The following is a 56,724-nucleotide window of genomic DNA, read 5'->3' on the forward strand; positions in this document are numbered from 1 at the left end:
CACCAAGCCGCCAATCGCCAGGGAGTTCACACCGAACCCGCGCCGCCATGCCGAACTGCGCGCGCGGCTCGAAGCGTATCGCGCGCTGTACCGCCACGTGCGGCCGTTGTTCGACCCCGCGCGGCAACCGCTTGCCTGACCGGCTATCCGCGGCCGGTTTCCGCGCTAGGGTTAGTTGAAGCGCGCAGACCGGCTGCTATCATCGGCGCACTTCAAGCGAACCGTCACCGTGCCCAAGTCCACAGAAAAATTAGATCTTGCTACCCGCGCCGCGTGGCTCTACTACGTTGCCGGCAACACCCAGAACGAGATCGCCGAGAAGCTCCAGGTGTCGCGGCCGGTCGCGCAACGGCTGGTCGCCTTCGCGGTCGAAAAGAATCTGATTCGCGTGCGCGTCGATCACAAACTGGCGGACTGCCTCGCGCTCGCCGATCAACTGTCCAAGCGCTACGGCCTGAGCATGTGCGAAGTGGTGCCGATCGACAGCGATACGGCCGATGAGGTCGACCGCAAACTGGCGGTGGCCGGCGCGCAGGTGATGGAGCGCTATCTCGGCGAAGAAAAACCGATGGTGGTCGCGGTGAGCAGCGGCCGGACGCTGAAGGCCGCCGTCGATCAGATCGCCCAGCTGGACCGTCCGCAGCACCGGCTGGTATCCATGGTCGGAGCGATCGCCCAGGACGGCTCCTCGAACCGCTATGACGTCGCGCTGCACATTTCGGAGAAGACGGGCGGCAAGCATTTTCTGCTGCCCGCGCCGCTGCTCGCCGATAGCGAAGCGGAACGCGCGCAGTGGTGCAATCACCGGCTTTATCGGATTGTCGAATCGCTGTCGGCGCAGGCCGACGTGGCGTTTGTCGGCATCGGCAATATCGGGCCGAAATGTCCGCTGCTCGAAGACGGCTTCATTACGTCCGCGGAAGTGAAAGAGTTGATGCAGAACGGCGCGGTGGCTGAAATGCTCGGACTGCCGATCGACGCCGCCGGCGCGCACGTCGAATCGCCGACCGGCCGGCGCGTGACGAGCATCGCGCTCGACTCGCCGCCGCAGCGCCCGACCATCGGTTTCGCCGGCGGACAGCGCAAGCGTGAGGCACTGATCGCGGTGCTCAAGGGCGGCTGGCTGTCGGGCCTTGTAACTGACGAATCGTGCGCGAGAGCCGCGCTCGAGGCGTAAGCGGACGGCCTACGCCACCGCCGCCCTACATCGCCGTGAGGCCTTCGGTGATGATGATCCGGTATTCCCCGCCCTGCAGACGTGTTTCGCTGACAGCCTGATACTCCGGGCTGCGGTACCAGGCAATGGCTTCGTCGTAGCTAGCGAATTCGAGGATCAGGATTTCGTCGATCGGCGGACCTTCCACCACTTCCTTGCGGCCGTGGCTTGCCAGCATCATGACCGGATGCTGCTCGAAGGTTGCAGGCGCAACCTGTTTGTATTCATCCAGCTTCGCGGGGTCGAGCGTTTTCTCGCGCGTAATGACGACGTAGGCGGCCATGAGCGTTTCCGGGGCGTGGTTGAAAGGAAAGCGGCGCGCCCGCCGCTTTCCCAATCATCACGCGGCCAGCACTTCGACGATCTTACGCTGGAATGCTTTCCCTGCGCTGTCGAACAAATGGCAGTGCTCGGGCGTGGCGCCGAGTTTTTGCATCTCGCCCTTCGTATGGCGTTCGAGCGGCGGAATCCGCGCGATCAGGCCGTCCGGTGACACGCTCGATTCCGCGTACAAATACGCTGCGTCGCCGAGCGATTCGAGGGCCATCGTGCGGGCCGAGATGCCGTCGTCGGTCGTGCCCACATGCAGATGCTCGGGGCGAATGCCGACCGTCACCTTGTCGCCCTGCTTCACCGCGCCCGGTTCCACCGCGACGCGCTGCGTCTCGCCGGTTTCGTAGCGCACCGTGACGCCGTCATGCGTGACGGACTGCACCACGCCTTCCATGAAGTTCATCTTCGGCGAACCGATGAATCCCGCGACGAAGCGGTTGGCCGGCGCGTGATACAGCATGGTCGGGCTGCCGACCTGCTCCAGATTGCCCGCGGACAGCACCACGATCTTATCCGCCAGCGTCATGGCTTCGACCTGATCGTGCGTCACGTAGATCATCGTGGTCTTCAGTTCGTCATGCAGACGCGCAAATTCGAGGCGCATTTTCACGCGCAAGGCGGCGTCGAGATTCGACAGCGGTTCGTCGAACAGGAACACCTTCGGCTTGCGCGTGATCGCGCGGCCGATCGCCACGCGCTGACGCTGGCCGCCCGACAACTGCTTCGGCTTGCGATCGAGCAAATGGTCGATGTGCAGGATCTTCGCCGCGTTACGCACTGCCGCGTCGATTTCCGGCTTCTTGGTGCCGGCGAGTTTCAGGCCGAACGCCATGTTGTCGTACAGCGTCATGTGCGGATACAGCGCGTACGACTGGAACACCATCGCGATGCCGCGCTTGGCGGGCGCCACGTCGTTCACGCGCATGCCGTCGATGGTCAGATCGCCGCCGCTGATATCTTCGAGGCCGGCGATCATCCGCATCAGCGTCGATTTACCGCAACCGCTCGGGCCCACGAACACGACGAACTCGCCGTCCGCGATATCGAGGTTGATGTCGCGCATCACTTCGTTTTCGTCGTACGCCTTTCTGATGTTGCGCAGAGTTACGCTTGCCATGATGTGTCTCCGTGTAATGCTATGTGTTGCTTGTCCGATGTTCGGTTGCCTGAGTTGCTTGGGAAACTCAGGCGGCTACATTGATTCGCTTTCGATTCCGCCGCTTATGGCGCGGCCGCCGTCGCACTCAGCGTCCATTGCGCGACCAGTTCCGGCAACCGCTGCATGTCGTCGAATACGTGGCGCGCGCCGGCTGCATGCAGCTTGTCGATCTGCGCATCGCTCGCATGACCGCCGCCGATGAAGCCTAGCACCGTCATGCCCGCCGCCGTGGCCGCCGTCACACCCGTGACGCTGTCCTCCACCACGAGGCACGCCGAGGGCGCGAGGCCAAGACCCTTGGCCGCCGCCAGATAGACGTCGGGCGCGGGCTTCGGATTCGGCACTGCGTCGGCGCAGAACAGGCGGTCGCCGAAAAATCTCACGAGGCCCGTGCGCGTCAGCACCGTTTCCACATACGGGCGAAAGCTGTTGCTTGCGCAGCCTTTGGTGAGCGGCACCTGAGCCAGCGCGGCCTCGATGCCTTCGACCGTCGGCGCCTGCATCGCCGCCGTTTCCACTGCCTGGCGGATCGAATCGATGTCCTCGTCGCTGAGGCTTTTGCCGAGCTGCGCCGCAGTGCCTTGCAGCACTTTCTCGATGCGCAGTCCGAGCAGCGGCAGCACGACCGGTTCGACGTCGGTGTCGGGCCAGCGCGCTTCGAGTTCGTGCACCAGCATGCGCGCCGCCACGGCTTCGCTGTCGATCAGCACGCCGTCGCAATCGCAGATCAGCGCGAAATTGCCGGCGAGCGTGCTTCCACTCGTGTCTGCCGTCATTTGACCGCCCCGAAGGTAAGGCCGCGCACCAGTTGCTTCTGCGACAGCCAGCCGACGATCAGGATCGGCGCGACCGCCAGCAGCGAAGCGGCGGACAGCTTGGCCCAGAAGAGACCCTCAGGACTCGAATACGAGGCGATGAACACGGTCAGCGGCGCGGCGTTCGAACTCGACAGGTTGATGCTCCAGAACGCTTCGTTCCACGACAGGATCACGAGCAGCAGCGCAGTCGAGGCGAGCCCAGGCAGCGACATCGGCATCAGCAGATAGACGATTTCCTGCCACGTCGCGGCGCCGTCGATCCGGCCGGCTTCGAGAATGTCGCGCGGAATTTCGGCGAAGTACGTGAACGACATCCATACCGCGATCGGTAAATTGATCAGCGTGTAGACGATCACGAGACCCGACACCGAATCCAGCAGCCCGCTGTTTTTCCACAGCAGATAGATCGGCACCAGCACGCCGACCGACGGCATCATCTTGGTCGACAACATCCACAGCAGCACTTTCTGCGTGCGGCGGGTCGGGAAGAACGCCATTGCATACGCGGCCGGCACAGCGAGAATCAGGCACAGAATCGTCACGCCCGCGGAGATCAGTATCGAGTTCCACGCGAACGAAAAGTAATTGCTGCGCGCGAACACCTCGCGAAAGCTATCGAGCGTCGGGATGAAAAACAGCGACGATGCGTAGGCTTGCTGCTCCGTCTTGAACGCGGTGATCGTCATCCAGAAGATCGGAAAGAACAGCAGCAGCGCCACGAGCCACGCGATCACACCTGGGATGCCGCGGCGAATCGCGGCGAACGGCGACTTCGCCGGCACGGTCATGGGCGTCGCGCCGGACACCGGAGTAGAGGCAACCTGGCTCATTTTTCGTACTCCCCTTTAAGGTTCTTCGCGAGCATCCGCACGAGGAAGAACGACACGATATTGGCCAGCACGACAGCGAGAATGCCGCCCGCCGAAGCGAGACCGACGTCGAACTGCTGCAGGCCCAGCGAATAGATCAGGTACGACAGGTTGGTGGTCGCGGTGCCCGGACCGCCGCCCGTGGTCGTGTAGATTTCGGCGAAGATCGACAGCAGGAAAATCGTCTCCATCATCACCACCACCGCAATTGCCCGCTTCAGGTGAGGCAGCGTGATGTAGAAGAACATCGAGAACGGACCCGCGCCGTCGATGCGCGCCGCCTCCTTCTGCTCCTGATCGAGCGACTGGATCGCCGTGAACAGAATCAGGAAAGCAAACGGCAGCCACTGCCACGCGACGATCATGATCACGGCCGTCAGCGGATATTGCGCGAACCAGTCGATCGGCGTCATGCCCATGGCGCGCATGCCTTGCGCGATCAGGCCGTACACCGGATGCAGGATCATGTTCTTCCAGATCAGCGCGCTCACGGTCGGCATCACGAAGAACGGCGCGATGGCGAGCAACCGCGCGATCCCCTGGCCGTAGAACTTGCGGTCGAACAGGATCGCCATCAGCACGCCGCCGACCACCGTGATCACGAGGACCGAGATGATCAGTTCGAGCGTGTGGCCGATCGAAGGGCCGAACGACGGGTCGCTGGCAAGATATTTATAGTTGTCGAAACCCGCGAAGCCTTTCAGATCCGGATTCAACAGGTTGTAACGCGAGAACGAAAACCAGATCGTCATCGCGAGCGGAATCGCCATCCACAGCACGAGTACCGCGACCGAAGGCGTGACTAGCCAGCGGGCGGAATTGGCTTTGCGGGTTTCGCGTTCTTTTTCTGTCTGGGGATGGGCATGCATGATAGGTAGGCGCAGAGGACGCATGATTGACCACCTGTTGGGTAATGCGCGGACCGCCGCCCGAAGCCGCGACGACACCGTACGATGTCGCGGCGCACGTGTGGCGGAAAGGCCCGCTGTGCCGCGTAAGCCGGCTGACGGGCGTCAGCCGGCGCGTGCCACGTAACGGCCGTGGCTTATTTCTGGTAGCCGGCCTGCTTCACCGCGCGATCCGCAGTGGCGTTGCCGGCTGCCAGCGCCTGATCGATCGTCATCTGACCGGCAATCGCGCCGGAGATGCTCTGACCGACCACGGTGCCGAACGACTGGAACTCAGGAATCCCGACGAACTGCACACCGGTGTACGGCACCGGCTTGAGCGTCGGATGCTCCGGATCCGCCGTTTCGATCGCCTTCAGCACGAAGTCGCCGAACGGTGCTGCCTGCTTGTACTCGGGGCGCGCGTAGGTGGATTTACGCGTTCCCGGCGGCACCGAGGCCCAGCCTTCGTCCTTCGCGACCAGTTCGATGTATTGCTTCGACGTGGCCCACGTGATGAACTTCTTCGCCGCGTCAGCCTGCTTCGACGACTTCGGAATCGCCAGCGCCCAGGCCCACAGCCAATGCGAACCCTTCGGCGTGACCGCCACCGGCGCTGCAGCGAAACCGACCTTGTCGGCGATTTGCGATTGCTGCTTGTTGTAGAGCATGCCGGCCGCAACCGTGGCGTCGATCCACATCGCGCACTTGCCCGAGGACATCAGCGTGAGATTCTCATTGAAGCCGTTCGAACTCGCTCCCGGAGGGCCGTCCTTCTTCAGCAGATCGACATAGAACGTCATCGCTTTCTTCCATTCCGGCGAGGTCAGCTGCGCGTTCCATTTCTCGTCGAACCAGCGGCCGCCGAACGTGTTCACCACCGTCGTGCCGTAGGCCATGTTCTCGCCCCAGCCCGCCTTGCCGCGCAGACAGATGCCGTAAATGCCATTGGCTTTGTCCGTGAGCTTGTCGGCGAATTGCGCGATCTGGTCGTAGGTCGGCTGATCGGGCATCTTCAGACCCTTGGCCGCGAACAGGTCTTTACGGTAATACGTCATCGAGCTTTCGACGTAGAACGGCAGCGCGTACAACTGGCCGCCGCTCGAGAGGCCGTCGCGGGCCGTCTTCACGACGTCGTTCAGATCGTAATCAGCGGGCAGATTCGTGAGCGGCGTGAGCCAGCCGCGCTTGCCCCATTGCGGCGTTTCGTACGCGCCGATTGTCATCACGTCGAATTGACCGCTGCCCGTCGTGATGTCGGTCGTGGCGCGCTGACGCAGCACGTTTTCTTCGAGAATCACCCAGTTCAGCTTGATGTCCGGATTCGCCTTTTCGAACTCGGGCGAGAGCTTCTTCAACTCGATCATGTCCGGATTGTTCAGCGTGGCGATCGTCACCGTCGCCGCCGACGCGCTCAATGCAAAGCAAGCGACAGCGCCGGCACTGACCGCCTTTAGCGTGGATTTGAGGGCTGGCTTCATGTGTTGTCTCCTTTCTCGTACGTTATGTAGTGCAGCGTTTGTTCTACGAAAATGACGATGAACGGCGCGGATTCAGCTCATCCAGTTGCCGCCGTCGACGTTCAGGGTTTGCGCGGTGATGTAGTCGGCATCCGCCGACGCGAGGAACAGGGCGGCGCCGGTCAGATCGTCCGGCACACCCATGCGGCCGAGCGGCACCGCTTCGCCGACAAGGCGTTTCTTCTCGCCGAGCGGGCGGTTTTCATAGCGGGCGAAGAGCGCGTCGACTTCGTTCCACATCGGCGTATCGACGACACCCGGCGCAATGCCGTTCACATTGATCTTGTGCGCTGCGAGCGCCAGTGCCGCGGATTGCGTGTAGCTGAGCACGGCTGCCTTGGTCGCGCAGTAGTGCGACACGAGCGCCTCGCCGCGCCGTCCGGCTTGCGACGACATATTGATGATCTTGCCGCCGCTGCCCTGCTCGACCATCTTTTGCGCCACGGCTTGCATCAGGAAGAACATGCCCTTCACGTTGACCGCGAAGAGACGGTCGAATACGTCCCAGGATTCGTCGAGGATCGGGCGCATGTCGAAGAGCGCCGCGTTGTTGAAGAGAATGTCGATTTGCCCGAAGCGCTCCAGCGTGCTCGCGACGATGCGCTGGATATCGTCGCGGCGGGTGACATCGGCGCGCACCGTCAGCACGCGATCGCCGTAAGTGGCACGCAGTGAGTCGCCGAAACTGTCGGCCGGCTTCACGTCGACCAGCGCGCAGCGCGCGCCTTCGTCCAGATATCGGCGCGCCACGGCTTCACCGATTCCGCTTGCCGCGCCCGTCAGAATGGCCACCTTGTCTTGCAATCGTGCCGCCACTGCTCGTCTCCGGTTCAATCGCTTCTTGAGGCGCGGTGAGCGAACGCTCATCACGCGAACAATTGCTCTGTTAGTGATCGAATGATCGGATACGCACCGGGCCATGTCAAGGCGCCCGAGCAGATTTCGATGGTGCAGCGCGGCAGGATTCCGACACCACTCATCCGCCCCGAACAACACTAGTACGAGAAATCGAAGACAGCCAATCTGCTTTCTGCTCGCCCTGCTGACAAATTTTCGAGATACGTTATATCATTGCGACCTCGCTTCGCTTCGAAGCCGATGGGTCGTGATTTTCGCTTGATCGCCATTTCGTCAGGAGCCTCCGCCGATGGCCACATTCACTGCAGAACACCATGCCGTGCGCCTCGCGCACGCCGAAGCGCATGCCGCGTTGCACGGGCTCGCGCTGACGCCGCTGCGTCGTCAGGTGTATGCGGCGATCGTCGCCAGCGAGCGGCCGATCGGCGCTTATGAACTGCTTGATGCGCTCGAGCCGACACGCGGCCGGGTGCCGCCGACAACCGTATATCGCGCGCTGGACTTTCTGCTCGCGCATGGCTTCGTGCATCGGATCGAATCGAAGAACGCGTTCGTGGCCTGCTGCGAAGTCGGCGTGCCGCATCGCAGCCAGTTTCTGATGTGCGACGGCTGCGGCGCGACCGTCGAAATTCCCGGAGACGACCTCGCCGAACAGTTGTCGCATAGCGCGCCGGCACATGGTTTCGAAGTGCATCGGCAGGTGGTCGAACTGAGCGGTCTCTGCGCGCTGTGTGCTCGCGCGGCGCGACCCGCGGGTGCTTCGGCCGCCATGAAGCCGGCATAACGCACACGCCCCTTCTAACGTCAGTGGTTCATTCAACTCTCACGCAGCAGGACACAACAATGAAGAAATTCGGCTCGATGTTGAACGGGGCGCAGCGTGCGCTGAAGCTGTCGAAGCACGTCGCGGTAAGCGCCGCCGTCTTCGCGTTCGGCCACGCCGCGATGGCGGCGGATGCAAAAATCCCGGTGGTCGCGGCGGAGAATTTTTACGGCGACGTGGTGCAGCAACTCGGCGGCGATCGCGTCGACGTCACGAGCATTCTCAGCAATCCGGACCAGGACCCGCATCTGTTCGAAGCGAGCCCGAAGACCGCGCGTGCGTTGCAGCATGCGAGCCTTGTGGTCTACAACGGCGCCGACTACGATCCGTGGATGGCAAAATTGCTGGCGGCGTCGAAGGGCGCGAAGCGCGTGACGATCGTCGCCGCCGATCTGGTTGGCAAGAAAGGCGGCGATAATCCGCACCTCTGGTACGACCCGGCGACCATGCCGAAAGTGGCGCGCGCCGTGAGCGAGGCCCTCGTCGCGGCTGACCCGGCGCACAAGTCGGCGTACGATGCGAACCTCGCGAAGTTTCTCGATTCGCTGAAACCGGTCGACGCCAAAGTCGCCGAACTGCACGGCCGCTACGCGGGCGTGCCGGTAACGGCAACCGAACCGGTGTTCGGCTACATGTCCGACGCGGTGGGCCTGACAATGCGCAACCTGCGCTTCCAGCTCGCCACCATGAACGACACCGAAGCCAGCGCGGCCGATATCGCCGCGTTCGAACGCGACCTGCGCGAGAAGCGCGTCCGTGTTCTGATCTATAACAGCCAGGCAACCGAGGCCCTGACCAAACGCATGTTGAAGCTCGCGCAGCAATCGAAGGTGCCGACCATGAGCGTCACCGAGACCGAACCGGCCGGCAAAACCTATCAGACGTGGATGCTGACGCAGCTCGACGCGCTGGGCACGGCACTCGCCTCGGGCGATGCGAACGGCGCCAATGCGGCTGCGGCTTCAGGCGCGAAAGGAAAAACCCAATGACCCAGACTGGCCGCGGCGCGCCAGCGCGTGTGCCCAGCACCGCACCCGTGCTCGAACTCGAACGCGTGACGCTCGAACTCGGCGACCGCACGATTCTGCGCGACACCGGCTTCGTGGTGAACCAGGGCGAATTCATCGGCGTACTCGGGCCCAACGGCGCGGGCAAAACAACGCTGATGCGCGCCGTGCTCGGTCTCGTGCCTGCCGCTCAAGGCACGATCCGCGTGCTGGGACAACCGGTCGAGCGCGGCAACGCGTCGATCGGCTATATGCCGCAGACGCGCAGTGCCCTGGCCGGGCGCCGCGTGCGTGGCCGCGATTTCGTCGCGATGGCCGCCGACGGCCATCGCTGGGGCTTGCCGCATGCGGACGCGGCCACGCGCACCGATGTCGAACGTGTGCTGGATCTGGTGGGCGGCCGCAAGCTGGCCGAGCGGCCGCTGTCGGAACTGTCGGGCGGCGAGCGTCAGCGGCTGCTGCTCGCGCAATGTCTGCTCGGCAACCCGAAGCTGCTCTTGCTCGACGAGCCGTTGATCAGCCTCGATCCGCATCATCAGAAGAGCGTGGTCGAACTGGTGCGGCGCGTGCAGCAGGAACTCGGCATCGCCGTGCTGTTTTCGGCGCATGAATTGAATCCGCTGCTGCACGCGCTCGATCGCGTGCTGTATCTCGGCAGCGGCGTGGCGGCGCTCGGCACCGTCGACGAAGTGATCACCCGGCCGGTCCTGTCGCGCCTCTACGGCTCGCCGATCGACGTAATGCGCGTGAACGGCCGCATCTTCGTGATGTCCGGCGACGTCGAAGTGGAAAAGCACGATCACGAGCACGAACACGACGAGAACGGCGGCCACAGCCACTCGCATTCGCATTCCCATTCGCATGGCCACGCGCACGGCCACTCACATCAGCACGACTCACGCGACGGACACAAGCACGATGTTTGAATACGATTTCATGGTGAACGCATTCGCGGCGTCGGGGATCGTCGCGGTGCTGGCCGGCGTGGTAGGCTATTTTCTGGTGATGCGCGGACAGACCTTCGCGGGTCACGCGCTCTCGCACGTCGGTTTCACCGGCGCGACCGGCGCGGTGCTGATCGGCATCTCGCCGATCTGGGGGATGATCGGCTTCACGCTCGCGGCGGGTGTCGGCATGGGCGCGCTCGGCGAACGTCTCGCCGGACGCGACGTGGCGATCGGCGTGATCCTCTCGTTGTCGCTCGGTTTCGGCTTGCTGTTTCTGCACTTCTTCACCGCCTATGCGACGCAGGTCACCGCACTGCTGTTCGGCAACGTGCTCGGCGTGAACGCATCGACGCTCGGCGTGCTGGCGGGTTTGGGCGTCGTGAGTTTGCTGGCGCTAGCGGCGATCATGCGGCCGCTGCTGTTCGCTTCGTTGCAGCCGGAACTGGCCGAAGCCAAAGGCGTGTCGTTGCGCCTCGTGTCCGTGTTGTTTCTCGCAATCGCGGCGCTCGCCGTGGCGGCTTGTACGCAGATTGTCGGCGTGCTGCTGGTGTTCACGCTGATGGTCGGTCCGGCCGCCGCCGCGCAAAACGTGACGACGCGGCTCTCAGCGGGTCTCGTGCTCGCCGCGGTGTTCGCGCTGCTGCAGGCGTGGCTCGGTTTAACGCTCGCGTTCTATACCGACTGGCCGACGAGCTTCTGGATCACCGTGCTGTCGGCGGTGGTGTACGGCGGAAGTTTGTTGCGACGGCATTGAGTCTGCCACGACAATGACGGCGGCGTTGCACCTGCACGCCGCCATCGTCGTTCCTGGAAACGTCAGCCGAGCAGCACCTTCGCGTGATGCGCGAGATGATCCTCGATGAACGTCGAGATGAAGTAATAGCCGTGGTCGTAGCCCGCATGACGACGCAACGTCAGCGGTTGACCTGCGGCCTTGCAAGCGGCATCAAACACATCCGGATTCAGTTGCTCCGCGAGGAACTGATCCGCGAGCCCCTGATCGACCAGAATCCCTTCCGGGAACTTGCGCGACGTACGCGCGACCAGTTCGCTCGCGTCGTACTGCTTCCACGCTTCGCGGTCGTCGCCCAGATAGCCGCTGAAGGCTTTCTCGCCCCACGGGCAACGCGTCGGCGCGGCGATCGGCGCGAACGCCGACACCGACCGATAAATCTCCGGATTGCGCAACGCCAGCATCAACGCGCCGTGACCGCCCATCGAATGCCCGAAAATGCCTAGCCGCGCGCCGTCCACCGGCAGATTCGCGAGCACCGTTTCGCGCAGTTCGTCCCGCACGTACGAGTACATCCGGTAGTGCTGCGCCCACGGCTGCTGCGTGGCGTCGACGTAAAAGCCCGCGCCCACGCCGAAGTCCCACGCCGCGCTTTCGCCCGGCACGCCCGCGCCGCGCGGACTGGTATCCGGCGCAATCAGCGCGATGCCGTGCTGCGCGGCAAAGCGCTGTGCGCCGGCCTTGACCGGAAAGGTCTCTTCCGTGCAAGTGAGACCCGCGAGATAGAACAGCGCGGGCACGTTCGCATTGGCCAGCAGGGCCTGCGGCGGCAGATAGATAGAGAAGCGCATCGACAGGCCGATGGTCTGCGAGTCGTGCCGATAGATGCGCTGCTCGCCACCATGGCAGGCATGCGACGACAAGAGTTCGAGCATGACGAAGCTCCGGTTTAGTACAGCACGACCGAGCGGATCGACTCGCCCTTCTTCATCAGATCGAAGCCCTCGTTGATGCGTTCGAGCGGCAGACGGTGCGTAATCAGATCGTCGATATTGATCTTGCCTTCCATGTACCAGTCGACGATCTTCGGCACATCGGTGCGGCCGCGCGCGCCGCCGAATGCCGAGCCCTTCCACTCGCGGCCCGTCACCAGTTGGAACGGCCGCGTGCTGATCTCCTCGCCCGCCGCCGCCACGCCGATGATGAACGACTGCCCCCAGCCCTTGTGCGTGCATTCGAGCGCCTGGCGCATTACCTTCGTGTTGCCGATGCATTCGAACGAATAGTCCGCGCCGCCATCGGTGAGTTGCACGATGTGATCGACCACGTTCTCGACTTCGTTCGGGTTGATGAAGTGCGTCATGCCGAATTTCTTCGCCAGTTCGACACGTCCCGGATTAATGTCCACGCCGATGATCTTGTCCGCGCCTACCATTTTGGCGCCCTGGATCACATTCAAGCCGATGCCGCCGAGGCCGAACACCACGACATTCGCGCCCGCCTCGACCTTCGCCGAATACACGACCGCACCGACACCCGTCGTCACGCCGCAACCGATGTAGCAGATCTTGTCGAACGGCGCGTCTTCACGCACTTTCGCCACCGCGATTTCCGGCACGACGATGTAGTTCGAAAACGTGGACGTGCCCATGTAGTGAAACAGCGGCTTGCCATCCAGCGAGAAGCGCGAAGTCGAGTCAGGCATCAAACCCTTGCCTTGCGTCGAACGGATCGCCTGGCAAAGATTGGTCTTGCGCGACAGGCAGAACTTGCACTGGCGACATTCCGGCGTATAGAGCGGAATGACGTGATCGCCCTTCTTCAGCGTACCGACGCCGGGACCGGTATCGACAATGACGCCCGCACCTTCGTGCCCGAGGATCGCCGGAAAGATGCCTTCGGGGTCCGCGCCGGAGAGCGTGTAGTAATCGGTATGGCAGATGCCCGTGGCCTTCACTTCGATCAGGACTTCACCGGCACGCGGCCCTTCCAGATCGACTTCTTCGATCGTCAACGGCGCGCCGGCTTTCCATGCGATTGCTGCTTTGGTCTTCATCGTGATGCTCCTGTGAGTCTGTCGAGGCAAGGCGCGCCGCGGCGGACTACATCGCGGCGCGCATGTGTTGCGATTCGGTGCTGCAGTTGGTTCGTGCGTCTCATTCGGGCACGTCATCATTGTCATTCGGCGCACTGCGCCGACTCATACGTTAGCGCGCGAAAAGCGTAATGGTATTGCAAAGTGCGTCACGGCATTGTCTGAACCTGACATGACATGCGCTCATTGCGACGGCGTGTCGGCGAACCATGTTTCGACTCGTCCGTAGAGATCGAGAAAGCGCGCATAGCGCTCGGCAAGCGCCGCGTCGCCTTGCGGACCCGCAACGCGCGTCGCGCCCGGCGCGAGCGCGGCGAGATCGCGCGCGTGCCAATGCCCGCTTGCGAGGCCGCCGAGAATCGCAGCGCCGCGCGGCGCCGCATTCGGACAATCGACTGCGTGCAACTCGACATTCAGCGCATCGGCGAGCAACTGGCGCCAGCGGGCGTCGACGGAACCGCCGCCCGCCAGTTTCAACGCCGTCACCGTGGCGCCGCTCGCGCGAATCGCGTCGAGTCCGGCACGCAGCGAGAACGCGACGCCTTCGAACGCGGCGCGCATCATCGTGCCGCGCGTGTGATCGAGCGCGAGGCCGAGCCAGCCGCCGCGCGCCATTGGATTGAGCCAGGGCGTGCGTTCGCCCGTGAGGTACGGCAGGAACGTGAGGCCGGATGCCGCCGCTGTGTTCGTATTGGATGTGGTGGTCGCGTTGAATGCGCTGATTGCGTTAATCGCGTTGGTCGCGTCACCGAACGCGTCCCGGTACGCATCGGCCCATTCATACGACAGCCATCCTCGCGTACGTTCGAGCGCGATGCCGACGTTCTGCATTGCCGCCATCCGATACCAGTGATCGCTCGCCGCGCGATAACGATGCAAGCCCTTGACCGCCGCGGGCGCATGCTCGGCCAGCACGACGATCTGTCCGCCAGTGCCGGTGGTCAGCAACGCGTCGCCATCGTGCGCGAGCCCGCTGCCGAGCGCGGCGCAAGGCGTATCGGCCGCGCCGGTCGCGAGCACGATGCCGGCGCGCAAACCCAGCGCGTGCGCCGCGCTCTCCGACAGCACACCACCCGCCGCATAGGACGGCGCCAGCGGCGCGAACCACTCGCGCGGAATCTCGAGCCGATCGAGCAGCGCCGCGTCCCACACGCCGGCGGGATCGGCGAGCGCGGTCGCGCAGGCGTCGGAGGGATCGGTCGCCACCGCGCCGCCCAGTGCGACGCGCAGCCAGTCTTTCGGTTGCAGCGCCCAGCGCGTGCGGCTCGCGGACTGCGGTTCGTGCAACACGATCCAGCGCAGCAGCGGACCGGCCATGCCCGGCGCAACCGGATTCGGCTGCGGCTCGGGCCACGCGTCGAGCAAGGCCAGCGCGCGCGTGTCGGGCCACAGCATGGCGGGCCGCACGGCCTCGCCCGCTGCGTCGATCAACACGACGCCGTGCATCTGCCCGGAAAAACCGATTGCGCGCACATCGCGGCGCAATCCGTCGGGCAAACGCGCGGCGGCTTCGCATAGAGCGCGCCACCATGTTTGCACCGATGTCTCCGCCCAACCCGCCTGCGGCGTTTCGATGGGATACGCGACGCTCGCCACCGCCTGCTCGCGACCGTTTTCGTCGACGATTGCTACTTTGAGGGAACCGGTGCCGAGGTCGATGCCGAGAAAACTCATGGGCGATAGAGCGTCAAATTGAGGATGAATATGAGCACGCGAAAGCTGCCCGAAAAGCGTATTTTTCCACGCCGACGCGGCACTCGGGAATCAAGCCCAAATGCACGCCGAAAATCGCGAATCACGGGTTAACCCGCCTGCGCCGCGAGTCACATCAAAACAGGACTATGCGGTGAGCGAGATACACCTCATTGATTCTCACACATATCGCGTCACTCTGGACTCGCGCGACGCACAGCCTCGCATCGCCACTGCAAGGGGCTGACCGCCGATGGACCAGGTCCGCGCATTTCTTTTGGCTTTCAAAAGGCCCCTACGCATATCGTCACCGGGAATGCCGGAATAGGCCCCAGTGGTCTTGTTGTGCTTTTTAGTCCCCGATACCTTGGAGCCATCCCAAAAACTCAGATGGTGGAGACAGACGATATGCAATCGAACACGGTTCACCCGTGCGACGAACGACTGCCCGCAGGCCAGTTGCTCACGCTCGGCATTCAGCACGTCCTGGTGATGTATGCCGGCGCCGTCGCGGTACCGCTGATCATCGGCGCGGCGCTCAAGTTGCCGAAAGACCAGATCGCGTTCCTGATCAGCGCCGATCTGTTTTCCTGCGGCATCGCCACGCTGATCCAGACGCTCGGTCTGTGGATTTTCGGCATCCGTCTGCCGGTCATCATGGGCTGCACGTTCGCGGCCGTCGGTCCGATGGTCGCGATCGGCACCAATCCCTCGCTCGGCATTCTCGACATCTTCGGCTCGACGATCGCGGCCGGTGTCGTCGGCATCCTGCTCGCGCCCGCGGTGGGCAAGCTGCTGCGGTTCTTCCCGCCGGTCGTGATCGGCGTGGTGATCTCGGTGATCGGTTTGTCGCTGATGGAAGTCGGCATCAACTGGGCGGCGGGCGGCGTGGGCAATCCCGATTACGGCAATCCGATCTATCTCGGACTTTCGCTGATCGTGCTGATGCTGATTCTGCTGATCAACAAGTTCGCCAAGGGCTTCCTTGCCAATATCTCGGTGCTGCTCGGCATTGTCGCCGGCTTCGTGATCGCGCTGGCGATCGGCCGCGTCAACATGGAAGGCGTCACGCACGCGCCGTGGGTCGGCTTCGTCATGCCGTTCCACTTCGGTCTGCCGCACTTCGATCCGCTGTCGATCGCGACGATGGTCACCGTGATGTTCGTCACCTTCATCGAATCGACCGGCATGTTCCTCGCGGTCGGCGACATGGTCGATCGTCCGGTCGACCAGAAGACGCTGGTGCGCGGTTTGCGCGTGGACGGCCTGGGCACGTTGATCGGCGGTATCTTCAACTCGTTCCCGCATACCTCGTTCTCGCAGAACGTCGGCCTGATCGGCGTAACCGGCGTGAAAAGCCGCTTTGTCTGCGCGATGGGCGGCGTGATCCTGGTGCTGCTGGGCCTGTTCCCGAAGATGGCGCAAGTGGTCGCGTCGGTGCCGGCTTTCGTGCTCGGCGGCGCGGGCATCGTGATGTTCGGCATGGTCGCGGCAAACGGCATCAAGGTGCTGTCGAAGGTCGACTTCGTGAAGAACCATCACAACCTGTTCATCGTCGCGGTCAGTATCGGCCTGGGTCTCGTGCCGGTGGTGTCGCCGCACTTCTTCTCGAAGCTGCCGCCGGCGCTCTCGCCGCTGTTGCATAGCGGGATTTTGCTGGCATCGGTGTCGGCGGTGGTACTGAATCTGATCTTCAACGGCGTGAAGAGCGAGAAAAAGGCACAGTGCGAAATTCGCAGCGCCGGACATGATTTCGACGGACGCGGCGGCAACGAACCGCGCGGCGACGATATGCTGCGCGCGGCGGACGTGCACTGACCGGCACGCAACACCTGGGCGCTTGCGCGAACGAGAGGTCGTGCGAGCGCTGCGGATAAAAAAAACGCCACGGCATGCCCGTGGCGTTTTTTATGGCGGGCTGCGCAAGGCGGTTTCTGCTGAAACTGAAGCCCGCTCTACGCACCCGACGCTACATCGAGTTTCAACCCGCCGTGGCCGCCGAAGCCGCCACCGGCGCGCTTGCCGCACCGTAGTCGACCGGTGCGTCGGCCGGACGCGGCTGCTCGCCGTTGTTTTCGATCCAGCCGCCGCCGAGTGCCTGGTACAACGTCACGAGGTTCTGAAGACGTTCCATCCGGGCAACCACCAACAACTGCTGCGCCTGATACAGATCGGTCTGCGCGGTCAGCACTGCCAGATAACTGTCGACGCCGTTCGTGTAACGCAGATTCGACAGATCCAGCCGGCGTTGTTCCGCGAAGGTATTGCGCTCCAGCGCCTGGATCTGCTGATCGTACGTGCCGCGTGCCGCCAGTCCGTCCGCCACATCGCGGAAAGCCGACTGAATCGCCTTTTCATACGTGGCGATCTGGACTTTCTTCTGGATGTTGGCGAGATCGAGGTTGGCAAGATTCTGTCCGCCCTCGAAGATCGGCAACGTGATCGACGGCGCGAAGCTCCACGCCGCCGAACCCGGCTTGAACAGACCGCCGAGCGACGGGCTGAGCGTGCCGAAGCTGCCGGTCAGCGAGACCTTCGGGAAGAACGCCGCGCGCGCCGCGCCGATGTTCGCGTTGGCGGCCAGCAGATTCTCCTCGGCCTCCATGATGTCCGGACGACGCGTCAGCAGATCGGAAGGCAGACCCGCCGGAATATCCGTGAGGAGATTCTGGTTGTCCAGCGTCATGCCCGGCGGCAAGTCGTCCGGCAACGGCTCGCCGACCAGCAGCACGAGTGCGTTATCCGCTTGCGCCCGCAGACGCATCTGCTGCTGCAGGTTGGCCTGAGCCTGCTCGACCACGGTTTGAGACTGACGCAGATCGAGTTCCGAACCGGTGCCGTTGTCGAACTGCAGCTTGGCGATCCGATACGATTCCTGCGAGGTCTTCAACGTGTTCTGCGTGACCTTCAACAGATCGTCGAGCTCGAGCACCGTCATGTACTGGTTCGCCACCTGCGAAACCAGCGAGATTTCCGCCGCCTTGCGCGCCTGAGCCGTGGCCAGGTACTGCGCCAACGCCTGATCCTTCAGGCTTTGAATCCGCCCGAAGAAGTCGATTTCCCACGACGCGTTCAGACCGACCGAATACGAGTTGGTAATCGTCTGGCCGAAGAACGACAGGTCTTTAGGCGTACGCTGCTTGGTTTGCGAGGCCGCGGCCTCGAGCGTCGGGAACAGACCGGCGCGAACGATCCGGAACTGCGCCGCCGACGCTTGCATGTTCAGCACCGACACGCGCAAATCGCGGTTGTTCTTCAGCGCGATCTCGATCAACCGCTGCATGCGCGGATCGACGAAGAAATCGCGCCAGCCGATATCCGCCGCGGCCAGGCCGTTGGCGCTGCGCGCCGCATTCGTCGTGCCGGGCTCTTGCTTGCCCGTCTGGGTCGCGTCCGTCTGGCCCGCGCCCGTCTGGCCCGCGCCCGGCTGGGTCGCGCCCGGCTGCGTGTCGTACACGCCGCCGGTCGGGAAGGTGCTCGTCGTGGGCACAGCGGGGCGCTCGTACTTCGGCGCCATCGTGCACCCAGCGGCGAACAGCGCGACCGCCACTGCAATCAGAGAGTGTTTTTGCATCTCAATGTCCGTCCTTGCCCGAGCCTTCATCAGCCGACGCGCCCGCCGAACCGCCGCCTTGGCCGTCATGCGGATGATGCTGGTTGTAGTGTGCGAGCGCCTCATCCGGGTCTTCCTTCTCACCGCCGAATTTCGCGCGGATCACGACGAAGAACATCGGGATCATGAAAATCGCGAGGAAGGTCGCCGTCAACATCCCGCCAATCACGCCGGTACCGATCGCGTGCTGGCTGGCCGAACCCGCGCCGTTACTGATCGCGAGCGGCATCACGCCGAGAATGAACGCGAGCGAGGTCATCAGAATCGGACGCAACCGCAGACGCGCTGCTTCCAGCGCGGCCTCGATCGGCCCCATGCCTTCACCCTGCTGCAGCTCGCGGGCGAATTCCACGATCAGAATCGCGTTCTTCGCCGACAGCCCCACCGTGGTCAACAGACCCACCTGGAAGAACACGTCGTTCTCGAGTCCGCGCAGCGTAGCGGCCAGCAGTGCGCCGATCACGCCGAGCGGCACCACCATGATCACCGAGAACGGGATCGACCAGCTTTCATACAGCGCCGCGAGACACAGGAACACGACGAGAATCGAGATGCCGTACAGAATCGGCGCCTGCGAACCGGACTGGCGTTCCTGCAGCGACAGACCCGTCCACTCGTAGCCCACGCCGGCCGGCAGCTTCGCCACGAGCGCTTCCATGGCCGTCATGGCTTGACCCGTCGACTTGCCCGGGGCCGCCGCGCCCTGGATTTCCACCGCGGAAATACCGTTGTAGCGTTCCAGCTTCGGCGAACCGTAGGTCCACGTGCCGCTGGCGAACGACGAGAACGGCACCATGCCACCCGCGGTATTGCGCACGTACCACGCGTTCAGGTCTTCCGGCTTCATGCGGAACGGAGCATCGCCTTGCAGATACACCTTCTTGATCCGGCCGTCGGTATCGAGGAAGTTGTTCACATATTGCGACGCCCACGCGATCGAGAACGTCTGGTCGATCGCGGACAGCGACACGCCGAGGGCCGAAGCCTTCTCGTGGTCGATATCCACCTTGAACTGCGGCGTGTCGTTCAGGCCGTTCGGACGCACCTGAGCCAGCGTCGGATCTTTCGCCGCCATGCCCAGCAACATATTGCGTGCTTCCATCAGCTTTTCGTGACCGACGCCCGCGCGATCCTGCAATTCGAAGTCGAAGCCCGCGGCCGTGCCGAGTTCAGGAATCGACGGCGGATTCACCGGATACACCAGCGCGTTCTTGTAGCTGCCGAAGTGCATGAAGAGACGGCCCACCAGCGCCTGCACCTTCTGATCCGAGTGCTGACGTTGCGCGTAATCCTTCATCCGCACGAACACGAGACCCGCGTTCTGGCCGCGACCGGCGAAGCTGAAGCCGTTCACGGTAAAGGTCGATTCGACGATACTCTTCTCGGTGTTGAGCAGGTAGTCGGACACGTCCTTCAACGCGCGCGCCGTGGTTTCCTGCGTCGAGCCCGACGGCGTTTGCACCAGCACGAACATCGTGCCCTGGTCTTCGTCAGGCAGGAACGACTTGGGCAACTTCACGAACAGCAGGCCGACCGCGAAAATCACCACCATGTAGATGATCAGCCAGCGGCCCGAGCGCTTGATCACGTGGTGCACGCCGGAGTGATACTTGTCGCGGCTCTTGTTGAAGGTGCGGTTGAACCAGCCGAAGAAACCGGTGGTCTTTTCCTGATGCCCCTGTTCGATCGGCTTGAGAATCGTCGCGCACAATGCCGGCGTCAGAATCAACGCGACCAGCACGGACAGCACCATGGCCGCCACGATCGTCAGCGAGAACTGCCGGTAAATTGCGCCGACCGAACCGCCCGAGAACGCCACCGGCACGAATACCGCCGACAGCACGAGCGCCACGCCGACCAGCGCGCCGGTAATCTGATCCATCGCCTTGCGGGTTGCATCGCGAGGCGATAAGCCCTCCTCCTGCATCACCCGCTCGACGTTTTCCACCACCACGATCGCATCGTCCACCAGCAAGCCGATCGCCAGCACGAGCCCGAACATGGACAGCGTGTTGATCGAGAAGCCCACCAGACCCATGATCGCGAACGTGCCCAGCAGCACCACCGGCACGGCGATCGTCGGGATCAGCGTGGCGCGCAGGTTCTGCAGGAACAGGTACATGACCAGGAACACCAGCACGATACCTTCGAGCAGCGTCTTGACCACTTCTTCGATCGACAGGCGCACGAACGGCGTGGTGTCGTACGGGTACTGCACCACCAGACCGTGCGGGAAGTACTTCGACAGTTCGGCGACCTTCGCGCGCACCGCCTTGGCGGTAGCCAGCGCGTTCGCGCCGGTAGCGAGCTGAATACCGAAGCCTGCCGTCGGCTGGCCGTTGTACTTGGTGTCGAAGTTGTAGTTTTCGCCGCCCAGCTCGATGCGGCCCACGTCCTTGATGCGAACGCGCGAGCCGTCCTGGTTCACCTTCAGCAGCACGTTGCCGAACTGTTCAGGCGTATTGAGCAGCGTCGCTTCCGTGATGGTGGCCTGCAACACCTGGCCCGGCACCGACGGCGTGCCGCCGAGCGAACCGCCCGCGACCTGCACGTTCTGCGCTTGCAACGCGGTTTCGACGTCCACCGGCGTGAGGCCGAAGTTGGTCAGCTTGTTCGCGTCCAGCCAGATCCGCATGGCGTACTGCGAACCGAACAGCGTCACCGTGCCCACGCCGTCGATACGGCTGACCGGATCCTGAATGTTCGACGCGACGTAATTCGCCAGGTCGTACTTGTTCATGCTGCCGTCTTCGGACACGAACGCCATGACCAGCAAGAAGCTGCTGCTCGACTTCGTGACCTTGGTGCCCAACTGCTGCACGGCTTGCGGCAGCAGCGGCGTGGCGAGCTGCAGCTTGTTCTGGACCTGCACCTGCGCGATGTCAGGATTGGTGCCGGCCGCGAACGTCAGCGTGATGGTTGCCGTACCCGAGTCGTCTGACGTGGACGACAGATACAGCAAATGGTCGAGACCACTCATCTGCTGCTCGATCACCTGCGTGACGGTGTTTTCCACCGTCTTCGCCGATGCGCCCGGGTACGTTGCGCTGATCTGCACGGCCGGCGGCGCGATGGTCGGGTACTGCGCGATCGGCAACGTGAAGACCGACGCGATACCCGCGAGCATCAGAATAATGGCGATCACCCATGCAAAAATCGGGCGATCAATGAAGAACTTTGCCATGAGGCGGGCTCCCTGTTATTACGCGCCCGATGCAGCGGAGGCAGGTTGTGCCGTCTGCGCACCGCTGGCGGCCGGCGCGCTCTGAGCAGCAGCGCCGGAAGCGGGTGTGGCGGGAAGTTGCGCGGCAACGGTCTTGACCTGCATGCCGGGCTTCGCCTTGTCGGTGCCCTGCACTATCACGCGGTCGCCCGGATTCAGGCCGCTTTCGACCACCCAGTTCGAACCGTACGTGCCCGAGGTGACCAGCTGACGCAACACCACCTTGTCGTCCTTACCGACGACCAGCGCGGTCGGCTGACCCTTCTGGTCATGCGTGATGCCGACTTGCGGCACCACGAGCGCGCTTTCGTTGACGCCCTCTTCGATGCGCGCGCGCACGAACATGCCCGGCAGCAACACCTTGTCGGCGTTCTTGAAGATCGCGCGCACGGTAACCGAACCGGTGCCCTGGTCGACCGTCACGTCGGTGAACTGCAGCTTGCCCTTCTCCGAATAGGTGCGGCCGTCTTCGAGAATCAGCGACACCTTGGCGGCGTCCGGACCCGAGGTCTTCAGGCGCCCTTCCTGCATGTCGCGGCGCAGCTTCAGCCCGTCGAGGCTCGATTGCGTCAGGTCCACATAGACCGGATCCAGTGTCTGCACGGTGGCCATCAACGTGGCGGCGCTTGCCTGCACGTAGGCGCCCGGCGTGACCTGCGAGATGCCGACCTGGCCGCTTACCGGCGAAACCACATCCGTGTAGCCGAGATTGATCTGCGCCGTGTCGACCGCCGCCTTGCCCGCGGCGACGTCAGCCACGGCCTGGCCTTGCGAGGCCACCGCGTTGTCGTAGTCCTGCTTGCTGACCGCATTGGCCGCCACCAGCACCTTGTAACGGTTGGCTTGCGCGGTGACCGACGCCAGGTTGGCCTGCGCCTTCGCCAGCGTCGCCTTGGCGTTGTTCAGCGTGGCGATGTACGGCGCCGGATCGATCTTGTACAGACGTTGGCCGGCTTTGACCTGGCCGCCTTCCGTAAACTCGCGGCGCAACACGATGCCGTCGACCCGTGCGCGCACTTGCGCGACGAGGAAGGCACTGGTGCGGCCGGGCAATTCGGTGACGACGGGCACGGCCGTCGGCTGAACGGTGACGACGCCGACTTCCGGCGTTTGGGGCGGGGGGGCCGATTGTTTTGGTCCGCACGCTGCCAGCAATACGGCAGCCGTCGCGGCACTGATTAAGCGGAATGGAACCCGTTCGACGCGCATGGAGCGACCTCTGTCAAAGACTGAGAATGAAAAAGTGCGCGCATCCCTACCCCGGGGACGACAGCGCACACATGCGTCTTGCGACGCTTGACCGGACACCCGCGGACGCAAACCGAACCTGCAGGGCATCCTGAGCGAAATGCGCCATACCGGGGAAATGCCGCACGGCGCCGCCCGTCTGGGCACGGCGCGAAGAGCGTTTTGAAAGGCAACAGTGACGGATATTAACGTTTCGTCACGGCTTGGGCTATCCGATCGTGGGATGCTATTATATATACATTCACGAATGCATGTAAAAGTGCGTTTATCTCTTGCTGGCAGGGGGCTTGCAAGATCGCTTCGCAATTCGCTCAACGGTAGACGGATTGTCATCGGGCGCACTTAAAAACGCTCGGGAAAACCCCACAATCAGGGCAGGTCATTCCAACATGGTCAGAAGAACCAAAGAAGAGGCGCAGGAGACGCGCAACAGTATCCTCGACGCGGCTGAACGGGTTTTCTTCGAGAAAGGCGTATCGCGCACGTCGCTTGCCGACATCGCGCAGGCCGCCGGCGTCACACGCGGTGCCATTTACTGGCACTTCGCGCATAAAAGCGATCTGTTCACTGAAATGTTCGACCGCGTGCTTTTGCCGCTGGACGAACTCAAAGCCGCCTCGCAAGATCCCAACGAGCCCGATCCGCTCGGACGTCTGATGGAAATCTGCACAGTCTGTCTGCGCGACACCGCTAACGATCCACGTCGCCGGCGCGTGTTCGACATCCTGTTTCTGAAATGCGAGCTGGTCGAGGAAATGGGCCCGGTGATGGTCCGCTATCAGACCAACATGCGCGAAGGGCTCCAGAAAATCGAAGGCGGTCTGCGCAATGCCATCTCCAAAGGGCAACTGCCCGCGGATCTGGACACGAAGCTGGCGGCGGCGATGGTGCATGCCTTTGTCAGCGGTTCGCTGCGCGACATGCTGTTTTTGCCCGACGCCACGGATTTCGGCGCCCACGCCGCGCAGATGGTCGAAGGCATTTTCGACGCGCTGAAGTTGAGCCCGGCGTTGCGCAATGGGCATGCGCAGCGGAGCGGCGGCGGTTAGTCGATTACCTCACGAAAGCGATCGACGTAAAAAGGCGGACGGGTGAGCAACCCGCCGCCTTTGTTTCATGCGCGGCATGCGTGATGCCGCATTCTCCACTTTGTTCTATCCGCCGGGCCGTAGCGCCGCATTCTTATATAGCAGCGCTCGACGCGGCCACCGTCCGTGCTTTCTTTACGCCGCGGCCCGCGTGGCCCGTGCCTTCTGATTCGACGCATAGATATTGCCGCGCTCCAACGGCGCCCCGCTCTGCACCGCCGCGAGCCACTCGTCCGTGCTCGCCACCGCCGCGAAACGCGACTGCAGCACCACGCTGAACACCCGGTGGATGTCCTGCGCGCTGGCGAAACCCGCGCTGTTCTCATACGGCACCGAACCCGTCGCGTCGTGCAGGAACTCGACGGCCAGCCCCGAGTGAACCGCGTGGTTGATGGTCGAGACGTCGCAGTTGTGCGTCATGTAGCCGGTCACCGTCAGCGTGTCGATCTGACGCGCGGCGAGCCAGTCGGCGAGATCGGTGCCGGTGAAAGCGCTGGGCAACGACTTTTCAACGTAATGATCGCGAGCCCGCTCGCCCACCACCGGGTGCAACTCCGCCCCGCTGCTGCCACGCGCGAACAACGGCGAGCTGGCCGGCGCGAAGTTCTGCACGACCACCACCGGCACACCGGCGGCCCGCGCCGCATCCATCGCGCGGCCGATGTTGGCGAGCGAGCTTTGCACGTCCGGGTATTCGATCGGCAGATCGCCGCTCACGTATTCGTTCTGCGCGTCGATGACGATCAACGCACGGCGCGGTGTGGTCATGGCAAGACTCCTCGGTCGGGTAAAGGGGCCGCGCGGCCGGTCCGGTCTGGACTCGGAACGAGCCGCGGCGATGACTGCATTGTTCTCTCACGGCCGACTTCCCGACAGCGACCCGAATGACAAGATTCGCTAGAATCGGGCCATCGTCGGAATTCGAGGTGACTGATGGCCGCGCCCGCTTCTGCTTCTGCTTCTGCTTCTGCTTCTGCTTCTGCTTCTGCTTCTGCTTCTGCTTCTGCTTCTGCTTCTGCTTCTGCTTCCGCTTCTGCTTCCGCTTCCTCTGTCGCGACACGCGGCGAACCGCTCCGCCATATCGTCGCGGTGGTCGCGTTCGACCGCATCAGTCCGTTCCATCTTTCGGTGCCGTGCGTGATTTTCGGCGAGGACCGCAGCGGCGGCGGCGTGCCGGAGTTCGAGTTCCGCGTCTGCGCCGCCGAAACGGGCGCTCTGACCACCACCGCCGGCTTTTCGATCGCCGTCACGCATGGACTCGAAGCGCTCGCCGATGCCGACACGATCATCGTGCCGAGCTGGCGCGACCCGGCCGAAACGCCGCCCGCCGCGTTGCTCGACGCGCTGCGCGCCGCCCACGCGCGCGGCGCGCAACTGGTCGGGCTCTGTCTGGGCGCGTTCGTGCTGGCGGCCGCCGGCATCCTCGACGACCGTCCGGCGTCGACGCACTGGGCGTGGGCCGACGACTTCGCGCGCCGCTACCCGCGCGTGCGCCTCGACCCGAACGTGCTCTATGTCGACGACGGCAACGTGCTGACCTCGGCCGGCACCGCCGCCGGCCTCGACTGCTGTCTGCATGTGATGCGCAAACTGTGCGGCGCTGAAGTCGCGAATCACGTCGCGCGCCGGCTAGTGGTGTCGCCGCATCGGCAAGGCGGCCAGGCGCAATACGTTCAGCAACCAATCCCGCCGAATGTGCGCGGCGACCGGTTGTCGAGTCTGCTCGATTGGGTGAGCGGCAATCCGACGTTGCCGCATACGCTCGATACGCTAGCCGGGCGTGCGCTGATGAGCCGCCGGACCTTCACGCGACGCTTCCGGCTCGCCACCGGCACGACCGTCGGCGCGTGGCTGCTGGCGCAGCGGCTCGCTCGCGCGCAGCAATTGCTGGAGTGCACCGACGAGTCGGTGGAAGCGATCGCGGGAATCGCAGGCTTCGGCTCGACCGCTTCGCTACGGCAACATTTCGCGGAGGCGTTCCGCACGTCGCCGTCGGCGTGGCGAAGGGAGTTTCGCGGCGCGTGAGTGGGAGTGTGAATGCGCACGCGCCTGTACTCAGCTAACGACGTTTCGTAGCAGGCCACCAGGATTTCGTAGTCGCATCGGCGCGACAGCGGCGCTACTCGCCGCCCGCGCCACAACTACGACGGACACCACCAGAATCAATGCTCGCTGATCCAGCGCGCGACATACAACAGCAGCGCGACCAGAAAGATCATCGCGGCCCAGGCCCAATTCGGGACCGCATGAGGACTCGGCTCGTGATGCGGGACCCCATGCGATACACCATGCGCGGCGCCGTGCGACGCGCTGGCCGCGCGCCCAGGCAGCGCATTGCCGTGATCCGAGCGCACGCGCCGCGCCATGTTGCCGAGCGTGATCGGCCGCAGAAACACATGCTGGCGGCGCACCGCCGAACCCCGCGCGCGATTTGGACCTTGCCCATGCTTGGCGCGCACGACGGCGTCGAACTCGGTGAAAAAGTCGTCGGCGAGTTGATGCAGCGCGTTTTCGAGTTGCCGCGTCGGCAGTTCGGCGAGCGGGCCGGACGAGGTCGCCCAGATCGTGTAATCGATCCGCGTGCCGCGCTCTCTGTCGACACCGTGCGCGCTTTCGTCCGCGCGCAAGCGTACTTCGATCTGTCCGCGCAAGGCGCCGATGCCTTCGGCGCGGGCTTTGAAGTTGATAGTGCGGCGCTGGGCGTCCGCCGGACCCGAGTCCTGGCCGGCCACGTGGGCACGCGCCTGGTAGCGCGCGCGCAGCGGACCGAGCGGCACGGTCATGATCAGTTCGTATTCGCCGTGCGCGAGGCGCGTGAACGACTCGCAGTTGTCGAGGCTGGCGCGCAGTAGCGCGAGATCTTGCAACGCCTCCCAGACGTCGGACGGTGCAAGCGGAATCCGTAACGCGTCGTTCAGTTCCATGGCAGCCTCCCCGATGAACGCGCGACAGCGGGATCAGGACGTCTGATCGATGCGGTCGACGCGCGAAGCGTAAAACGCGAGATACCCTTTGATCTGCATCGCCGACTCGAGCGGCGTTTCGTAACTCCACACGGCGTTCTCGATCAAGCCGTCTTCCGTGCGCAGATGGAAGTACGACGCGTCACCCTTGAACGGACAGTGCGTGCTGTGCGTCGAGCGCTCGAGCCTGGCCATGTTCACGTCCGAACGTGGGAAATAGAACACGTCCGGCAGGCCGGTTTCCGACAGTGTCAGCCCCGCCTGCGTATCGGCCATGGTCACGCCGCCGTGAATCATCCGCACCCGGTGAGTGTTGCCGGTGATCACGATGGTGTGCCCGCCCGTGCTCGCGTCTGGGCTCCCGTGAGGTGTCAAGGCATCGCTCATGTCTCGGCTCCGTGATGGTGTGCGGTCATGCAAACAGAAAAGCCACGGGGGTGCCCGTGGCTTCATTATCGGCCAAAGTCCGGCCGATTGCGCGACCTTCCTGCGCGGCGTGCGGCGCCGGCCACACCACCGCCCAGAACGGTACTTGGCTTACTGCGTGTTCCAGTAGAAGGCGGCCCTCGCGGTGCCCTTGGCCGGGATCGTCACCGGTTTCGACTGGTCGCGATCCTTGTACTGCGCATGCACCGTGTAGCGGCCCGGGCGCAGTTTCACCAGCATATACGGCCCGCGCGACGTGGTGCTCAGCACCTCGCCGTTGTGCGCATCGACCACGCGCACATGAACGTCGGCGAGAAAGTCGGAACCCGGGCCCGTGAAGCGCAGCGACAGTGGCCACTGGCTTTGCGCCTGCTGCAGTGCCTTCGATTCGTCGAGACCGACGCCACCCGATACGAACGAGACGTCGCCTTGCTGCTGGATTTGCGGCAGGCCGCCGCCGTTGGCGTTGCCCGCGCTGGATTGATCGGTGGTCGTGCCGCCGGTCGTTTCGCTTGCCTGCTGTGCGTATGCGCCACCCGCCAGACCGAGCGTGAGCGCTGCGGTGACCGCGGCGGCTACGATCCTTCGCTGATTGCGTTGGGTTTTCATCGGTTCGCTCCTTGTTGAGGTCCTATGCCTGCTTCTCCGGTGTCCCGCAATGGGCCCGGATCAAGGCAGACGCAACCTGCGTGCCAAGCCGCCGGCCGCGTCATGTGGAAACCACCATGCGCCATGCCGGATGGCGCACAGCGCTCTTCTTCGATGCAAAGGTCCAAATAAAAATTGCCGGTCCGCTGGCAGTAACTGCAACGGACCGGCAAGCATTACTTCAATTCGCGTTGAGACCAGCCGCAGCGTCGGTCAAACTTCGAACCGCTCGAGCGACTGTGCCGTCCGCCGCGCGCGGCCCATCAGCCGAGATCGACCGGCACGAAGATCTGCGCGTTGTCGCGCTGGATCAGCAACGCGATGCTGTTGCCGGCACCGGCGATCATCTGCTTCAGTTGATCGACGCTCGAAATGGGCCGGCCGTTGACCGCGAGAATCACGTCGCCCGGCTGGATGCCTGCGCTTTCCGCCGCGCCGCCCGATTGCTGCACCAGCAGACCGTGCGAGACCGACGCGCCGCTCTTCTCTTCCGGCGTCAACGGCCGCACCGCCACGCCGAGCCGGCCTTGCAACTGGGTCGGCTGATCGGTCTTGTCCGAGGCGACCTTCGCATCCGACAACGCACCGATGGTCACCTTCAGATCCTTGGTGGCCTTGTCGCGCCAGACCTGCACAGTCGCCGAACTGCCCGGCGCCAGACCCGCGACCTGCGCCGGCAGATCAGCCGAGTCGCTGACCGGTTCGCCGTTCACCGACAGGATCACGTCGCCCGGCTGCAAACCGCCCTTGGCCGCCGGGCCGCCCGGATCGACCGAGCTGACCAGCGCGCCTTGCGGCTTCTGCATGCCGAACGAATTGGCGAGCGTCTGGTTCATGCCCTGCACCGCCACGCCGAGACGGCCGCGGCTCACGTGGCCGGTCTTGACGATGTCGTCCTTGACCTTGATCGCCTCATTGATCGGGATGGCGAACGAAAGGCCCTGGAAGCCGCCCGTCTGCGAATAGATCATCGAGTTGATGCCGATCACTTCGCCTTGCAGATTGAACAGCGGGCCACCCGAATTGCCCGGATTTACCGGCACGTCGGTCTGAATGAACGGCGTGTAGTTTTCGTTAGGCAGCGAGCGCGACTTCGCGCTGATGATGCCCGAGGTCACCGTATTGTCGAAACCGTAAGGCGAGCCGATCGCGACGACCCACTGGCCGACCTTGCTCTGGCGCGGATCGCCGATCTTCACGGTCGGCAGATTGCTCGCGTCGATCTTCAGCACGGCGACGTCGGATTGCTTGTCGGCGCCGACCACCTTCGCCTTGAATTCGCGCTTGTCGGTCAGCTTCACGGTGACGACGTTCGCGCCGTCCACCACGTGCGCGTTGGTCAGGATGTAGCCGTCATTGCTGACGATGAATCCCGAACCGAGGCTCGCGCTCGGCTGATCGGGCGCATCGCCGCCGTCGCCGCCGCCTTGCATGCCCGGCATGCCGCCGAAAAAGTGCTTGTAGAACTGGTAGAACGGATCGCTCGGATCGATCGGCAACTGATTGCCGCCGCCGTTGCCATTGCCGGGATTGCCGCGCAGCGCCGTCTGCTTGACGACGTGCTTCGCGCTGATGTTCACCACGGCCGGGCCGTAGGTTTCGACGAGGCCCGAGAAGTCGGGAATGCCGGTTTTGGCGGCGGCTTCAGCAGGCATCATCGCGGCTTGCGCCGGCGAGATTACCTGCGGCGCGGGCACGTCGCGATGCCCCGCTACATAGCCGGCGGAAAGCGCTACGGCGACAGCGATGGCAACAGCGCTGCGGGACAAGGTTTTCGCGTTCATCGTGTACTCCTGACTGGGAGAAAGAGACTTTGGATGTCTCGAAGCGTACGGGGCATCGCTTAAAAGAGTCTTAAGCAGCGACAGATCCGCTTCCCATCCAGTTATTTAGGCCTGTTTAAGCCTTGTTTAAGTCTCTTTACGAACAGAAAGCCTTGCCTTCAAAAACGCACGCTAACCTGCAAGCCACCCGCCGGTGATTCGTCGAGCGATACGGCAGCATGATGCTGCACGGCGATGCGGCGCACGATCGCCAGACCCAGACCGCTGCCCGCCACATCAGTTCGCACACGATTCGCGCCGGCGCCAGCGCGATAGAAACGATCGAACACGCGATCGCGTTCGGCCGGTTCGATCCCAGGTCCGCTGTCGGCGATCCGCACGACCGGGTGCCCTTCTTCGACGTGCAGGCTGACATCCACACGTCCGCCGCGTGGCGTGTATTTGGTTGCGTTATCCACGAGGTTGTTGAACATCACGCGCAACGCGTCGGCATCGCCGATCACGGTGGCGGATTCGGTCGCCTCGATGCCGAGATCGACGCCGCGATCGAGCGCAAGCGGCGCGTAAGCCACCACGCACTCCTGCAGCAGCGCGCGCAGATCGATCGCGTCGGTGGCGGCGAGGCCGTCCGGTTCGGAACGCGCGAGCGCCAGCAGTTGTTCCGCGAGACGCGTGGCGCGCGTCACGCCGGCTTGCAGATCGGCGAGCGCTTCGCTGCGGCCGCTGTCGTCTTTCGCGCGCGCCACCAGTTGCGCCTGAATCTGCACGGCGGCAAGCGGCGTGCGCAATTCATGCGCGGCGTCGGCGACGAATGCCTTCTGAATGTCGAGCGCGGTCGCGAGCCGTTCGAGCAGTCCGTTCAGCGCACGCACGAGCGGCTGCACTTCGAGCGGCAGGCGTTGGTCCGGCAAAGGATCGAGCGCCTCGGGATGACGCGCGTCGAGCGCGCTGGTCACGCGCCGCAATGGCCTGAGTCCGCGTCCGATAACCACCCACACCGCGAGCCCCAGCAAAGGCAGCAGCACGATCAACGGCCACAGCGTACGCAACGCGACATTCGCGGCAAGCCGGTTGCGCACGGAAACCGGCTGCGCCAACTGCACCACGTTATCGCCGACGATCGCGCCATACACGCGCCACTCGCCGCGATCCGTGTGCTCGGTGGAAAAGCCGAGTTCGGCGCGCGGCGCGAGCGGCGCACGCGGACGCGAGTAGTACATCAGCACGCCATTGCGATTCCAGATCTGCAGCACGATGCCCTCGTCGCCGGTGTCGCGCGAACCGAGCACTTGCGAGAACGGTTCCGACGGCAGCGCCGCTGCGATCTGCTCCAACTGGTAATCGAAAAGTTCGTTGGCTTCGGCAAGCGCTTGCCGGTAGATCAGCCAACCCGCGATGCCGACGCCGAGCAGCACCAGCGCCAGCAGCCAGACCAGCAATTGACGGCGAATCGAACGCATCGGCTCAGGCGTCCTTTGCGATCATGTAGCCCAGACCGCGCACGTTGCGGATCAGCTCCGCGCCGAGTTTCTTGCGCAGCGCGTGAATGTAGACCTCGACGGTATTGCTACCGATCTCCTCGCCCCAGCCGTACATTTTTTCTTCGAGCTGGCTCTTCGAGAGCACCGCGCCGGGGCGCGCGAGCAGCGCCTCGAGCAGCGCGAATTCACGCGCCGACAACGCGACCGGCGCGCCGTCGAGCGTGACCTGATGCGACGCGGGATCGAGCGTCAGGTTGCCGTGGCGAATGGTCGAATCGCTGCGTCCCGACTGACGCCGGATCAGCGCGCGCATACGGGCGCCGAGTTCGTCGAGATCGAAAGGTTTGACGAGGTAGTCGTCGGCGCCGGCGTCGAGGCCTTTGACACGATCCGCCACGGCGTCGCGCGCGGTAACGATCAGCACCGGCAACGCGTGGCCGCGCGCGCGCAGCGTGCGCAGCACGTCGAGACCGTCGCGTTTGGGCAGGCCCAGGTCGAGCAACACGAGATCGTAAGGCTGGCTGCCCGCCGCGCTGAGCGCCGCTTCGCCGTCTTCCACCCAGTCGACCGCGAAGCCTTCGCCGCGCAGCGCCTTGCGCACGCCTTCGGCAATCATCCGGTCGTCTTCGACTAGCAAGATGCGCATGGTTATCCGTTCCGAATCGTTCGATGATGCCGCATTCTAGCGCCCGCTCTCTGCATGCGCGCCGCGTGGCGCATTTTCCACCGCAGCCTGGCGGCAACTCTCTACAATGGGCGCTTTGCTTCGCGCGGCCGGCGTTTTCGTCCGCGCGCCAAAGCGATCCATCGGCGTCGCCCTGAATCGCCGCGTGCCCCACGCCCTGACATTTTGCTTTTTCGCCCGTCCATGACGCACGCATTTCTGGTTTCTCTTGCACGCCGCATCACATACGTACGTCGTGTCGCGCTGCGTGCGCGATCCGCCTCTGCTTCCGCTTCCGCCGCTACAAGCACGCTCACGGCTTTGTCCGCTGGCGCGGCTTGCGCCGCTTCGACTACGGCCGCTGCTTCCACCATGCATCTGCCGCGCCGGTCCGCGCCGCGCGCCATGGCCTGGCTGCTCGCTTGCGCCGCACTCGGCGGCGGCGCATCGCTGCCGCTCGCCGCGCAGGCTCGCGTCAAGGCCACGCGTCCGAGCGTCAACGTCACTACCGTCTTGCCGCAGCCGGTAATGGCTGGCTTGCAGCGCGCGCACGTGCCCTCGTCGTCGATCAGCGTGGTCGTGGAGAAAGTCGGCGACCGCACGCCGATCCTCGCGCTGAACGCCGGCAAGCCGATGATGCCCGCCTCGACGATGAAACTCGTCACCACCTACTCGGGCCTGTCGATACTCGGCCCGGACTACCGCTGGAAAACGAGCGCCTACGCGGACGGCACCATCGACGCCAACGGCGTGCTGCACGGCAATCTCTACATTCAAGGCACCGGCGATCCGAAGCTCGTGCCGGAAGAACTGATCGATCTCGTGCAGAAGATCCACAAGGCGGGCATCAACGGTATCGACGGCGCGCTGGTGCTCGACAAGCGCTACTTCGATCCGTCCACGCGCGACCTGCCGCCGTTCGACGACGACGCCACCGCGCCGTACAACGTCGGTCCCGATCCGCTGCTGTATGCATTCAAATCGCTGTCGTTCACGCTGACGCCGTCGCCCGACGGCAGCGTCGCGATCGACGTGCTGCCCGCGCTCGCGCAGTTGCAGATCGACAACCAGATGCACGCGGTGAACGGCCCGTGCCGCGGCGACGCGGCCTCGGTGTCGCCCAGCGTCACGCCGCAGCCGAACGGCACCGTCGTGGCCTCGTTCAGCGGCGACTATTCGATGCGCTGCGGCCCGCGCACGATCAACGTCGCGGTACTCGACCACTCGGCGTTTTTCGCGGGCGGTTTTCTCGCGCTGTGGCAGCAAACCGGCGGCACGTTCAGCGGCGCGACGCGCGAAGGCGCGGTGCCCGTCGGCGCCAAACTGATCGCGACGCATCAGGGGCCGGTGCTGTCCGACATCGTTCGCGACATCAACAAATTCAGCAACAACACGATGGCGCGCAACCTGTTCCTGACGATCGGCGCCGCCGAGGAAAAGGGACCCGCGACGACCGCCAAATCGGCGCGTGCAATCCAGGCGTTTCTGCGCCGCGACAGCGTCGACATGGAATATCTGACGCTCGATAACGGCTCGGGCCTGTCGCGCGACGAGCATGTCACCGCGCTCTCGCTCGCTGATTTATTGCAGCGAGCCAACGCGAGCCCGGTCGCGCAGGTGTTCGTGGAGTCGCTGCCGATCGCGGGCGTCGACGGCACCATGCGCAACCGCTTGACCAACCAGGGCGCGGGCGGCAATGCGCACATCAAGACGGGCACCTTGCGCGACGTTCGGGCGATTGCGGGCTACGTGGCCTCCGCGGACGGTAACAGTTACGTGGTCGTCAGCCTGATCAACGATCCGCATTCGGAAGCCGCGCGCGCCGCGCACGACGCGCTGCTCGAATGGGTGTATCAAGGACCGTCGCAGGGCTTCACCAGGGTGTCCGATCCGGTCGTCGAACCACGCGGCATCAAGCCCAGGAAAAACCCGCACAAGCGCGGCGCTCACTGAGTGTTCCTTCTAGCGAAGCCGCGCGCGGCGACGTGCTCAAGCGTGTACGCTGTCGGGCAGTGTTTGAGGCGCGCGTAATACGCCAGGCGTGGCGCCGGGCCCGTGCATCGTCTACGGTCCCGCTCGAACAAAAACGACAACATCCGCTGCGCACAGCGCGGCGGCCAGGGACCACGGAGGAAGACACGATGCAATTCGATGCCGAATTGCTGCTGCTCGCCATGGCGCCAGTCTTTCTCGCATGCATCGGCTGGGAGGCGTGGCACCTGCGGCGCACGCAGCCGGACGCGCAACTCTATAGCTGGCGCGACACGCTCTGCAACGCCTCGCTCGCATTGATGCAGCAAGCCGCCGACAAGCTCGCGTGGCTCGCCATCATCCCCGTCTACGCGTTCTTCTACGATCACTATCGCATCTACACATGGCAGGCGAGCTGGGTCTCGTTCGTCGTGCTGTTCATCGCGCAGGATCTGCTCTACTACGTGTTCCATCGTTGCAGTCATCGCGTGCGCTGGCTGTGGGCCGCGCATGTCGTGCATCACTCGTCGGAGCGCATGAATTTTTCGACCGCGTTCCGCCAGAGCCTGATGTATCCGATCGCCGGCATGTGGCTGTTCTGGACGCCGCTCGCCGTGCTCGGTTTTCCGCCGAAGCAGATCGTCGCGATCGTGCTGATCAATCTCGGCTTTCAGTTTTTCGTGCATACGCAGGCCATCGGCAAACTCGGCTGGCTCGAATACGTGTTCAACACGCCGTCGATTCATCGCGTGCATCACGCGCGCAACGACCGCTATATCGACCGCAACTATGCCGGCGTGCTGGTGATCTGGGATCGCCTGTTCGGCAGCTACGTCGAGGAAGATTTGCGCGATGCGCCGGTCTACGGCATCGTCGAACCGCTTCACACGTATAACCCGCTGAAGGCGACGTTTCATGAATGGGCGTCGATGGCCGTCGACTTCGCGAGCGTGCGCGGCTGGCGCAACAAACTGCGCGCGCTGTTTGCACCGCCCGCGTGGGCGGCGGATTATCATGCGCGGCGCGCGGCCGGTTCATCAGTAGCGCGCATGGATTCAGGTGAAAATCTGCGCGAGGCAACGCGCGTGAAGCAAGACCATACGGCCGCGTTTCAAACACCACGCAGGCCGTAGAAGATTCTGTAAGCTGTCGTCACGCCGCCTAAGCGGTGGGCGCTGCCTGCAACACATGGCATAAGGGCCACACATACGAGGAGATGTCGTCAACATGAAGCAAACAGCATCGCGGAAACAACATTGGCTGCGTGTCACGCAGATCGCCATGGCCAGCACGGCCTTCGCTCTGCTCGCGGCTTGCGGCGGGGGTAGCGACAATAACAACAACGCGAGCAGCACGCCTGCAGGCGGAGTCAAATTGCAGGTCGTGTCGTTCGGCGACAGCTTGTCGGATGTCGGCACGTACTCGCCGGTGATTCAGGGGAGCTTCGGCGGCGGCCGCTTCACGACGAACCCGGGTGAAGTGTGGACCCAGAAGGTTGCGGAGTACTACGGCGACACGTTGACGCCGGCGTACCTCGGCGGCTTCGGCCAGCCGTTGGTCGCAGCGGGCGGCTTGGGCTATGCGCAGGGCGGCTCGGACGTCGTCAATGCTCAAGGCCAAGGTTGGGCGCCCAACAACATGGCGGCGACGACCGTGCCGGTCGTTACGCAGGTGGCCAACTACCTGGGCGCGCATACGAGCTTCAACGCGAATCAGCTCGTGCTGATCAACGGCGGCGCGAACGACATCTTCCAGTTCGCGGGGACCACCGCCAATCTGACGGCGCTCGGCGCCGCGCTACAGACACAGTACCCGCTGCTCGTGCAAGCCGGCACACTGCCGAACTCGCAAGCGGGCCAGGTGGCGTTCATCGTCGGCTACCTGCAGAAGTTGCCCAATCCGCAGATCGCGCAGGCCGCCACGCAGCTCGCCGCGCAAGTCCAGAAAATCGTCAGTTCGGGCGCGACTCACGTGGTGGTGTCGACCGTGCCGGACATCGGCAACACGCCGCTCGGCGTCGCCGCCAATGCAAGCACGCCCGGTTCGGCTGCACTGCTGTCCGGCATTACCGCGGCGTATAACTATCTGCTGGTGCAGAACCTGACGGGCCTCGGCCTGGTGGGTACGGGCAAGGTCATCGTGGCCGACGCCTTCACGTGGATCGATCAGCAATTGCCGAACTACAAGGCGCTGGGCTTCACGGTGTCCAACACCGGCACGGCGTGTAACCTGGCGTCGATGCAGACCAACGCAACCGCGTACGCCACTGCCAATCCGAGCGCGACGAACGGGCTGACGCCGGCTCAGTACGGGGCGCAGTTCGGCTCGTCGCTGTTCTGCTCGCCGCAAACTTATACGGTGGCTGGCGCTGACCAGACGTATATGTTCGCGGACACGGTGCACCCGAGCACGCATTTGCACGCGTTGTTCGCGCAGTACGTGCAGCAGCAGATTGCTGCGACGGGGTTGGGCAAGTAATCAGGCAAGACGTAGCAGGCAAAACGGCGGATCGAGACTCGATCCGCCGTTTTTTTTGCTGTGGTGAATGAGAGGTCCGGCGGCTGATGCAGCCGTGCACTGCCGGCGCTACCCCTGTGCTTCGAACGCAGCAGCAGCCCGCCCTAACCGATCATTAACAGCGATCCACTCGATCGTATCCGGCAGCTTCTCAATCAGAATCCGCGTCACGTTCGCGCGATCCAGCGCCCGCAGCAAGCCATACAGTTCGCGCGCGTAGACATGCGGATCTTCAGGCGCGGCGATGAAATGCACGCCCTCGGCGTCGGCCCAATGTCCGGCTCGCGACGCACGCGCCACCAGCGCCACGCGCTCATCCGCTTGCCGCGCGGCCAGCAAAGGCTCCAGTGCGACGAACGGCAACAGCGCCAACGGCGTGCGCGGCGCGTAGTGCGCCTTCAACGTGCCGGAAGCCCGCGGCGCAGTCGCGTCCGAACCGTCCGGCAAACGCGGCGCCTCGCCGAGCACGTCGGCGATGTCTTGCGGTGTCACACGCCCCGGCCTCAACAACGCCGGAAAACCGCGCGACAAATCCAGAATGGTCGATTCGATACCGACATCCGACGCGCCGCCGTCCAGCACATGAATCGCGCTACCGAACTCGTCGCGCACATGTTGCGCCGTGGTCGGGCTCACATGTCCGAACCGGTTCGCCGACGGCGCCGCCACACCGCCATGTCCGCCGCGCAACGCATTGAACGCATCGAGCAACGCCTGCGCGACCGGATGCGACGGGCAGCGCAATCCCACCGAATCCTGACCCCCGCTCACCGCCGCCGGAATGCGCGCGGCGCGCTTCAGGATCAGCGTGAGAGGGCCCGGCCAGAACGCGTCGATCAACCGCTGCGCTTCTGCAGGCAAATGCTCGACCCAGTAGTTCGGGTCGCCTTGCGGCGCGAGATGAACGATCACCGGATGATTCGCCGGCCTGCCCTTCGCCGCGTAAATGCGAGCGACCGCGTCGGGACTCTCGGCGTCGCCGCCGAGACCGTAGACCGTCTCCGTCGGAAACGCGACCAGACCGCCTGCGTCGAGCAGCGCCGCCGCGTGTTCGATCTGCGCGGCGCTCACAGGCAATGCGCCCTCGGCGTGTTTCTGTTGATCCGGCATGGCGCTCGTGTCAGCTCGTGATGATGTGCAGAAGCCGTGCGCAATCGCGTCCGGCCGTGCGCGCTTCTTCGAGCGTGGCCGCCGTGAAGTTGACGTGGCCCATCTTGCGGCCGCACCGCGCCTCTTCCTTGCCGTACAGATGCAGACGGGCTGCCGGCATCGCGGCGACTTCATGCCATGGCGGCGTGACCGCCGCGCGCTTCGGGCCGTCCGGGAACCACACGTCGCCGAGAATGTTCAGCATGACAGCCGGCGAATGCTGGCGCGTGTCGCCGAGCGGCATGCCGGTCATGGCGCGCACCTGTTGTTCGAACTGGCTGGTCGCGCAGGCGTCGACGGTGTAGTGGCCGGAATTGTGCGGGCGCGGCGCCATTTCATTGGCCACCAGCGAACCGTCTTCGAGAATGAAGAACTCGACGCACAGCACGCCCACGTAACCGAGCTTGTCGGCGATTTGCAGTGCGGCCTGTTGCGCCTGCTGCACGAGCGCGGGGCTCGCATCCGGCGCCGGGACGATGGTGTGCGACAGCACGCCGTCGCGATGCGTGTTCTGCGCAAGCGGATAGACCACCGACGCGCCGCTCGCCGCGCGCGCGATCAGCGCGGACACTTCGAACTTCAACGGCAGACGCTTTTCCAGCACGCACGGCACGCCGGCGAGCGAAGCATGCGCCTCGCGCACTTCCTCGGCGTTGCGCACGCGAATCTGGCCTTTGCCGTCGTAGCCCATGCGGGCGGTCTTGAGAATGCCCGGCAGCACGGCTTCGAGCTTCGCATCGTCGAGCGCGGCCAGCGCGTCCGACGATTCGATCACCACGTGCGGCGCGACCGTCACGCCCGACGACGCGATGAAGCGCTTCTCGGCAATCCGGTCCTGGGCCACGGCGACGCAGCGCCCAGCCGGACTCACGAACGTAGTCCGCGCGAGGAAGTCGAGGCTCGCGGCCGGCACGTTCTCGAATTCGGTGGACACCGCCGCGCACAGCCGCGCCAGTTCGGTCAGCGACGCTTCGTCGTCGTAAGCTGCGCGCAGATGGCGATCGGCGACGGCGCCCGCCGGACTGCTTTCGTCCGGATCGAGCACGGCGACGCGGTAGCCCATGGCCTGAGCGGCGAAACAGAACATGCGGCCGAGCTGGCCGCCACCGACCATGCCAAGCCATGCGCCGGGCAGAATCGGTGAAACCGGTGTGTTGTCTGGGTTCATCTTAGTGGTCGGTCGCGGCTGGGTGCTGTGTGCAATGCGTGCGTGCAATGCGCTGGCAGGCACCCGGCCGGGGGTCGGACAGGGGGACGTCTTCAAGCAATCAGTCTGTGCACTTACAGCGCCGGCAACACCATGGCGTGAGCCGCTTCGTTCTGGCGCACGCGGAACGCAGCCAGCTTCTCCGCATACTCGTCGCTCGTGCCGCTCAGCAGCGACACCGCGAACAGCGCCGCGTTCGCCGCGCCCGCCTCGCCGATCGCAAACGTGGCGACCGGCACGCCCTTGGGCATCTGCACGATCGAATGCAACGAATCGACGCCCTTCAGGTACTTGCTCGCCACCGGCACGCCGAGCACCGGCACCGTGGTCTTGGCGGCCAGCATGCCCGGCAGATGCGCCGCGCCGCCCGCACCAGCGATGATCGCGCGAATGCCGCGCTCGCGCGCGCTTTCAGCATAGGCGAACATTTCGTCGGGCATGCGGTGCGCGGACACGACCTTGGCTTCGTAGGGCACGCCGAATTCCTGCAGAATGGCCACGGCGTTCTTCATCACTTCCCAGTCGGAACTGGAGCCCATCAGCACGCCGATCACCGGCGCGCCATGCGTATGGGCGGTTTGTGCTTCACTCATCTTACGGCTTCCTTGTTTCTTGAGAGCGCCCCGGACCTGTCGCTTCGCGCCAGACGCCCCGGCGGAGCGAAAAACTTTGCGGTGGTCCGGCGCCCGGTTAGAAGCGGCGCAAAGCAGTTGCTTCGCGCCCGCCCCTCGAGGGGTGAGTCCCGAGGCGACTTTCTCGGGAGCGCAAAACCGTTGCGGCCGCCCTTACTTACGCGGCGCGAATCCGGGAGATGCGATCCAACCGATGCGAGGCCGACCGGCGCCAATCTGACCAGCGCGAATCAGGCGAGCTTATGCCCGGTCAGGCGTTCAAGCGCTTCCTGATACTTCTCGCCCGTCTTAGTGACAACGTCGTCCGGCAGCTTCGGCGCCGGCGGCTCTTTCTTCCACGGCTGGGTTTCGAGCCAGTCGCGCACGAACTGCTTGTCGAACGACGGCGGGTTCGTGCCGACCTGATACTGGTCGGCCGGCCAGAAGCGCGACGAATCCGCGGTCAGCGCCTCGTCCATCAGATACAGCTTGCCGTGATTGTCGAGACCGAACTCGAACTTCGTATCCGCGATGATGATGCCGCGCGTGGCCGCGTAATCAGCCGCTTCCTTGTACAGCCTGATCGAGATGTCGCGGATCGTGGCCGATAGTTCGGTGCCGATGCGGCGCTCCATCTCGTTGTAAGTGATGTTTTCGTCGTGATGGCCCATTTCGGCCTTGGCTGCCGGCGTGAAGATCGGCTCGGGCAGCTTCTGCGCGTTTTGCAGACCCGGCGGCAGTTCGACGCCGCATACCGAACCGGTTGCCTGGTAGTCTTTCCAGCCGCTGCCGGCCAGATAGCCGCGCACCACGGCTTCGACGAGGATCGGTTCCAGACGCTTTACGACGACCGCGCGGCCCTTTACCTGCTCGACCTCGTCGGCCGCCACCACGGATTCGGGCGCGACGCCCGTCAGGTGGTTCGGCACCACATGCTTCAGTTTCTCGAACCAGAAGTTCGCCATTTCGTTGAGCACGCGTCCCTTATTCGGAATCGGCTCGCCCATGATGACGTCGAACGCCGACAGACGGTCGGTCGTGACGATCAGCAACTGGTCGTTGCCCACCGCATAGTTGTCGCGGACTTTACCGCGGCCGAGCAACGGCAGCGAGCGGAGCGTGGATTCGTAGAGGGTAGACATCGTCGTGGTTCGCTAAAAGTGAGGCAAAAAGTGTGACCGGAACAAAAGGGAAACGCCGTTCCCCGGATGATGCGGGAACGGCGGTCTAACGACAACCTGGCCAAACGGCCAGGCGCGGAGCCTGTTGATAGCTTAGCGGACGACTTGCGAAAGCTCGCCTGCTTTGTACTTCTCCGCGATTTTATCAAGCGAAACCGGCTTGATCTTGCCAGCCTGGCCTTCGCAGCCGAATTGCGTGTAGCGCTCGACGCAGATCTTCATCGCCGCTTCGCGCGCCGGCTTGAGGTAATCGCGCGGATCGAACTTGCCCGGGTTGGTCGCCATGTAGCGGCGGATCGCACCGGTGATGGCCAGACGCAGGTCCGTGTCGATATTGACCTTGCGCACGCCGTTCTTGATGCCTTCCTGGATTTCCTCGACCGGCACGCCGTAGGTTTCCTTCATGTCGCCGCCGAATTCACGGATTTCCGCCAGCAGTTCCTGCGGCACCGACGACGAACCGTGCATCACCAGATGGGTGTTCGGAATGCGCTGGTGAATTTCCTTGATGCGCTGGATCGACAGAATATCGCCCGTGGGCTTCTTGCTGAACTTGTACGCGCCGTGCGACGTACCGATCGCGATAGCCAGCGCGTCGCACTGGGTCAGCTTGACGAAATCGGCAGCCTGCTCCGGGTCGGTCAACAACTGCTCGCGCGTCATCGTGCCTTCCGCGCCGTGGCCGTCTTCCTTGTCGCCCTTCATGGTTTCCAGCGAACCGAGCACGCCCAGTTCCGCTTCCACCGTGATGCCAATCGAGTGAGCCGCTTCCACGACCTTGCGCGACACGTCTACGTTGTACTCGTACGACGCGACCGTCTTGCCGTCGGCTTCGAGCGAACCGTCCATCATCACGCTGGTAAAACCGCTGCGAATCGCCGCCATGCAGACCGCCGGCGACTGGCCGTGATCCTGGTGCATCACGACCGGAATGTGCGGATACGACTCGACTGCGGCTTCGATCAGATGACGCAGGAACGCTTCGCCCGCGTACTTACGCGCGCCGGCCGACGCCTGCATGATGACCGGAGCGTTGACCTTGTCGGCCGCCGCCATGATCGCCTGAACCTGCTCCAGATTATTCACGTTGAATGCCGGAAGACCGTAGCCGTTTTCAGCAGCATGGTCCAGCAGTTGACGCATTGATACGAGAGGCATGCAATAACTCCATAGATTGAAACGAAATCTTTTGCCGTCGGCACCTTTTTTGCGAGTTGGTCCCGGAGCAAGCTGCATACCCGTTCGCACGGTCTCTAAAGCGCGGAGCGGTCCTTGCCGCTCAACGCGCAATCCGAGCCTGTGCGCCGCCTCTCGCGGGGCATGACAGCCTGCTTCGTTCAATCGACGCGCGCCGATCGAGCAGTCCTGCGAATCAATACGGTTCGCCGACCCGTACGATCTTCAGCGTATTCGTCCCGCCGGCCTGACCCATCGGCTCGCCGACGGTCAGCACCACCATGTCGCCGCGCGACGCATAACCCTTGCTGACCACGGTCTCCAAGGCCTGCTGCAACGCCGTGTCGCGATCAGTGTTGGTGTCCAGATGCAGCGAAGTCACGTTGCGGTACAGCGCCATGGCCCGCTCGCTGCCGACCCGCGGCGTGAGCGCGAAAATCGGCACGTGGGTCCAGTGACGTGACATCCACAGTGCGGTCGAACCGGATTCGGTCAACGCCACGATCGCCTTCGCGCCGAGATGGAACGCCGTGAACAGCGCGCCCATTGCGATCGACTGGTCGATCCGCGTGAACGTGCGGTCGAGGAAATCCTTGTCCAGCTCCGACTGCTCGGACTTCTCGGCTTCGACGCAGATCGCCGCCATGGTTTCGATGGTCTGCACCGGATACTTGCCCGCCGCCGATTCCGCCGACAACATCACCGCGTCCGTGCCATCCAGCACGGCGTTGGCGACGTCCGACACTTCGGCGCGGGTCGGCACCGGCGCGTGGATCATCGACTCCATCATCTGCGTGGCGGTGATCACGAACTTGTTCGATTCGCGCGCCATACGGATCATCCGCTTTTGCAGCGCGGGGACTGCGGCATTCCCCACTTCCACGGCCAAATCGCCGCGCGCGACCATGATGCCGTCCGATGCGTCGAGAATGCCCTGCAACGCTGGGATGGCTTCCGCGCGCTCGATCTTGGCGATCATCTTCGGCTTGATGCCGAACGGCGCGCCGGCGATGTTCGCCAGCTGGCGGGCCATTTCCATGTCGGTGGCGTTCTTCGGGAACGAGACCGCGACATAATCCACGCCGAGCGACATGGCGGTGCGGATGTCTTCCATGTCCTTGGCGGTCAGCGCGGGCGCCGACAGGCCGCCGCCCTGGCGGTTGATGCCCTTGTTGTTCGACAGTTCGCCGCCGATCGTGACGACCGTGTGGATCTCGTTGCCGATCACGCGCGAAACGTTCAGCACGATCAGGCCGTCGTTGAGCAACAGCACGTCGCCCGGTTTCAGGTCACGCGGCAGGTCTTTGTAGTCCAGACCGGCGCGCTGCTCGTTGCCGAGTTCGCAGTCGGCGTCGAGCACAAACGGCTCGCCGGCGACCAGCATGATCTTGCCGTTTTCAAATTTGCCGACCCGGATTTTCGGGCCTTGCAGGTCCGCCATGATGGCGACTTCGCGGCCGGCCTGACGGGCCGCCTCGCGCACGAATTCGGCGCGCTGGCGGTGGTCGTCGGCGGTGCCGTGCGAGAAATTGAGCCGCACCACGTCCAGCCCTGCCTGAATCATTTGCAGCAGGATTTCCGGCGTATTGGAAGCCGGGCCGATGGTGGCGACAATCTTGGTGGCGCGATGCATGAGTCTCCTCGTCTGGGTGAGATCGCTGGAAAGAGCGCTGCGAGTCGGATGCGGAGGCTGCGCACCGAAGGATGCTGCCGGGGGCTGCGCGCCGGTTGAAACCAGCGTCGCTTTATTGAGTGAAGCGGTATTCGAGACCAGCACGGGGAGTGCCGGTGGCGGGGCGAGTTCTTCGTCGGGGAGTTCTGCGGATGGCGAGGCGGTTTGCACAGCATCTGCGCTGGACAATTCCGCTGCCTCACTGGCAGTGGTCAACTCCGCGAGCGCGAGGGACGCCCCGGATTCTTCTTGCTGATGTTCGGCGCTAACTGGACCGGTCGCGAATTCAACCGCGGGGTCGGCCGCTGCCGGAGTGGCGGCGGAGCGCACCGCGCGCTCCCCTGCCGATGCTGCTGCGGTGTTGCGCGGCTTGCCGCCGCGCGCTTTTGCAGACTTTGCCGTTGGGGAGCGCGTCGTCACGTTAAGCCCGCGATTCCAGAACTTCGACAGCGGGCAACTTCTTGCCTTCGAGGAACTCGAGGAAGGCGCCGCCGCCCGTCGAGATATAGCTGACTTTGTCGTGGATGCCGTACTTGGCGATCGCCGCGAGCGTATCGCCGCCGCCGGCAATCGAGAACGCCGACGACTTGGCGATCGCATCCGCCAGCGTCTTCGTGCCGTTGCCGAACTGGTCGAATTCGAACACGCCGACCGGGCCGTTCCACACGATCGTGCCGGCTTTTTCCAGTTGCGCGGCGAGCACCTTGGCCGTTTCCGGTCCGATGTCGAGGATCATGTCGTCGTCTTGAACGTCGGCGACGGCCTTGATTTCGGCCTTGGCGGTCGGCGAGAACTCTTTGGCCGTGACCACGTCGGTCGGGATCGGCACCGAGGCGCCGCGCGCTTTCGCGGCGTCGATGATGGCTTTGGCTTCGTTCACCAGATCGGCTTCGGCGAGCGACTTGCCGATCTTCAGGCCGGCAGCCAGCATGAACGTGTTGGCGATGCCGCCGCCCACGATCAGCTGATCGACCTTGTCGGCCAGCGACTTCAGAATGGTCAGCTTGGTGGACACCTTCGAGCCGGCGACGATCGCCACCAGCGGACGCTTCGGCGCGCCCAGCGCCTTGCCGAGCGCCTCGAGTTCGGCGGCCAGCAGCGGGCCGGCGCACGCCACAGGCGCGTATTTGGCGATCCCGTGCGTGGTGGCTTCGGCGCGGTGTGCGGTGCCGAACGCGTCATTCACGTAGATATCGCAGAGCTTCGCCATTTTTTGCGCGAGCTCGTCGGAGTCTTTCTTCTCGCCCTTGTTGACGCGGCAGTTTTCCAGCAGCACGACCGAGCCCGGCGCGACGTTCACGCCGTTTTCGACCCAGTTCGCCACCAGCGGCACGTCACGGCCGAGCAGTTCGGCCAGACGCTTCGCGACCGGCGCCAGCGAATCTTCCGGCTTGAAATCGCCTTCGGTCGGACGGCCCAGATGCGACGTGACCATCACGGCGGCGCCTGCATCGAGCGCGGCCTTGATGGCCGGCACGGAGGCGCGGATACGGGTGTCTTCGGTAATGTTGCCTTGATCGTCCTGCGGCACGTTCAGATCGGCGCGGATGAACACGCGTTTGCCGGATAGCTTGCCTTCGGCGATCAGATCGGAGAGACGCAATACCTTGTTCATGGGCGTGTGTGTGCGAGTTGATGGGAAGGCGGTGGCGGACGGCGCGCGGTACTCAAGCGCGGTGAACTCCAGCGCTCAGGCACGGCAGCGGCTCCACTGACTCGGGTGCCGGCGGCAGAGCCGCGGCCCGCGCGCCTTGCAGCGGCGCGCTTATCCCGGAAACAAGCATTTTAACTGATCCACACAGCCTTCTGACCCGCGACCGGGCGAATGTCCCGTATTTGGAGCAAAGGGCTGTTACGCCGCAACGCAACATTTCCTGCCTCTTCAATTACATGAAGAGGCGCAACAACGTGAACACGACCATTCCGACGACAATCGTGCCGAGCATGGTGCGCCGCCACAAAAACCACGCGAGACCCGCCAGCGTGGCGTAGAACTCATGATTCGACGGCGCGAACGACAAACCGTCGGGCGTCGCCAGCACGTCCGGCAGGACCACGGCGGCGAGCGCCGCAGCCGGCGCATAACGCAGCATGCGCTGCACCCGCGCCGGCAAAACGGTGCGCTCGCCGCCGATTAGAAACATCGCGCGTGTCACGGCGGTGACGAAGGTCATGCCAAAAATGGCCAGCCAGATCTGCGTAGATGTCATCGGGAATCTCCGGCGCTGTTACGGATGCGGCGCAAGTCGGCGCGCTCGACCATCAGGTCGGCGGCGCTGCCGGCAATGATTGCCGCGATCACCGCGAGCGGCAGCGCGAGCCGGTACGGCAGATCGAAAGCCAGCAGCGACACCACACCGGCAATGCCGACCGCCACCAGCGTGGAGCGCGTCGCGATCGCCGACACCATGATGGGCAGCAGGGCCAGCGTGCCCGCCAGCGCGAGTCCCCAGTTATCGGGAATCAGGCTCGCCAGCAGAATGCCGGCAATCGACGACACTTGCCACGACAGCCAGCTGCAAATCGCCATGCCCCAGTAATACGCCTCCTTGCCCGGCACATAGCCGGTCGGGAAGCTCTTCTTCTGGAACAGCAGATAGATCACGTCGCCGTTGAAGTAACCGAGCACGATGCGCCGCCACATCGACAGATAGGAAAAGTGCGGCGCAAGTCCGACGCTGAAGATCACGAAACGCGTATTGACCATCGCCGCCGTGAGCAGCACGGTCCAGATCGGAAGCTTGGCTGCGAGCAGAGGCAGCACCGCCAGTTGCGACGAGCCGGCGTAGCACAGCAGCGACATGGTGAGCGCCTGCGGCAACGTGAGCACCGATTTGCTCATGGCGATGCCGGTGACGAGCCCCCAGGAGAAAATCGCCATCAGCGTGGGCGAATAGTCGCGCGCGCCTTCGCGGAAGGCACGGCGATTGGTATCTGACAGGCGAGCGAGCATGGGGGACGAAAACGCGGGCGCCCAAGGGCGCTACAACGATGGGAAGTCGGCGCCAGGTCGTCAAGCACCCGCTGGCGCATTCGGATATGAATTATGCGTGCGCTGGATTATAGCGTCGGGAATGCGGCCAAATGCCCGTTCCGTGTGCAAAAGACGCTAAAATGCGGGTCTTAGCTATACCTGACTTAGCTACGCCTAACAACGCACCGCTGGAGAATCGTATGTCAATGGCCGACCGCGACGGCAAGATCTGGATGGATGGCAAGCTCATCGATTGGCGCGATGCCAAGATCCACGTGCTCACCCACACGCTGCATTACGGCATGGGCGTCTTCGAGGGCGTCCGCGCCTACAAGACGGCGGACGGCGGCACCGCGATTTTCCGTCTGCAGGAACACACCAAGCGCCTGCTGAACTCGGCCAAGATCTTCCAGATGGACGTGCCGTTCGACCACGAAACGCTCGCCGCCGCGCAATGCGAAGTGGTCCGCGAAAACAAGCTCGAATCCTGCTATCTGCGCCCGATCATCTGGGTCGGTTCGGAAAAGCTCGGCGTGTCGGCCAAGGGCAACACCATCCATGTGGCGATCGCCGCCTGGCCGTGGGGCGCTTACCTCGGTGAAGACGGCATCGCCAAGGGCATCCGCGTGAAGACTTCGTCGTTCACGCGCCATCACGTGAACGTGTCGATGGTCCGCGCCAAGGCGTCGGGCTGGTACGTGAACTCGATCCTCGCCAACCAGGAAGCCATCGCCGACGGCTACGACGAAGCGCTGCTGCTCGACGTGGACGGCTACGTGTCGGAAGGCTCGGGCGAGAACTTCTTCCTCGTGAACAACGGCAAGCTGTACACGCCGGATCTGGCCTCGTGCCTCGACGGCATCACGCGCGACACGGTCATCACGCTGGCGCGCGACGCGGGCATCCAGGTGATCGAAAAGCGCATCACGCGCGACGAGGTTTATACCTGCGACGAAGCGTTCTTCACCGGCACCGCCGCCGAAGTCACGCCGATCCGCGAACTCGACAACCGCACGATCGGCTCGGGCGCACGCGGCCCGATCACCGAGAAGCTGCAGTCGGGCTTCTTCGATATCGTGAACGGCAAGAGCGACAAGTACGCGAACTGGCTGACCAAGATCTAACGCGCGCTGCGCCGGCATCAACCGGCGCGCCGCACGCACCCTGCATACAACGAGAACGTCTCATGAGCGAAATCAAGGAAATGCCGCTGGTCGAACTGTCGGCGAAAGACCTGCCGGCGTATTGCCCGAACCCGGCCATGCCGCGCTGGAGCGCGCATCCGCGTGTCTTTATCGACGTCACGCACGGCGAAGCCAAATGCCCGTACTGCAGCACGCGTTACAAGCTGCGCGACGGCGAAGTGGTCAAGGGTCATTGAACCTGAACGCTGAGCGCTGAAGGGTCGCGGCGTTTGTCTGTCACGCTGCGACCTGCACAAGCGCGCCGTCAAAGAGCCGCCGCGGCGGCGCGCCCGCTGTTGCGTGGCGCGCGCCACGCGGCTCTCCGCTTATTCCCTTTTAAACTTTCGAACGCCGCGCACATCGCGCGTGTGGCGTTTCGTTTCGACACCGGACACTCACTCTGATGCGTCGCGCGTTGGTTATCGCACCGAACTGGATCGGTGACGCATTGATGGCGCAGCCGCTGTTTGCGCGCCTCGTGAAATTGCATCCGCGCATCGTCATCGACGCGGTCGCGCCCTCGTGGGTCGCGCCTGTACTCGAACGCATGCCGGAAATCCGCGACGTCTACGCCACGGATCTCGCGCACGGCAAGCTGCAAATGCTGCGCCGCTGGCAGCTGGCGAGCGACTTGCGCGACGTCGGCTACGACGCCGCCTACGTGCTGCCGAACTCGCTCAAGTCGGCGCTGATTCCGTGGATGGCGGGCATCCCACTGCGCATCGGCTATACCGGCGAGAGCCGCTATGGCCTGCTGAACGTGCGTCACGCGAATCCGCGCAAGGACGAGCGCCCGCCGATGGTCGGCCAATACGCCGCCCTCGCCTACGCGCCCGGCGCCAAGCTGCCCGACGACCTGCCGATGCCGCGCCTCGACGCGGACCTGAACGAAGCATCGCGCGTCTCGGCCCGCTTCAATCTCGACACGCGCGTGCCGCTGCTGGTGTTCTGCCCGGGCGCCGAATACGGCCCGGCTAAGCGCTGGCCGCCCGAGCACTTTGCGTCGCTCGCGCAAATGGTCGGCCAGTCGTTCCCGTACACGCAGATCGTCGCACTCGGTTCGCCGAAAGACGCGCCGCTCGCGCAGGCCATCGCCGAGCGAGCGCCGAACGTGCGCAACCTGTGCGGCCAGACCGCGCTGGGCGAGGCCTGCGCGCTGATCTCGCGCGCCAACGCGGTGGTCACCAACGATTCCGGACTGATGCACGTGGCCGCCGCGCTGCGCCGGCCGCTCGTGGCTGTGTACGGTTCGACCGATCCGCGCCACACGCCGCCCTTGTCCGAGCTTGCGAAGGTACAATGGCTTCATCTCGAATGCAGCCCCTGTTTTGAGCGCGAGTGTCCGCTCGGTCATCTGAACTGCCTGAAGCAGTTGAGCGCCGAGCAGGTATTCGGCGATTTGCGCGGCATGTTGCTTGCACAACGCTGAACGCGCTGACACTTGCACGCAACACCGCACGCCCTGAGCGCGTCGCGTCATGTTCGCGCCTTGCGGCGCGGGCATTCTGGCGCTCGGGTGCGATTGTCCGGTGCCCCGGGCTGTCCCGCTGACCGCTGTCCCGCAACCGCGCGCCGCGCACAAGAGACTGACGAGCCATGCCACGTTTTGCCCATATCTTCGAAGCCGCCGCCGACACCCTCAACGCCTATTACCAGGCCGTCGCCGAGGTCAATATCGACAGCTTGATGGGTCTGTGGATCGATGAAGAGTTCGTCAGCTGCATCTGCGCCGACGGCTCCCACCTGCACGGCCTCGACAGCATTCGCGCGGGCTTGCAGATCCAGCTCGAAACCGCGCGGGTTTCCATCGAACCGCTCGATATCCGCGTCTACGACAGCCTCGGCACCGTGGTCTACGCGATTGCCGAAGCGCACCGGCCGGCTGACCCCAAGGCCACGCCCGCCATGGTGTTCACGACTTATGTGATGGTTCACGAACGCGGCGAATGGCGCATCGCGCACATTCACGCGAGTCCGATGCCCAATGAGACCGCCAGCCAGTTCGCCACGAAGATGCGCCATGGCCAGGGGTCGCTGCACTGACGCGCGCCGCGCGTCTTACTTTTCTGTTCTGAAGCAGGCATGAGCACGCCCCGCAGGAAGTCCCTTTTGGGCACGACGCACGATCACCCCGCTGCTTCCGGTACGGCACGTGCCGCAGCCGCGGTCGAGGCGACGGTCGAAGCCGCCGTCGAGTTGCTCTACCGCGCGCCGCTCTGGCTGCCGAACCGGCATGCGCAGACCATCGTCCCGTCGCTGTTCGCACGCCGCCCCGCCGTCGCGTTTCGGCGCGAGCGCTGGGACACGCCCGACGGCGATTTCATCGATCTCGACTGGGTGCAACATGACGCCCAGCTTGGCGCCGCACCTCACATTCCCGCCGACACCGCCCCGCTCTTCGTGCTGTTTCACGGCCTCGAAGGCAGTTCGAGCTCGCACTACGCCGCTTCGCTGATGGCAGCCGCGCGCGAGTACGGCTGGCACGGCGTCGTGCCGCACTTTCGCAGTTGCAGCGGCTCGTTGAACCGCATGCCGCGCTTTTATCATCTCGCCGACAGCAACGAAGTCGACTGGGTGCTGCGGCGGCTGCGTGCCGCGCACAGCGGGCCGATCGTGGCGGCCGGCGTGTCGCTCGGCGGCAATGTGCTGCTGCGCTGGCTGGGTGAGCGGCGCGAGGACGCGGCGTCGGTGATCTCGGCCGCCGCGGCGATCTCGACGCCGATCGACGTCCATGCCGGCGGCCGCGCGTTGTCGCAGGGCTTCGGCCTCGTCTACACGCGCAGTTTCCTGAAGACGCTCAAGCAGAAGGCCGACCAGAAGCTGGTTCAGTTTCCAGGCCTGTTCGACCGTGACGCGATGCTCGCGAGCCGCACCATGTACGAGTTCGACAACGTGGTGACCGCGCCGCTTCACGGCTTTCGCGATACCGACCACTACTGGAGCACGGCGACCACGCGTCCCCTGCTGCCGCAGATTCAGGTGCCGACGCTGGTGCTGAACGCGCGCAACGATCCGTTCCTGCCGGCTGCGGCATTGCCGTCGCGGCATGAGGTCTCTGTGGCGGTGGAACTCGATCAACCCGAGCACGGCGGCCACGCCGGCTTTATGACCGGGCCGTTTCCGGGCCGCATCGACTGGCTGTCGCGGCGCGTGCTCGGCTATCTGGAGCGACACGTCGATCATGGATGACATCGTCAAGCAGGCCTTGGCCAAATGGCCGAATGTACCGAGTTGCACAGGGTGGCTGATGCTGGACAGGCGCGGCAACTGGCGCATGCGCGACGAGGCCGCGCAGGCCAGCGGTTCGCCGGGCACGCCGATCCGCCACGAAGCCTTGCTCGCGTTCATCAACCGGAATTACGACGCTGACGAGCGCGGGCAGTGGTATTTCCAGAACGGTCCGCAGCGCGTGTATGTCGAGTTGGGCTATACGCCGTGGGTGGTGAGGTTATCCGCCGGTGCCGACGTCGAGGCCCGCAGCGTGCTTGCTTTGCAGGATCAGGCTGGCGGCCCTTTCGAGCCGACCGCCGTATTCGTCGATGAAGAAGGCGGCATTCTCTTTGCCGATGGCGCAACGCCGCCAAGAGTCGCCGTCTTGCACGACCATGATCTGGAAGTGTTCTCCGATCACGCAACGCTGGCGGACGATTCGATGAGCGGTGAGTTTCGCTGGAACAATCAGGTGGTGTTGCCGCTGCAGGCTGTGCGGCGGGGCGACGTTGCGGCACGTTTCGGATTTGTGCCGAGTCCGGCGGCTGCGGGCGCTTGAGCGCTACCTACCCGCACCGCTCGCTGTACCTTGACGACCACGCCGGCGCGTCGAACACAACCAAGCGCCGGCAACCAGGCGACGCTCAACTCTTCTCGTCCAGCCGCTCTTCCTTATAGCGGCTCTCCATCTCATGCAGCCTCGCGTCGACGGTCGCGAGGTCGTAGTAGCCGATCGTCTTCAGATCGCGCGCGTCCTTCAATTGCCGGATCGCCGAAGGCCACGCTCCTTCGAGCGCGAACTTCTCAGCCATTGCACGATGCTGTGTCAACGCGTCGCCGGTACCCGCGCTAGCCTGGGCGAGATACAACCACCAGGCCGGCTGATCGGGCTGGGTACGGGTCTCTTTTTGCGCGAGCGCCTGAGCATTGGCAAAACGGTGCAAAGTCAGCAAGGTGCGGATATGCATGTCGATGGCGGCATTCGACTGCGGCCAGCGCTTCTGCGCCAGCTCGGCCAGACGCGCGGCCTCGTCGTCGCGGCCGGCGCGCCGCGCGATGTCGGCGGCTAGAACGTCGAGGCTCGGCGAACTGCGCGCCGTGCCGCCCTCGGCCTGCTCGCCCATCGCGAACGCCGCCCGGGACGACGCCAGCGACGCCGACGCGTCGTCGTAACGTTCGAGCAGCATCTGCCCGTACGCGATGCCGTACCAGTTCGCCGCGACGTTGACCGCCGTGCGGTCCTCGATCTCGGAGCGCAAGCGCGAAATCTCGTCGCCGTACTCGCTGCGGGAGCGGTCCTGCAGCAGACGAGACCGTGCCCGCACAAAACCATATTCGGCCGATTGGTGCGGTTGCCGGTAAGGCGCGCGGCGCGCACGGTCCTCCATGTCGGCAATCCGTTCGCCGGTCAGCGGATGAGTGCGCGCATACGCCGGAATGCCGGTGTCGCTCATCGCGGCACGATCGAGGCGGCCGAAGAAGGTCGTCATTGCGTAGGGATCGTAGCCAGCGCCGGCAAGCAGCAAAAAGCCGACGCGGTCCGCCTCGTGCTCGGCGGAACGCGAAAACCGCAACTGGTTGTCGACCGCATACGCCTGGCCGCCGATCGCAATCGCGCTGCCGAGGTCGCCGCTATGCGCGAGCACGCCGGCCAGCACACCGAACAACAGGCCCGCGAGCGCCGCATAGGTGCTGCGTTCGCCAGTCGTGATCATCCGCGAGATGTGCCGCTGCAACACGTGTCCCATTTCGTGACCCAGCACCGATGCCAACTCGGACTCGGTCTGCGTGGCCACGATCAGGCCGGTGTTCACGCCGATAAAACCGCCCGGCAGCGAGAAGGCGTTGATCTGCGGGTCGCGCACCGCGAACAGATCAAAGTCCGGACGATATCCGCCGATATATAGCGCGCTTGCCGCCGCGGCCAGTTTCGCGGCAACCGAGTTCAGATAGTCGCGCACCAGCCAGTCGTCGAGATAGTCGGGGTCGCGGCGCAGTTCGCGCATGACGCGCTCACCGAGTTTGCGCTCGGCCTGCGGCGTGAGCGAGCCGGAGCCGCCGTTGCCGAGATCAGGGAGTTGCTGCGTGACGATCGGTGCGCGCCAGTTGGTGTTCACGCCGGTATTGCCGGAGAAGCGGCTCTGCGCGCCGCCGTACACGCCGAACACGCCCTGCGCGATATCGGACGGCACGAGCGGACCGGCGTAGGCAGCGGCCGGTCCGCTGACCAGCGGCGGCTCCGCGGGCAACGTGTTGAGCGCGATGCTCGACCCGCCGGACGATTGCGCGAACGCGCCCGGCGGCGCGGCCAGCGCGACTGAGAGCAACGCAGCGAGGAACCGTTTCGGACGCATCGCGAGGTCGAGTTGACGAAGTCGAAAGCGACGCCCGCCGCTCGGACTAAGATAGCGGGCATGAGGCAATTGTAATCAGTCGTCGCGGGAATTCATGTGATTCGTGTCATGGGGATTCGGGCGATTGCCGCATCGCCTGCGTCGATCGCGTGTTTCGGCGCGTGGCGCTTTGGTCCTCGTAACCGCAGTGCCGCCGCCGTGCGCCTTTACCGCACTGCTATGATAGGCGCCCTCTTAAGGAGCCGAACCATGCCTGAACTCACTCATTTCGACGCAGCCGGCCAGGCGCATATGGTGGACGTCGGCGGCAAGCAGGAGACCAAGCGCATCGCTGTTGCGCGCGGCTCGATTCGCATGCTGCCGGAGACGTTTGCGCTGATTCGCGACGGCAATGCCAAGAAGGGCGACGTGATCGGCATCGCGCGGATTGCCGCGATTCAAGGCTCGAAGCGCACTGCCGATCTGATTCCGCTGTGTCACCCGCTCGCGCTCACGCGCGTGAAAGTGGATTTCGAACTTGATGACACGCTGCCGGGCGTGCATTGCACGGTGCAGGTTGAAACGCTGGGGCGAACGGGCGTGGAGATGGAAGCGCTGACTGCCGTGCAGGTTGGACTGCTGACGGTGTACGACATGTGCAAGGCGGTGGATCGCGGGATGACGATCACCGATGTGAAAGTGCTGGAGAAGCACGGCGGGAAATCCGGGGATTGGGTGGCGAGTTGACGACTGCCTGCGTCATCAACCCGCGCCAACTTTAAAGCTTGAAGCTTTAAGAAGCGAACGTAGCGCCTCACTCCTCGTCGCTATCGTCGTCCTCGTTGACGTCGGCTGCTGGCACGCCGTAGCGCTTGACCAGTTCCGCCTTGAAACCGGTCAGCGTTTTCTGCTCGTCGCAAAGCTGGTACACGTAGCCCAGTTGCGACGGCCAGTCCTTCAGTTCCGTGGCAAAAATCTTCAGGCGTTCGACAGTATCGAGTGCCCCGGCCTGATCGCCGCTCAACGCTTGCAATACCGCATAGCGACGCAACACGGTTTCGCCCGGTAACAACGCCATGGCCTGTTTGTGCATGGCGAGCTTCTGCGGCAGATCCGTCGAATTCATCGGCAAAAGCGTCGCCAGACCATATTCGCCCCACGCCTGGAACAGGAACGACGGGTCGGCGCGATATTGCTCGGCGGGACGCTGGCCGTAATACAGCACCTCGGCGCGCGCATAGTCGCGATACACCGGATACAGCGCGGCCAGCCCGCCGAACACCACCACGGCAAAGACGCCGAACGACAGCCGTGCGGGCACGAAGCGCAGCGGCTTTGTTTCCAGCAGGCCGAACACGAACATCGCCGGCAGCAGGAAGAACATGTACTGCTGCGGATATTCGACCAGCGCGTGCATGACCAGCACACCAATCAGCGCAATGCCGAAGACGCGTGCCGAACTTTGCGGCGCGCGCACCACGCGCACGAGCCACGTAATCAGACCGAACAGCACGATCGCGAGGCCGACCAAACCGGTCTTCGCGAGCAAGTCGATAAAGATGTCGTGCGAATTGTTGGCGATCTCGACGCCGCCGAGCGACTTTGCAAACTCGTACTGATAGCTCGGAAATTCGCCCCAACCGACGCCCAGCAGCGGGTGCGTCTTGAACATCGTCCAGCCGTATTTCCACAGCGCGAGGCGCGGCGCGATCTGGCCGGCGTCCTGAAAACGTTCCGCCGCGGACTGTCCGAGCTCCAGGTGGTAGCGAACGTTGGCCCAGCGGATCAGCGCGTTGATCACGAAAAACAGCACGGCCAGCACGATCGGAATGATCCACTCACGATTGCCGCGGCGTGCCTGCGACTGGTCCCGCATCTGCGCGAACGCCATCCAGAAACCTGCCACCACGATCACACCCATCTGCAGCCACGGTCCGCGCGACACGGTCAGCGCGAGGCCCACCGCGAAAATGGTCGACACGAGGAACCAGATGCTTACAGCGATCCGCCTCGTTTGCACGAGGAACAGCGCGCCCGCCATCGCAAACGCGATGTAGGTGGCAAGGTGGTTGGCCTGAGCCATGTTGCCGAACGGCCGGCGCTCGATGGTCACGTTATAGGCGACCACGAGCGGCGACACGCGCACTTCGAGGTGAAACAACTGGATGACCTGGCAAAACACCGCAAACAGCCCGCCGACGATCAACGCCCCCGCCGCCCAGCGCAACGCGGTCTCGTTGAGCTTGGCGCGCGCGAAGCCGTAGCCGGCGTGCGTCGCCATGAAGGCCGCCAGCAGATAGCCGCCGCCGAGCCAGTTCATCGAAGGCTGCGAGACCGGCAATACCACCGACTGCGCCACCAGCAGCAGCCCGAACAGCAACGGCACCAGCGCGACCACCGGCGAGGCGAACGTCACACGCGGCTTGGCGCTCGCCACCAGCAGCACGACACCCGCGCCGGTCACCAGATACAGGGCGAGTGCGGTGAATTCAGCGTAAAAGGTCGGAATCGGATACGTATGGTTGACGACTGCATAAGGCAGCACCAACGCGAGAGCCAACAAATTGAAAGACAGATAGCGCGCGAAAGGGGTGGGCATCGAGGAACCGGTGGGCGTCAGCAACCGGCGCACTATACAAAAAAATCCTCCTGCTGTGCGCCGGCCCGGCTGAAATATCCCAAAAATCAGCCTTTTACGTGTGGGCGGCTGCGACGCCGCCTCACTCGCGCGGCTACCGCGCGCTCATGTCGCATTCGTTCATGAACGGCACTCCGGTGGGGCGAGATTCGACGGCAACGTGGGCGCATCGGTGGGTGCCGGACCCGCGCCCGGCGCCGGCAGCGAGGACGCCGCTTTGCCGCCCGCGAAACATTCCCACGTGAGCGCGCCCGCCTGCACTCCGCCCTTGCTCAACGCGACGCGCGCAGTCGGCGCATCCGCATTGTCAGGCACCGACGGCACGAGCGTGAGCGTGTTCGAACCGACGGCTGCGACGCGCGTCGTGAAGGCGACGGTAATCTGGCCGGTGTCGTCGTCGACCCGAATGGACTCGACGTTGCGGGTGGCGGGCGGCGACGCATAGCCGCCGTTGAACGTGTTACCGCTCGCGGCGTTTTCAGCCACCGCCAACCGCGCGGACGCCGCCAGCGAGAGCCCTTCGCCGACGCGGCTGCGAGCCAGATAGTCCTGATACGCGGGAATCGCATAGGCGGCGATCACGCCGACGATCGCGAGCACGATCATCAGTTCGATCAGCGTGAAACCGAAGCCAAGGCGTCGGCAGGCACGCGCGAGCCGCGCGGACAAGCCCGCCCGGCAAGATCGTGAGCGCGTGGCCAGCGAGGACTGGGAGTAAGGGGAATAAGGCAAAGTGAAGATCATCGGCAGGCTCCTGAAACGAAAACGCCTGCCCCACGGATCGGGAACAGGCGTATCAATCGTAG

The 56,724-nt window shown here is 64.1% G+C and carries 51 protein-coding genes (1 of these 51 only partly in view); 19 read left to right on the forward strand and 32 right to left on the reverse strand.

The features are described from left to right. Together xylB and PQR54_RS21370 are read left to right on the forward strand one after the other, a co-directional pair. Positions 1-139 carry the final stretch of a xylulokinase gene (gene xylB, locus PQR54_RS21365; protein WP_408249096.1) on the forward strand. The gene continues 1,343 nt to the left of window position 1, outside the view, so the window shows 139 of its 1,482 coding nt (coding positions 1,344-1,482); its start codon lies off the left edge, out of view; the stop codon is at positions 137-139. 90 nt (positions 140-229) lie between these two features. Next, entirely contained in the window at positions 230-1,177 is a 948-nt protein-coding gene (locus tag PQR54_RS21370) for a sugar-binding transcriptional regulator (protein ID WP_408249098.1), read from the forward strand. Positions 1,178-1,202: 25 nt separating this feature from the next. Here the strand turns inward: PQR54_RS21370 and PQR54_RS21375 are convergent, their stop codons facing one another. The 7 genes from PQR54_RS21375 to PQR54_RS21405 form a co-directional block, all read right to left on the reverse strand. Then, positions 1,203-1,499 carry a DUF1330 domain-containing protein gene (locus PQR54_RS21375; RefSeq protein ID WP_106284114.1) on the reverse strand — a complete coding sequence of 99 codons (297 nt, stop codon included), beginning with the start codon at positions 1,497-1,499 and terminating at the stop codon, positions 1,203-1,205. Positions 1,500-1,556: 57 nt separating this feature from the next. Further along, positions 1,557-2,666: an ABC transporter ATP-binding protein gene (locus PQR54_RS21380; RefSeq protein ID WP_408249100.1), complete on the reverse strand. Its 1,110-nt coding sequence runs from the start codon at positions 2,664-2,666 to the stop codon at positions 1,557-1,559. A gap of 104 nt (positions 2,667-2,770) precedes the next feature. Then, entirely contained in the window at positions 2,771-3,484 is a 714-nt protein-coding gene (locus PQR54_RS21385; RefSeq protein WP_408249102.1) for an HAD family hydrolase, read from the reverse strand. Further along, entirely contained in the window at positions 3,481-4,314 is an 834-nt protein-coding gene (locus PQR54_RS21390; RefSeq protein WP_085966707.1) for a carbohydrate ABC transporter permease, read from the reverse strand. Before PQR54_RS21390 ends, PQR54_RS21385 begins: the two co-directional genes overlap by 4 nt. A gap of 38 nt (positions 4,315-4,352) precedes the next feature. Further along, positions 4,353-5,288, reverse strand: coding sequence for a carbohydrate ABC transporter permease (locus PQR54_RS21395; protein ID WP_408249104.1), 936 nt, complete (start codon positions 5,286-5,288; stop codon positions 4,353-4,355). Between the two features lie 152 nt (positions 5,289-5,440). Further along, positions 5,441-6,763 (reverse strand): ABC transporter substrate-binding protein, encoded by a 1,323-nt coding sequence (locus tag PQR54_RS21400; protein WP_408249106.1) that lies wholly within the window; start codon positions 6,761-6,763, stop codon positions 5,441-5,443. Between the two features lie 72 nt (positions 6,764-6,835). Continuing rightward, a complete protein-coding gene (locus PQR54_RS21405; protein ID WP_408249108.1) occupies positions 6,836-7,618 on the reverse strand; it encodes an L-iditol 2-dehydrogenase in 783 nt (260 codons plus the stop codon). Between the two features lie 331 nt (positions 7,619-7,949). On the opposite strand from PQR54_RS21405, the gene PQR54_RS21410 reads away from it, so the two are divergent. Genes PQR54_RS21410 through PQR54_RS21425 form a run of 4 tightly spaced genes read left to right on the forward strand, consistent with a single transcriptional unit; the run spans position 7,950 to position 11,191 of the window. Next, complete coding sequence (locus PQR54_RS21410; RefSeq protein WP_408249110.1) at positions 7,950-8,444, forward strand: Fur family transcriptional regulator; 495 nt, start codon at positions 7,950-7,952, stop codon at positions 8,442-8,444. 59 nt (positions 8,445-8,503) lie between these two features. Then, positions 8,504-9,472 carry a metal ABC transporter solute-binding protein gene (locus PQR54_RS21415; RefSeq protein WP_408249112.1) on the forward strand — a complete coding sequence of 323 codons (969 nt, stop codon included), beginning with the start codon at positions 8,504-8,506 and terminating at the stop codon, positions 9,470-9,472. Continuing rightward, on the forward strand, positions 9,469-10,416 hold the full coding sequence (locus PQR54_RS21420; RefSeq protein ID WP_408249114.1) for an ABC transporter ATP-binding protein: 948 nt from the start codon (positions 9,469-9,471) through the stop codon (positions 10,414-10,416). Before PQR54_RS21415 ends, PQR54_RS21420 begins: the two co-directional genes overlap by 4 nt. Next, complete coding sequence (locus PQR54_RS21425; protein ID WP_408249116.1) at positions 10,409-11,191, forward strand: metal ABC transporter permease; 783 nt, start codon at positions 10,409-10,411, stop codon at positions 11,189-11,191. Before PQR54_RS21420 ends, PQR54_RS21425 begins: the two co-directional genes overlap by 8 nt. A 62-nt stretch (positions 11,192-11,253) precedes the next feature. Here the strand turns inward: PQR54_RS21425 and fghA are convergent, their stop codons facing one another. From fghA to PQR54_RS21440, 3 genes are all read right to left on the reverse strand, one after another. Continuing rightward, on the reverse strand, positions 11,254-12,105 hold the full coding sequence (gene fghA, locus PQR54_RS21430; RefSeq protein WP_408249118.1) for an S-formylglutathione hydrolase: 852 nt from the start codon (positions 12,103-12,105) through the stop codon (positions 11,254-11,256). A gap of 14 nt (positions 12,106-12,119) precedes the next feature. Continuing rightward, positions 12,120-13,226, reverse strand: a complete 1,107-nt coding sequence (locus PQR54_RS21435) for an S-(hydroxymethyl)glutathione dehydrogenase/class III alcohol dehydrogenase (RefSeq protein WP_132373288.1) — start codon at positions 13,224-13,226, stop codon at positions 12,120-12,122. A 222-nt stretch (positions 13,227-13,448) separates the two neighbouring features. Next, a complete protein-coding gene (locus PQR54_RS21440; protein ID WP_408249120.1) occupies positions 13,449-14,939 on the reverse strand; it encodes a xylulokinase in 1,491 nt (496 codons plus the stop codon). Between the two features lie 426 nt (positions 14,940-15,365). On the opposite strand from PQR54_RS21440, the gene PQR54_RS21445 reads away from it, so the two are divergent. Next, on the forward strand, positions 15,366-16,775 hold the full coding sequence (locus PQR54_RS21445) for a nucleobase:cation symporter-2 family protein (protein WP_106311363.1): 1,410 nt from the start codon (positions 15,366-15,368) through the stop codon (positions 16,773-16,775). A gap of 163 nt (positions 16,776-16,938) precedes the next feature. Here PQR54_RS21445 and PQR54_RS21450 read toward each other — a convergent pair whose 3' ends face one another. From PQR54_RS21450 to PQR54_RS21460, 3 genes are read right to left on the reverse strand one after another with little or no spacing between them, the layout of a single operon-like run. After that, complete coding sequence (locus tag PQR54_RS21450; protein WP_408249122.1) at positions 16,939-18,531, reverse strand: efflux transporter outer membrane subunit; 1,593 nt, start codon at positions 18,529-18,531, stop codon at positions 16,939-16,941. A 1-nt stretch (position 18,532) separates the two neighbouring features. Further along, on the reverse strand, positions 18,533-21,754 hold the full coding sequence (locus PQR54_RS21455) for an efflux RND transporter permease subunit (protein WP_408249124.1): 3,222 nt from the start codon (positions 21,752-21,754) through the stop codon (positions 18,533-18,535). Positions 21,755-21,772: 18 nt separating this feature from the next. Continuing rightward, positions 21,773-23,002: an efflux RND transporter periplasmic adaptor subunit gene (locus PQR54_RS21460; RefSeq protein ID WP_408249126.1), complete on the reverse strand. Its 1,230-nt coding sequence runs from the start codon at positions 23,000-23,002 to the stop codon at positions 21,773-21,775. A gap of 428 nt (positions 23,003-23,430) precedes the next feature. On the opposite strand from PQR54_RS21460, the gene PQR54_RS21465 reads away from it, so the two are divergent. Further along, the gene (locus tag PQR54_RS21465) at positions 23,431-24,090 is read left to right on the forward strand and encodes a TetR family transcriptional regulator (RefSeq protein ID WP_408249264.1); all 660 of its coding nucleotides are present in this window, start codon (positions 23,431-23,433) and stop codon (positions 24,088-24,090) included. Positions 24,091-24,264: 174 nt separating this feature from the next. Here PQR54_RS21465 and PQR54_RS21470 read toward each other — a convergent pair whose 3' ends face one another. Then, positions 24,265-24,897: a cysteine hydrolase family protein gene (locus tag PQR54_RS21470; RefSeq protein ID WP_408249128.1), complete on the reverse strand. Its 633-nt coding sequence runs from the start codon at positions 24,895-24,897 to the stop codon at positions 24,265-24,267. Between the two features lie 165 nt (positions 24,898-25,062). On the opposite strand from PQR54_RS21470, the gene PQR54_RS21475 reads away from it, so the two are divergent. Then, positions 25,063-26,154, forward strand: a complete 1,092-nt coding sequence (locus tag PQR54_RS21475) for a helix-turn-helix domain-containing protein (RefSeq protein WP_408249130.1) — start codon at positions 25,063-25,065, stop codon at positions 26,152-26,154. 137 nt (positions 26,155-26,291) lie between these two features. On the opposite strand, the gene PQR54_RS21480 is transcribed toward PQR54_RS21475, so the two are convergent. The 6 genes from PQR54_RS21480 to PQR54_RS21505 all read right to left on the reverse strand — a co-directional run bounded on the left by PQR54_RS21480 (position 26,292) and on the right by PQR54_RS21505 (position 32,077). Next, a complete protein-coding gene (locus tag PQR54_RS21480) occupies positions 26,292-27,053 on the reverse strand; it encodes an SRPBCC family protein (RefSeq protein ID WP_408249132.1) in 762 nt (253 codons plus the stop codon). 33 nt (positions 27,054-27,086) lie between these two features. Next, on the reverse strand, positions 27,087-27,479 hold the full coding sequence (locus PQR54_RS21485; protein ID WP_408249134.1) for a DUF427 domain-containing protein: 393 nt from the start codon (positions 27,477-27,479) through the stop codon (positions 27,087-27,089). A gap of 150 nt (positions 27,480-27,629) precedes the next feature. After that, a complete protein-coding gene (locus PQR54_RS21490; RefSeq protein WP_408249136.1) occupies positions 27,630-28,127 on the reverse strand; it encodes a carboxypeptidase-like regulatory domain-containing protein in 498 nt (165 codons plus the stop codon). Positions 28,128-28,429: 302 nt separating this feature from the next. Further along, positions 28,430-29,950, reverse strand: a complete 1,521-nt coding sequence (locus PQR54_RS21495; RefSeq protein WP_408249138.1) for a DegQ family serine endoprotease — start codon at positions 29,948-29,950, stop codon at positions 28,430-28,432. Between the two features lie 158 nt (positions 29,951-30,108). Beyond that, positions 30,109-31,410: an ATP-binding protein gene (locus PQR54_RS21500; RefSeq protein WP_408249140.1), complete on the reverse strand. Its 1,302-nt coding sequence runs from the start codon at positions 31,408-31,410 to the stop codon at positions 30,109-30,111. Between the two features lie 4 nt (positions 31,411-31,414). Then, positions 31,415-32,077, reverse strand: a complete 663-nt coding sequence (locus PQR54_RS21505; protein WP_012434228.1) for a response regulator — start codon at positions 32,075-32,077, stop codon at positions 31,415-31,417. A gap of 222 nt (positions 32,078-32,299) precedes the next feature. Between PQR54_RS21505 and dacB the strand changes: the two genes are divergently transcribed. The 3 genes from dacB to PQR54_RS21520 all read left to right on the forward strand — a co-directional run bounded on the left by dacB (position 32,300) and on the right by PQR54_RS21520 (position 36,544). Then, positions 32,300-34,048, forward strand: a complete 1,749-nt coding sequence (gene dacB, locus PQR54_RS21510; protein WP_408249142.1) for a D-alanyl-D-alanine carboxypeptidase/D-alanyl-D-alanine endopeptidase — start codon at positions 32,300-32,302, stop codon at positions 34,046-34,048. Between the two features lie 188 nt (positions 34,049-34,236). Then, positions 34,237-35,199, forward strand: coding sequence for a sterol desaturase family protein (locus PQR54_RS21515; protein WP_408249144.1), 963 nt, complete (start codon positions 34,237-34,239; stop codon positions 35,197-35,199). 94 nt (positions 35,200-35,293) lie between these two features. Continuing rightward, positions 35,294-36,544 (forward strand): SGNH/GDSL hydrolase family protein, encoded by a 1,251-nt coding sequence (locus PQR54_RS21520; protein ID WP_408249146.1) that lies wholly within the window; start codon positions 35,294-35,296, stop codon positions 36,542-36,544. A 108-nt stretch (positions 36,545-36,652) separates the two neighbouring features. Here the strand turns inward: PQR54_RS21520 and PQR54_RS21525 are convergent, their stop codons facing one another. The 9 genes from PQR54_RS21525 to PQR54_RS21565 form a co-directional block, all read right to left on the reverse strand. Next, positions 36,653-37,693, reverse strand: coding sequence for an L-threonylcarbamoyladenylate synthase (locus PQR54_RS21525; protein WP_408249148.1), 1,041 nt, complete (start codon positions 37,691-37,693; stop codon positions 36,653-36,655). 10 nt (positions 37,694-37,703) lie between these two features. Then, entirely contained in the window at positions 37,704-38,900 is a 1,197-nt protein-coding gene (locus PQR54_RS21530; RefSeq protein ID WP_408249150.1) for a 5-(carboxyamino)imidazole ribonucleotide synthase, read from the reverse strand. Between the two features lie 113 nt (positions 38,901-39,013). Beyond that, on the reverse strand, positions 39,014-39,532 hold the full coding sequence (gene purE, locus PQR54_RS21535; RefSeq protein ID WP_132373250.1) for a 5-(carboxyamino)imidazole ribonucleotide mutase: 519 nt from the start codon (positions 39,530-39,532) through the stop codon (positions 39,014-39,016). A gap of 269 nt (positions 39,533-39,801) precedes the next feature. Continuing rightward, a complete protein-coding gene (locus PQR54_RS21540; protein WP_408249152.1) occupies positions 39,802-40,692 on the reverse strand; it encodes a phosphoribosylaminoimidazolesuccinocarboxamide synthase in 891 nt (296 codons plus the stop codon). A 132-nt stretch (positions 40,693-40,824) separates the two neighbouring features. Then, positions 40,825-41,889, reverse strand: a complete 1,065-nt coding sequence (gene fba / locus PQR54_RS21545; protein ID WP_106284084.1) for a class II fructose-bisphosphate aldolase — start codon at positions 41,887-41,889, stop codon at positions 40,825-40,827. 214 nt (positions 41,890-42,103) lie between these two features. Continuing rightward, positions 42,104-43,540: a pyruvate kinase gene (gene pyk / locus PQR54_RS21550; protein WP_408249154.1), complete on the reverse strand. Its 1,437-nt coding sequence runs from the start codon at positions 43,538-43,540 to the stop codon at positions 42,104-42,106. 460 nt (positions 43,541-44,000) lie between these two features. Further along, positions 44,001-45,194: a phosphoglycerate kinase gene (locus tag PQR54_RS21555; RefSeq protein WP_310813995.1), complete on the reverse strand. Its 1,194-nt coding sequence runs from the start codon at positions 45,192-45,194 to the stop codon at positions 44,001-44,003. A 271-nt stretch (positions 45,195-45,465) separates the two neighbouring features. After that, positions 45,466-45,789 carry an AzlD domain-containing protein gene (locus PQR54_RS21560; RefSeq protein ID WP_408249156.1) on the reverse strand — a complete coding sequence of 108 codons (324 nt, stop codon included), beginning with the start codon at positions 45,787-45,789 and terminating at the stop codon, positions 45,466-45,468. After that, a complete protein-coding gene (locus PQR54_RS21565) occupies positions 45,786-46,532 on the reverse strand; it encodes an AzlC family ABC transporter permease (protein WP_408249158.1) in 747 nt (248 codons plus the stop codon). The genes PQR54_RS21560 and PQR54_RS21565 overlap by 4 nt, the downstream gene beginning before the upstream one ends. A gap of 221 nt (positions 46,533-46,753) precedes the next feature. Between PQR54_RS21565 and PQR54_RS21570 the strand changes: the two genes are divergently transcribed. The 6 genes from PQR54_RS21570 to PQR54_RS21595 all read left to right on the forward strand — a co-directional run bounded on the left by PQR54_RS21570 (position 46,754) and on the right by PQR54_RS21595 (position 51,506). After that, a complete protein-coding gene (locus PQR54_RS21570; protein ID WP_408220561.1) occupies positions 46,754-47,677 on the forward strand; it encodes a branched-chain amino acid transaminase in 924 nt (307 codons plus the stop codon). Positions 47,678-47,739: 62 nt separating this feature from the next. After that, positions 47,740-47,934 carry a zinc-finger domain-containing protein gene (locus PQR54_RS21575; protein ID WP_007180502.1) on the forward strand — a complete coding sequence of 65 codons (195 nt, stop codon included), beginning with the start codon at positions 47,740-47,742 and terminating at the stop codon, positions 47,932-47,934. 206 nt (positions 47,935-48,140) lie between these two features. After that, positions 48,141-49,166 carry a lipopolysaccharide heptosyltransferase II gene (gene waaF, locus PQR54_RS21580; RefSeq protein ID WP_012434242.1) on the forward strand — a complete coding sequence of 342 codons (1,026 nt, stop codon included), beginning with the start codon at positions 48,141-48,143 and terminating at the stop codon, positions 49,164-49,166. Positions 49,167-49,333: 167 nt separating this feature from the next. Beyond that, complete coding sequence (locus PQR54_RS21585) at positions 49,334-49,780, forward strand: nuclear transport factor 2 family protein (protein ID WP_408249161.1); 447 nt, start codon at positions 49,334-49,336, stop codon at positions 49,778-49,780. A gap of 39 nt (positions 49,781-49,819) precedes the next feature. Beyond that, positions 49,820-50,926, forward strand: coding sequence for a hydrolase (locus PQR54_RS21590; protein WP_408249162.1), 1,107 nt, complete (start codon positions 49,820-49,822; stop codon positions 50,924-50,926). After that, a complete protein-coding gene (locus tag PQR54_RS21595) occupies positions 50,919-51,506 on the forward strand; it encodes a DUF2946 family protein (RefSeq protein WP_408249164.1) in 588 nt (195 codons plus the stop codon). The genes PQR54_RS21590 and PQR54_RS21595 overlap by 8 nt, the downstream gene beginning before the upstream one ends. A gap of 85 nt (positions 51,507-51,591) precedes the next feature. Here the strand turns inward: PQR54_RS21595 and PQR54_RS21600 are convergent, their stop codons facing one another. Next, positions 51,592-53,301, reverse strand: coding sequence for a M48 family metalloprotease (locus tag PQR54_RS21600; protein ID WP_408249166.1), 1,710 nt, complete (start codon positions 53,299-53,301; stop codon positions 51,592-51,594). 249 nt (positions 53,302-53,550) lie between these two features. On the opposite strand from PQR54_RS21600, the gene moaC reads away from it, so the two are divergent. After that, on the forward strand, positions 53,551-54,027 hold the full coding sequence (gene moaC, locus PQR54_RS21605) for a cyclic pyranopterin monophosphate synthase MoaC (protein ID WP_408249168.1): 477 nt from the start codon (positions 53,551-53,553) through the stop codon (positions 54,025-54,027). Between the two features lie 67 nt (positions 54,028-54,094). Here moaC and PQR54_RS21610 read toward each other — a convergent pair whose 3' ends face one another. Then, positions 54,095-55,879 carry a PglL family O-oligosaccharyltransferase gene (locus tag PQR54_RS21610; protein WP_408249170.1) on the reverse strand — a complete coding sequence of 595 codons (1,785 nt, stop codon included), beginning with the start codon at positions 55,877-55,879 and terminating at the stop codon, positions 54,095-54,097. 159 nt (positions 55,880-56,038) lie between these two features. Then, positions 56,039-56,662 carry a pilin gene (locus PQR54_RS21615; protein WP_408249172.1) on the reverse strand — a complete coding sequence of 208 codons (624 nt, stop codon included), beginning with the start codon at positions 56,660-56,662 and terminating at the stop codon, positions 56,039-56,041. Positions 56,663-56,724 lie beyond the last annotated feature (62 nt).

Origin of the sequence: Paraburkholderia phytofirmans (assembly GCF_046028095.1) — a bacterium.
GTDB classification, from domain to species: domain Bacteria; phylum Pseudomonadota; class Gammaproteobacteria; order Burkholderiales; family Burkholderiaceae; genus Paraburkholderia; species Paraburkholderia phytofirmans_A.

Excerpts from the sequence above, each read along its gene's own strand:
- PQR54_RS21375 (WP_106284114.1), bottom strand. The coding sequence starts at position 1,499 with ATGGCCGCCTACGTCGTCATTACGCGCGAGAAAACGCTCGACCCCGCG.
- PQR54_RS21380 (WP_408249100.1), bottom strand. The coding sequence starts at position 2,666 with ATGGCAAGCGTAACTCTGCGCAACATCAGAAAGGCGTACGACGAAAAC.
- PQR54_RS21385 (WP_408249102.1), bottom strand. The coding sequence starts at position 3,484 with ATGACGGCAGACACGAGTGGAAGCACGCTCGCCGGCAATTTCGCGCTG.
- PQR54_RS21390 (WP_085966707.1), bottom strand. The coding sequence starts at position 4,314 with ATGACCGTGCCGGCGAAGTCGCCGTTCGCCGCGATTCGCCGCGGCATC.
- PQR54_RS21395 (WP_408249104.1), bottom strand. The coding sequence starts at position 5,288 with ATGCGTCCTCTGCGCCTACCTATCATGCATGCCCATCCCCAGACAGAA.
- PQR54_RS21400 (WP_408249106.1), bottom strand. The coding sequence starts at position 6,763 with ATGAAGCCAGCCCTCAAATCCACGCTAAAGGCGGTCAGTGCCGGCGCT.
- PQR54_RS21410 (WP_408249110.1), top strand. The coding sequence starts at position 7,950 with ATGGCCACATTCACTGCAGAACACCATGCCGTGCGCCTCGCGCACGCC.
- PQR54_RS21415 (WP_408249112.1), top strand. The coding sequence starts at position 8,504 with ATGAAGAAATTCGGCTCGATGTTGAACGGGGCGCAGCGTGCGCTGAAG.
- PQR54_RS21420 (WP_408249114.1), top strand. The coding sequence starts at position 9,469 with ATGACCCAGACTGGCCGCGGCGCGCCAGCGCGTGTGCCCAGCACCGCA.
- PQR54_RS21425 (WP_408249116.1), top strand. The coding sequence starts at position 10,409 with ATGTTTGAATACGATTTCATGGTGAACGCATTCGCGGCGTCGGGGATC.
- fghA (WP_408249118.1), bottom strand. The coding sequence starts at position 12,105 with ATGCTCGAACTCTTGTCGTCGCATGCCTGCCATGGTGGCGAGCAGCGC.
- PQR54_RS21435 (WP_132373288.1), bottom strand. The coding sequence starts at position 13,226 with ATGAAGACCAAAGCAGCAATCGCATGGAAAGCCGGCGCGCCGTTGACG.
- PQR54_RS21440 (WP_408249120.1), bottom strand. The coding sequence starts at position 14,939 with ATGAGTTTTCTCGGCATCGACCTCGGCACCGGTTCCCTCAAAGTAGCA.
- PQR54_RS21445 (WP_106311363.1), top strand. The coding sequence starts at position 15,366 with ATGCAATCGAACACGGTTCACCCGTGCGACGAACGACTGCCCGCAGGC.
- PQR54_RS21450 (WP_408249122.1), bottom strand. The coding sequence starts at position 18,531 with ATGCAAAAACACTCTCTGATTGCAGTGGCGGTCGCGCTGTTCGCCGCT.
- PQR54_RS21455 (WP_408249124.1), bottom strand. The coding sequence starts at position 21,754 with ATGGCAAAGTTCTTCATTGATCGCCCGATTTTTGCATGGGTGATCGCC.
- PQR54_RS21460 (WP_408249126.1), bottom strand. The coding sequence starts at position 23,002 with ATGCGCGTCGAACGGGTTCCATTCCGCTTAATCAGTGCCGCGACGGCT.
- PQR54_RS21465 (WP_408249264.1), top strand. The coding sequence starts at position 23,431 with ATGGTCAGAAGAACCAAAGAAGAGGCGCAGGAGACGCGCAACAGTATC.
- PQR54_RS21470 (WP_408249128.1), bottom strand. The coding sequence starts at position 24,897 with ATGACCACACCGCGCCGTGCGTTGATCGTCATCGACGCGCAGAACGAA.
- PQR54_RS21475 (WP_408249130.1), top strand. The coding sequence starts at position 25,063 with ATGGCCGCGCCCGCTTCTGCTTCTGCTTCTGCTTCTGCTTCTGCTTCT.
- PQR54_RS21480 (WP_408249132.1), bottom strand. The coding sequence starts at position 27,053 with ATGGAACTGAACGACGCGTTACGGATTCCGCTTGCACCGTCCGACGTC.
- PQR54_RS21485 (WP_408249134.1), bottom strand. The coding sequence starts at position 27,479 with ATGAGCGATGCCTTGACACCTCACGGGAGCCCAGACGCGAGCACGGGC.
- PQR54_RS21490 (WP_408249136.1), bottom strand. The coding sequence starts at position 28,127 with ATGAAAACCCAACGCAATCAGCGAAGGATCGTAGCCGCCGCGGTCACC.
- PQR54_RS21495 (WP_408249138.1), bottom strand. The coding sequence starts at position 29,950 with ATGAACGCGAAAACCTTGTCCCGCAGCGCTGTTGCCATCGCTGTCGCC.
- PQR54_RS21500 (WP_408249140.1), bottom strand. The coding sequence starts at position 31,410 with ATGCGTTCGATTCGCCGTCAATTGCTGGTCTGGCTGCTGGCGCTGGTG.
- PQR54_RS21505 (WP_012434228.1), bottom strand. The coding sequence starts at position 32,077 with ATGCGCATCTTGCTAGTCGAAGACGACCGGATGATTGCCGAAGGCGTG.
- dacB (WP_408249142.1), top strand. The coding sequence starts at position 32,300 with ATGACGCACGCATTTCTGGTTTCTCTTGCACGCCGCATCACATACGTA.
- PQR54_RS21515 (WP_408249144.1), top strand. The coding sequence starts at position 34,237 with ATGCAATTCGATGCCGAATTGCTGCTGCTCGCCATGGCGCCAGTCTTT.
- PQR54_RS21520 (WP_408249146.1), top strand. The coding sequence starts at position 35,294 with ATGAAGCAAACAGCATCGCGGAAACAACATTGGCTGCGTGTCACGCAG.
- PQR54_RS21525 (WP_408249148.1), bottom strand. The coding sequence starts at position 37,693 with ATGCCGGATCAACAGAAACACGCCGAGGGCGCATTGCCTGTGAGCGCC.
- PQR54_RS21530 (WP_408249150.1), bottom strand. The coding sequence starts at position 38,900 with ATGAACCCAGACAACACACCGGTTTCACCGATTCTGCCCGGCGCATGG.
- purE (WP_132373250.1), bottom strand. The coding sequence starts at position 39,532 with ATGAGTGAAGCACAAACCGCCCATACGCATGGCGCGCCGGTGATCGGC.
- PQR54_RS21540 (WP_408249152.1), bottom strand. The coding sequence starts at position 40,692 with ATGTCTACCCTCTACGAATCCACGCTCCGCTCGCTGCCGTTGCTCGGC.
- fba (WP_106284084.1), bottom strand. The coding sequence starts at position 41,889 with ATGCCTCTCGTATCAATGCGTCAACTGCTGGACCATGCTGCTGAAAAC.
- pyk (WP_408249154.1), bottom strand. The coding sequence starts at position 43,540 with ATGCATCGCGCCACCAAGATTGTCGCCACCATCGGCCCGGCTTCCAAT.
- PQR54_RS21555 (WP_310813995.1), bottom strand. The coding sequence starts at position 45,194 with ATGAACAAGGTATTGCGTCTCTCCGATCTGATCGCCGAAGGCAAGCTA.
- PQR54_RS21560 (WP_408249156.1), bottom strand. The coding sequence starts at position 45,789 with ATGACATCTACGCAGATCTGGCTGGCCATTTTTGGCATGACCTTCGTC.
- PQR54_RS21565 (WP_408249158.1), bottom strand. The coding sequence starts at position 46,532 with ATGCTCGCTCGCCTGTCAGATACCAATCGCCGTGCCTTCCGCGAAGGC.
- PQR54_RS21570 (WP_408220561.1), top strand. The coding sequence starts at position 46,754 with ATGTCAATGGCCGACCGCGACGGCAAGATCTGGATGGATGGCAAGCTC.
- PQR54_RS21575 (WP_007180502.1), top strand. The coding sequence starts at position 47,740 with ATGAGCGAAATCAAGGAAATGCCGCTGGTCGAACTGTCGGCGAAAGAC.
- waaF (WP_012434242.1), top strand. The coding sequence starts at position 48,141 with ATGCGTCGCGCGTTGGTTATCGCACCGAACTGGATCGGTGACGCATTG.
- PQR54_RS21585 (WP_408249161.1), top strand. The coding sequence starts at position 49,334 with ATGCCACGTTTTGCCCATATCTTCGAAGCCGCCGCCGACACCCTCAAC.
- PQR54_RS21590 (WP_408249162.1), top strand. The coding sequence starts at position 49,820 with ATGAGCACGCCCCGCAGGAAGTCCCTTTTGGGCACGACGCACGATCAC.
- PQR54_RS21595 (WP_408249164.1), top strand. The coding sequence starts at position 50,919 with ATGGATGACATCGTCAAGCAGGCCTTGGCCAAATGGCCGAATGTACCG.
- PQR54_RS21600 (WP_408249166.1), bottom strand. The coding sequence starts at position 53,301 with ATGCGTCCGAAACGGTTCCTCGCTGCGTTGCTCTCAGTCGCGCTGGCC.
- moaC (WP_408249168.1), top strand. The coding sequence starts at position 53,551 with ATGCCTGAACTCACTCATTTCGACGCAGCCGGCCAGGCGCATATGGTG.
- PQR54_RS21610 (WP_408249170.1), bottom strand. The coding sequence starts at position 55,879 with ATGCCCACCCCTTTCGCGCGCTATCTGTCTTTCAATTTGTTGGCTCTC.
- PQR54_RS21615 (WP_408249172.1), bottom strand. The coding sequence starts at position 56,662 with ATGATCTTCACTTTGCCTTATTCCCCTTACTCCCAGTCCTCGCTGGCC.